At 22.0% G+C, this 57,671-nt stretch carries 50 protein-coding genes, 1 tRNA gene and 1 pseudogene (2 of these 52 running past the window's edge); 30 read left to right on the forward strand and 22 right to left on the reverse strand.

Translation table 4 applies throughout. The annotated features are described in order from the left end of the window. Positions 1 to 948: the end of a hypothetical protein gene (locus VBM87_RS01670; RefSeq protein ID WP_323177100.1), read on the forward strand. Its footprint begins 1,629 nt before the window's first position; only the last 948 of its 2,577 coding nucleotides appear in the window; its start codon lies off the left edge, out of view; the stop codon is at positions 946 to 948. A 105-nt stretch (positions 949 to 1,053) separates the two neighbouring features. Continuing rightward, positions 1,054 to 1,524: a hypothetical protein gene (locus tag VBM87_RS01675; protein WP_323177101.1), complete on the forward strand. Its 471-nt coding sequence runs from the start codon at positions 1,054 to 1,056 to the stop codon at positions 1,522 to 1,524. 24 nt (positions 1,525 to 1,548) lie between these two features. Here VBM87_RS01675 and VBM87_RS01680 read toward each other — a convergent pair whose 3' ends face one another. The 7 genes from VBM87_RS01680 to VBM87_RS01710 all read right to left on the reverse strand — a co-directional run bounded on the left by VBM87_RS01680 (position 1,549) and on the right by VBM87_RS01710 (position 8,767). Further along, complete coding sequence (locus tag VBM87_RS01680; protein ID WP_323177102.1) at positions 1,549 to 3,462, reverse strand: M13 family metallopeptidase; 1,914 nt, start codon at positions 3,460 to 3,462, stop codon at positions 1,549 to 1,551. Beyond that, a complete protein-coding gene (locus tag VBM87_RS01685) occupies positions 3,455 to 4,138 on the reverse strand; it encodes a 16S rRNA (uracil(1498)-N(3))-methyltransferase (protein WP_257075595.1) in 684 nt (227 codons plus the stop codon). The genes VBM87_RS01680 and VBM87_RS01685 overlap by 8 nt, the downstream gene beginning before the upstream one ends. 79 nt (positions 4,139 to 4,217) lie before the next feature. After that, the gene (locus VBM87_RS01690; RefSeq protein ID WP_323177103.1) at positions 4,218 to 5,414 is read right to left on the reverse strand and encodes a cell division protein FtsZ; all 1,197 of its coding nucleotides are present in this window, start codon (positions 5,412 to 5,414) and stop codon (positions 4,218 to 4,220) included. A gap of 2 nt (positions 5,415 to 5,416) precedes the next feature. Continuing rightward, positions 5,417 to 6,583: an MAG3720 family protein gene (locus VBM87_RS01695; protein ID WP_323177104.1), complete on the reverse strand. Its 1,167-nt coding sequence runs from the start codon at positions 6,581 to 6,583 to the stop codon at positions 5,417 to 5,419. Positions 6,584 to 6,596: 13 nt separating this feature from the next. Further along, positions 6,597 to 7,523 carry a 16S rRNA (cytosine(1402)-N(4))-methyltransferase RsmH gene (rsmH, locus tag VBM87_RS01700; RefSeq protein WP_323177105.1) on the reverse strand — a complete coding sequence of 309 codons (927 nt, stop codon included), beginning with the start codon at positions 7,521 to 7,523 and terminating at the stop codon, positions 6,597 to 6,599. Beyond that, positions 7,489 to 7,938, reverse strand: coding sequence for a division/cell wall cluster transcriptional repressor MraZ (mraZ, locus tag VBM87_RS01705; protein WP_257075599.1), 450 nt, complete (start codon positions 7,936 to 7,938; stop codon positions 7,489 to 7,491). The genes rsmH and mraZ overlap by 35 nt, the downstream gene beginning before the upstream one ends. Before the next feature lie 157 nt (positions 7,939 to 8,095). Continuing rightward, positions 8,096 to 8,767 (reverse strand): potassium channel family protein, encoded by a 672-nt coding sequence (locus tag VBM87_RS01710; protein ID WP_257075601.1) that lies wholly within the window; start codon positions 8,765 to 8,767, stop codon positions 8,096 to 8,098. 79 nt (positions 8,768 to 8,846) lie between these two features. Here VBM87_RS01710 and VBM87_RS01715 point away from each other — a divergent pair, with 79 nt between their 5' ends. The 5 genes from VBM87_RS01715 (at position 8,847) to rpmF (ending at position 15,556) form a co-directional block, all read left to right on the forward strand. Then, on the forward strand, positions 8,847 to 10,436 hold the full coding sequence (locus VBM87_RS01715) for a TrkH family potassium uptake protein (RefSeq protein ID WP_323177106.1): 1,590 nt from the start codon (positions 8,847 to 8,849) through the stop codon (positions 10,434 to 10,436). A 78-nt stretch (positions 10,437 to 10,514) separates the two neighbouring features. Beyond that, positions 10,515 to 11,354 carry an MAGa7180 family putative nuclease gene (locus tag VBM87_RS01720; protein ID WP_323177107.1) on the forward strand — a complete coding sequence of 280 codons (840 nt, stop codon included), beginning with the start codon at positions 10,515 to 10,517 and terminating at the stop codon, positions 11,352 to 11,354. Further along, positions 11,347 to 13,719, forward strand: a complete 2,373-nt coding sequence (locus VBM87_RS01725; protein ID WP_323177108.1) for a UU173 family protein — start codon at positions 11,347 to 11,349, stop codon at positions 13,717 to 13,719. The genes VBM87_RS01720 and VBM87_RS01725 overlap by 8 nt, the downstream gene beginning before the upstream one ends. Next, entirely contained in the window at positions 13,709 to 15,265 is a 1,557-nt protein-coding gene (locus VBM87_RS01730; RefSeq protein ID WP_323177109.1) for a hypothetical protein, read from the forward strand. Before VBM87_RS01725 ends, VBM87_RS01730 begins: the two co-directional genes overlap by 11 nt. A gap of 84 nt (positions 15,266 to 15,349) precedes the next feature. After that, positions 15,350 to 15,556, forward strand: coding sequence for a 50S ribosomal protein L32 (rpmF, locus tag VBM87_RS01735; protein WP_257075606.1), 207 nt, complete (start codon positions 15,350 to 15,352; stop codon positions 15,554 to 15,556). A 44-nt stretch (positions 15,557 to 15,600) separates the two neighbouring features. On the opposite strand, the gene VBM87_RS01740 is transcribed toward rpmF, so the two are convergent. The 3 genes from VBM87_RS01740 to VBM87_RS01750 form a co-directional block, all read right to left on the reverse strand. Next, positions 15,601 to 16,695 (reverse strand): endonuclease, encoded by a 1,095-nt coding sequence (locus tag VBM87_RS01740; protein WP_323177110.1) that lies wholly within the window; start codon positions 16,693 to 16,695, stop codon positions 15,601 to 15,603. A gap of 76 nt (positions 16,696 to 16,771) precedes the next feature. Beyond that, positions 16,772 to 18,592 (reverse strand): ABC transporter ATP-binding protein, encoded by a 1,821-nt coding sequence (locus VBM87_RS01745; RefSeq protein WP_323177111.1) that lies wholly within the window; start codon positions 18,590 to 18,592, stop codon positions 16,772 to 16,774. A 3-nt stretch (positions 18,593 to 18,595) separates the two neighbouring features. Then, entirely contained in the window at positions 18,596 to 20,413 is a 1,818-nt protein-coding gene (locus VBM87_RS01750) for an ABC transporter ATP-binding protein (RefSeq protein WP_323177112.1), read from the reverse strand. Between the two features lie 119 nt (positions 20,414 to 20,532). On the opposite strand from VBM87_RS01750, the gene VBM87_RS01755 reads away from it, so the two are divergent. Genes VBM87_RS01755 through VBM87_RS01765 form a run of 3 tightly spaced genes read left to right on the forward strand, consistent with a single transcriptional unit; the run spans position 20,533 to position 22,856 of the window. Further along, on the forward strand, positions 20,533 to 20,838 hold the full coding sequence (locus tag VBM87_RS01755) for a hypothetical protein (protein ID WP_323177113.1): 306 nt from the start codon (positions 20,533 to 20,535) through the stop codon (positions 20,836 to 20,838). 1 nt (position 20,839) lies between these two features. After that, a complete protein-coding gene (locus tag VBM87_RS01760; RefSeq protein WP_257075611.1) occupies positions 20,840 to 21,418 on the forward strand; it encodes a diadenylate cyclase in 579 nt (192 codons plus the stop codon). A gap of 1 nt (position 21,419) precedes the next feature. Beyond that, positions 21,420 to 22,856: a magnesium transporter gene (locus VBM87_RS01765; RefSeq protein ID WP_323177114.1), complete on the forward strand. Its 1,437-nt coding sequence runs from the start codon at positions 21,420 to 21,422 to the stop codon at positions 22,854 to 22,856. A 55-nt stretch (positions 22,857 to 22,911) separates the two neighbouring features. Here VBM87_RS01765 and VBM87_RS01770 read toward each other — a convergent pair whose 3' ends face one another. Beyond that, entirely contained in the window at positions 22,912 to 24,234 is a 1,323-nt protein-coding gene (locus VBM87_RS01770) for a C1 family peptidase (RefSeq protein WP_323177115.1), read from the reverse strand. A gap of 133 nt (positions 24,235 to 24,367) precedes the next feature. Here VBM87_RS01770 and asnS point away from each other — a divergent pair, with 133 nt between their 5' ends. The 10 genes and pseudogenes from asnS to VBM87_RS01820 all read left to right on the forward strand — a co-directional run. Beyond that, positions 24,368 to 25,729, forward strand: a complete 1,362-nt coding sequence (asnS, locus tag VBM87_RS01775; protein ID WP_323177116.1) for an asparagine--tRNA ligase — start codon at positions 24,368 to 24,370, stop codon at positions 25,727 to 25,729. 6 nt (positions 25,730 to 25,735) lie between these two features. Further along, positions 25,736 to 26,749 (forward strand): hypothetical protein, encoded by a 1,014-nt coding sequence (locus VBM87_RS01780; RefSeq protein ID WP_323177117.1) that lies wholly within the window; start codon positions 25,736 to 25,738, stop codon positions 26,747 to 26,749. A 2-nt stretch (positions 26,750 to 26,751) separates the two neighbouring features. Beyond that, positions 26,752 to 27,426, forward strand: a complete 675-nt coding sequence (locus VBM87_RS01785) for an RDD family protein (RefSeq protein WP_323177118.1) — start codon at positions 26,752 to 26,754, stop codon at positions 27,424 to 27,426. A 2-nt stretch (positions 27,427 to 27,428) separates the two neighbouring features. Beyond that, entirely contained in the window at positions 27,429 to 29,609 is a 2,181-nt protein-coding gene (locus VBM87_RS01790; RefSeq protein ID WP_323177119.1) for an ATP-dependent helicase, read from the forward strand. Position 29,610: 1 nt separating this feature from the next. Beyond that, complete coding sequence (locus tag VBM87_RS01795) at positions 29,611 to 31,125, forward strand: MHO_4530 family protein (protein WP_323177120.1); 1,515 nt, start codon at positions 29,611 to 29,613, stop codon at positions 31,123 to 31,125. A 12-nt stretch (positions 31,126 to 31,137) separates the two neighbouring features. Next, complete coding sequence (locus VBM87_RS01800; protein WP_323177121.1) at positions 31,138 to 32,007, forward strand: DegV family protein; 870 nt, start codon at positions 31,138 to 31,140, stop codon at positions 32,005 to 32,007. A gap of 435 nt (positions 32,008 to 32,442) precedes the next feature. Beyond that, positions 32,443 to 32,679 (forward strand): hypothetical protein, encoded by a 237-nt coding sequence (locus VBM87_RS01805; RefSeq protein WP_323177122.1) that lies wholly within the window; start codon positions 32,443 to 32,445, stop codon positions 32,677 to 32,679. A 191-nt stretch (positions 32,680 to 32,870) separates the two neighbouring features. Further along, positions 32,871 to 33,107, forward strand: coding sequence for a hypothetical protein (locus tag VBM87_RS01810; RefSeq protein WP_323177123.1), 237 nt, complete (start codon positions 32,871 to 32,873; stop codon positions 33,105 to 33,107). Between the two features lie 193 nt (positions 33,108 to 33,300). Further along, on the forward strand, positions 33,301 to 33,861 hold the full coding sequence (locus tag VBM87_RS01815; protein WP_323177124.1) for a transposase: 561 nt from the start codon (positions 33,301 to 33,303) through the stop codon (positions 33,859 to 33,861). A 131-nt stretch (positions 33,862 to 33,992) separates the two neighbouring features. Further along, a pseudogene (locus VBM87_RS01820) lies at positions 33,993 to 34,437 on the forward strand (IS1634 family transposase); the annotation flags it as partial. Positions 34,438 to 34,624: 187 nt separating this feature from the next. Here the strand turns inward: VBM87_RS01820 and VBM87_RS01825 are convergent. From VBM87_RS01825 to VBM87_RS01840, 4 genes are all read right to left on the reverse strand, one after another. Then, positions 34,625 to 35,047, reverse strand: a complete 423-nt coding sequence (locus VBM87_RS01825; RefSeq protein ID WP_323177125.1) for a ferritin-like domain-containing protein — start codon at positions 35,045 to 35,047, stop codon at positions 34,625 to 34,627. Next, positions 35,040 to 35,735, reverse strand: a complete 696-nt coding sequence (locus VBM87_RS01830; protein ID WP_323177126.1) for a signal peptidase II — start codon at positions 35,733 to 35,735, stop codon at positions 35,040 to 35,042. Before VBM87_RS01830 ends, VBM87_RS01825 begins: the two co-directional genes overlap by 8 nt. Beyond that, on the reverse strand, positions 35,719 to 38,400 hold the full coding sequence (ileS, locus tag VBM87_RS01835) for an isoleucine--tRNA ligase (RefSeq protein WP_323177127.1): 2,682 nt from the start codon (positions 38,398 to 38,400) through the stop codon (positions 35,719 to 35,721). The genes VBM87_RS01830 and ileS overlap by 17 nt, the downstream gene beginning before the upstream one ends. A 158-nt stretch (positions 38,401 to 38,558) precedes the next feature. Continuing rightward, positions 38,559 to 38,632, reverse strand: a tRNA-Gly gene (locus tag VBM87_RS01840). Between the two features lie 158 nt (positions 38,633 to 38,790). On the opposite strand from VBM87_RS01840, the gene VBM87_RS01845 reads away from it, so the two are divergent. Further along, positions 38,791 to 39,681 (forward strand): MSC_0882 family membrane protein, encoded by an 891-nt coding sequence (locus VBM87_RS01845; protein ID WP_323177128.1) that lies wholly within the window; start codon positions 38,791 to 38,793, stop codon positions 39,679 to 39,681. Positions 39,682 to 39,784: 103 nt separating this feature from the next. Further along, a complete protein-coding gene (locus tag VBM87_RS01850) occupies positions 39,785 to 40,282 on the forward strand; it encodes a redoxin domain-containing protein (protein WP_323177129.1) in 498 nt (165 codons plus the stop codon). A 37-nt stretch (positions 40,283 to 40,319) separates the two neighbouring features. Here VBM87_RS01850 and VBM87_RS01855 read toward each other — a convergent pair whose 3' ends face one another. The 7 genes from VBM87_RS01855 to VBM87_RS01885 form a co-directional block, all read right to left on the reverse strand. Next, a complete protein-coding gene (locus tag VBM87_RS01855; RefSeq protein WP_323177130.1) occupies positions 40,320 to 41,825 on the reverse strand; it encodes a phospholipase D-like domain-containing protein in 1,506 nt (501 codons plus the stop codon). A 14-nt stretch (positions 41,826 to 41,839) separates the two neighbouring features. Beyond that, on the reverse strand, positions 41,840 to 42,100 hold the full coding sequence (locus VBM87_RS01860) for a DUF2188 domain-containing protein (RefSeq protein ID WP_257075627.1): 261 nt from the start codon (positions 42,098 to 42,100) through the stop codon (positions 41,840 to 41,842). A 58-nt stretch (positions 42,101 to 42,158) separates the two neighbouring features. After that, on the reverse strand, positions 42,159 to 42,947 hold the full coding sequence (locus tag VBM87_RS01865; protein ID WP_323177131.1) for a Nif3-like dinuclear metal center hexameric protein: 789 nt from the start codon (positions 42,945 to 42,947) through the stop codon (positions 42,159 to 42,161). A gap of 9 nt (positions 42,948 to 42,956) precedes the next feature. After that, the gene (locus VBM87_RS01870; protein WP_323177132.1) at positions 42,957 to 44,597 is read right to left on the reverse strand and encodes an RNA polymerase sigma factor; all 1,641 of its coding nucleotides are present in this window, start codon (positions 44,595 to 44,597) and stop codon (positions 42,957 to 42,959) included. Continuing rightward, on the reverse strand, positions 44,597 to 46,480 hold the full coding sequence (dnaG, locus tag VBM87_RS01875; protein WP_323177133.1) for a DNA primase: 1,884 nt from the start codon (positions 46,478 to 46,480) through the stop codon (positions 44,597 to 44,599). Before dnaG ends, VBM87_RS01870 begins: the two co-directional genes overlap by 1 nt. Positions 46,481 to 46,516: 36 nt before the next feature. Then, positions 46,517 to 47,878, reverse strand: a complete 1,362-nt coding sequence (locus VBM87_RS01880; RefSeq protein WP_323177134.1) for a glycine--tRNA ligase — start codon at positions 47,876 to 47,878, stop codon at positions 46,517 to 46,519. Between the two features lie 88 nt (positions 47,879 to 47,966). Beyond that, positions 47,967 to 49,313 (reverse strand): MAG3090 family protein, encoded by a 1,347-nt coding sequence (locus VBM87_RS01885; protein WP_323177135.1) that lies wholly within the window; start codon positions 49,311 to 49,313, stop codon positions 47,967 to 47,969. 182 nt (positions 49,314 to 49,495) lie between these two features. On the opposite strand from VBM87_RS01885, the gene VBM87_RS01890 reads away from it, so the two are divergent. The 8 genes in view from VBM87_RS01890 to greA are tightly spaced (at most 50 nt apart) and all read left to right on the forward strand, a layout consistent with a single transcriptional unit that may run on beyond the window. Continuing rightward, positions 49,496 to 49,819, forward strand: coding sequence for a hypothetical protein (locus VBM87_RS01890; protein WP_323177136.1), 324 nt, complete (start codon positions 49,496 to 49,498; stop codon positions 49,817 to 49,819). Positions 49,820 to 49,822: 3 nt separating this feature from the next. Beyond that, positions 49,823 to 51,073 carry a hypothetical protein gene (locus VBM87_RS01895; RefSeq protein ID WP_323177137.1) on the forward strand — a complete coding sequence of 417 codons (1,251 nt, stop codon included), beginning with the start codon at positions 49,823 to 49,825 and terminating at the stop codon, positions 51,071 to 51,073. After that, positions 51,066 to 52,298: a hypothetical protein gene (locus VBM87_RS01900; RefSeq protein WP_323177138.1), complete on the forward strand. Its 1,233-nt coding sequence runs from the start codon at positions 51,066 to 51,068 to the stop codon at positions 52,296 to 52,298. Before VBM87_RS01895 ends, VBM87_RS01900 begins: the two co-directional genes overlap by 8 nt. Positions 52,299 to 52,341: 43 nt before the next feature. Continuing rightward, positions 52,342 to 53,457 (forward strand): tRNA 2-thiouridine(34) synthase MnmA, encoded by a 1,116-nt coding sequence (mnmA, locus tag VBM87_RS01905; protein WP_323177139.1) that lies wholly within the window; start codon positions 52,342 to 52,344, stop codon positions 53,455 to 53,457. 11 nt (positions 53,458 to 53,468) lie between these two features. Next, positions 53,469 to 56,108 carry an alanine--tRNA ligase gene (alaS, locus tag VBM87_RS01910; protein ID WP_323177140.1) on the forward strand — a complete coding sequence of 880 codons (2,640 nt, stop codon included), beginning with the start codon at positions 53,469 to 53,471 and terminating at the stop codon, positions 56,106 to 56,108. Then, positions 56,101 to 56,541, forward strand: a complete 441-nt coding sequence (gene ruvX, locus VBM87_RS01915; protein WP_323177141.1) for a Holliday junction resolvase RuvX — start codon at positions 56,101 to 56,103, stop codon at positions 56,539 to 56,541. Before alaS ends, ruvX begins: the two co-directional genes overlap by 8 nt. Beyond that, a complete protein-coding gene (locus VBM87_RS01920; RefSeq protein ID WP_323177142.1) occupies positions 56,522 to 57,256 on the forward strand; it encodes a BC85_0335 family putative methyltransferase in 735 nt (244 codons plus the stop codon). Before ruvX ends, VBM87_RS01920 begins: the two co-directional genes overlap by 20 nt. A gap of 50 nt (positions 57,257 to 57,306) precedes the next feature. After that, a protein-coding gene (greA, locus tag VBM87_RS01925; protein WP_257075640.1) for a transcription elongation factor GreA crosses the window boundary here: on the forward strand, positions 57,307 to 57,671 show its 5' portion. It continues 112 nt past the right edge of the window; 365 of the gene's 477 nt are visible here — the first part of the coding sequence; it begins with the start codon at positions 57,307 to 57,309; its stop codon lies beyond the right edge, outside the window.

Below are 57,671 nucleotides of genomic sequence, written 5' to 3' on the forward strand. Positions count from 1 at the left end.
CAAGAAGCAAAACAAACCATTCGTATAGGTCAATGATATCTTGATGAATTACAAGTTAGAACAAATGCACAAAGACAAAACGATTTAGAATCAAGAACTAGAGCAATAAGTGATTTAATTAATCATCTTAAAATTGATATTCAAGCAGTAACTAACTATAACAATATAACTGGGGTTGAAGAATTAATTAAAAAATTAAATGAATTAGATCCTCAAGCAAATTGAAAATATGTAGTAAAAGAAGATACAAATAAAACAGCTTTTCTTTATAAAGCAAGCAAAGTAAAAATTAAAAATTTTGAAGATCAAGAAACTCAAGAAGTTTTAACATATGACAATACAAACTTTGTAAAAAATGATGGAGCTAAAAATAATAATTACAATGTTGCTCCCGTAGGAGTATTCTTTGAAACTTTAGGTAATATTAAAAATGATTTTACAGTTGTAGCATCACATTTCATTAGATCTAGAGGAACAGCAAAAGAAACAGAAAATGAAGCCAAAAATTTAGTAAACGTTATGAAATGATTTGACGAAAAAGATGGTACTAATGATGATTTAATTTTTTTAGGTAATACTAATGTAACTACAACGAAAAATCATGAAGTATTTTTTGCTGAATTATTAAATGCTAATTATAAAGCTTTACTAGATACAAATATTAACACAACACTTTCTAATAGAACCGAAAAACAATATAGTAATCAACCAGATAAAATTTTTTACAAGGGAACACTTGTAAATGAAAATGCTAATAGTTATCCACTTTTTGATATAGTAGATAATAAAATTATTAAAAATATAAATTCTTTTGAAGAATGAAAAACTCATGTAGATGCAAAAAGGGACAGACCTTTTGCAAATAACGCCGGCTATTTCTATAATATTATAGCTAAAAATAGTCCAATATACTTTGATTTAGTCTTAGATCAAAACGATACAAATTAATTTATATAAAAAAGCATATAAATCATTTATATGCTTTTTTATTAATAAAAATATAAGGATAAAAGACAAACAAAAAATAAATTATTTATTTTAAGATTTGATTATATGAATACACAACATTTAGAACCTAAAACATCATTGGTTTTACCTGTTTTAAAACCAATTAATATGAAAGACAAATTTTTAGAAAAACTGGGAGATAAATTTAAATCAAATGTAATTATTATTGTAGCAATGGAAGAAAAATATGCCTATTTTCTTTCTTGTTTAAAAGAAACACAAAAAATAATTGAAGACGAAAAAATTATTCCTATTAATATTCACGAGGGAACTCTAGAAAATGGTAATTTAAAAATTATTGAATTAGCAAATTATATTGATATTTCTACTATTTATAGAATTAGTGTAGAAAATATTAAATATTTTGCTAAAAGCGAATATAACGATTTACCATATTTATCAATATTTGATCAAATGAAAATTATTGAATTATTAACTAATAATTTAAGTAATAAGAAAAATATTGATTTAATATATATTAAAAAAAGAAATCAAAATTTAAATAATAGTATTTAAAAATAAAGGCATTTGCCTTTATTTTTATCAAATTTTAACTCTTTTTTCAACTGGTAAGTACATTTTATCTTCTGGTTTAATATCAAAAGTTTTATAAAATTCGTCTAAATTTTGCAATTGTAAATTAGCTCTTAATTCAGCTGGTGCATGTACATCTATTTTTAATAAATTTTGTGCGTAATTTTCAGTTGCCTTAGTTCTTCAAATTGTGGCTCAATTAACAAAGAAATCAAAAGAAGAATGATCTTTATTTTGCATTGAAGCTTCTAAAGCACATGAAATACCTCCTCCATCAGCTATATTTTCTGATAAAGTTAATTGTCCATCACATTTTCCACATCAAATTTCTTTTTGATCAAATAATTCAATCATTTTTTTACCAAGTTCTTCAAACTTAGCAAAATCTTCAGCAGTTCATCACATATTTTTATTACCATTTTCATCAAATTGAGCTCCATGATTATCAAATGCATGACTTATCTCATGTGCTATAACCGCTCCTATACCTCCAAAATTAGCTGATGAAGATTGTTTAGGAGAATAAAAAGGAGCGCTTAAAATTCCAGCAGGAAAAACAATATGATTCATAGTAGGACTATAATAAGCATTCACTATATTAGCCGGCATGCTTCAATAATTTTTGTTTATTGGTTCTTTATATTGATTAAAATGATATCTTATAAAAATTTGATCTAAGTTGATTATGTTATCTAATAGATTATAACCTTGTTTATATGAATAAACTTGATATTCTTGATAATAAGGTCGTATTTCATTAGGATAACCTATATGTACTCCTAGAGAATTTAATTTAATTAAGGCTTTTTCTTTTGTTTTTTGTGATAATCAATTGTTGTTTTGCAATCTTTGAGCATAAATATTAATCATTTGTTGAACTTTATTTTCAACATCTTTTTTAGCTTCTTCACCTAAATATTTTTTAGCAAAATGAACTCCTAAAGGCATTGAAAATTTATCAATTGCTAAATTTAAAGCTGCCTTATTTTTAGGTGTTAATTTTTTTAAACCATTTAAAGTTTTAGCATATTCTCCAGAAATTAATCTAGCTTCATTACTTAAATATCTTGCAAAAGCATGTAAAGTTTTTAATATCATTCAATCTTTATATTCTTTAAAATTATTTTCATTCAATACTTTATCTACATTATCAAAAAATCTTGGATAAGTAATGGAAACCATATCAACTTTTTTAGTAACTAAAGTTTGAGCAAAATTATAAAATTTAAAATTTTGTGATATAGAATTTAAATATTCTTTTTCTTTAGGATTATAAATTTTTAAATAATCAGCTTGTTCTAAATTAGTTGGAAAATATTGAGCTAATAAAGCATCAAAAGTTAAAGCATTTTGAATCATTTTATTACTTTTGTCAACTGAATAACCTGTTTTAGTTAATAAATTAAACATCATTTTAGATCAAGCATTAAGTAAAAGTGTTTTTTTAGGATGGTTGTCATCATAATATGAAACATCAGGTAAAATAATATTTGCTTGACCTAAATATAAAATTTGTTGTGTAGAATCTTTGAAATCTTGATAAATAGAGAATTCAAATAAATTAGCATAACCTTTTAAAAATAATTCCACATATTTATCTTTATAATCATTTAAATTTTTTAGATTTTCAATTTCTTTTAAATATTTTTTAACTGGTTTAAAAGCTAATTTATCTCTTTGTTCATAATTTAAAGCTTGATTATATAATCTAACAAAATTAGATAAAATAGTATCTTTTAATTTTTTATCTTTATAATCATTCACTAAATTTTTAACTAATTTAAACATTTTGATTTCATTTTTCTTATCAATTTCATAAAAAGCACCTGTAGCTGGTCTATCACTAGGAATTTTGGTTTCTTTTAATCATTTTTCATTTATACCTTGAAAAAAGTTATCTTTTAATAATTTTTTATTCATTATTCTCCTTTATATTACTTAAAAGATATATACATGCTGTTTCAGCTCTTAAAATTCTTTTACCTAAAGAAACTATTTGAGCATTGTATTGTTGTGCTAATTCTATTTCTTCTTGAGCAAATCCGCCCTCTGGTCCCACAAGGATTAAACAATTATCACTTAAAGTTTGAATAGTTTCTCTATTAGTTTTTTCATGTGCTATAAAAATTTTTTTATTTTGAAATCGTTTTAATATATTTTCAATTTTAGTTGGTTCTAATAATTCAGGAATAACATTGCGAAATGATTGTTCAGCTGCGTTTTTTAAAATTTCTAAATGTCTTAGACGTTTTTTAAATAAATCATATTTAACTAAATTACCATTTGTGTATTTTGTAATCATTGGAATAATTTTTTTTACACCTAATTCAGTAGCTTTTTGTAATAATCATTCAAAACGTTCCATTTTAATAATAGGTGCGGCTAAAATAATTTCATTTTTAAATTCATTATTAATATCTAATTTATTTTTTATTGAAGCTAAATTATTTTTTAAACAACATAAATAAAATTCTTTTTGATAAACGCATAAAAAATCTTCATTTACTAAACGAGCCACTTTTAAATGTTTAAGATTTTTCTCATCTAAAATAAAATGATTATCATCAGCTTTTTGATTTACAAAAAAACGATGCATGTATATAATATCCTTTCTTTAATTTAAATTAGTATCTAAATTATAAATGAATATAAAAAATAAAAGAGGGTTCTCTCTTTTATTTTTTAAATTTAAAGCCAAAGGAAAATGGGAATTTACTTTGCAGTTTATTATCATCTATATTATTGTTATTTATTTCATGATTAGTGTTTAAATTTTCTTGTACTTCATTATCTATATCATCTTCAAATAAGGTATTTTGATTATTTGTAATGATTAAATCATCTTCCAGTTTTTTTTCCATTGTTTTTATTAACAATTCTTTTTCAGAATTATTTTCTTTTGTTTCTTCTATTAAATTTAATCCCGTTGCTATTAAATTAACTTCGAAAATATTATCTTTAGGATTTGATGTTTTTAAATATTGCATTCCTTGAATAACATTAACAGTATCATTTGAATTAGTATCAGTATTTAAATATTTTGAAATTTGTTCTTGTACTTTATTTATTTGCATTAAAGTAGCATTTTGTGTTTTAGTTAAAGAAATAATTTTTTTAGCATTATTAAATGATTTTTCATACAAAATATTATTAAAAACATTTAAACTAGCTTTTTCTCATACATTATCTACATTACTTGCTTTTCCTATACCTACATAGGTTAAACCACCGTTTGTTAAAATAGTGCGTAAATCATTAAAATCAACATTTATAACAAAATTATTATAAGCTATATCAACAATTATATCAATTGCATCTTTTACACTTTGATTAGCTATTTTTAAAGCTTGATCAGAAGGTAAATCACCATAATTTTCTTCTAATTTAGAATTGTTAATAATAATATAAGAATCACTATATTGTTTAACTTTGGCAAGACCACTTTCAGCAACTCTTAATTTTCTTAATCCTTCCATTTTAAAAGGCATGAAAACTATGGTCAAAGTCAAAATTTTCATTTCTTTAGCTATTGAAGCTATCACAGGTGCGGCACCTGTTCCTGTGCCTCCACCTAATCCAGCAACAATTATTGCTAAATCTGCGCCTTCTAAAATTGATTCTATATCTTTTTTACAAGAATTAGCTGCATCTTCTCCTATTTGTTGATTTCCTCCAGCACCTCAACCGTTTGTAACACCTGTTAAAATTAGTTTATTTGCACAGTTACTATTATTTAAATCACTTTCGTCAGTGTTAGCAATTCAATATTCTATTTGATCAATATTATCGTTAATAAGTTGATTGACCGCATTATTTCCAGCCCCTCCAACTCCGATTAATTTTATTTTGACTTTTTTATTATTTGATTGCATAATTATCCTTTATTTAAATAAATAAATTTAAAAAATAATTTGTTGAAAAAATTTGATTTAAAATTTAGCGAAATGTTAGAAATTGTTTTTTCTTGAGGAGAATAATTTATAATACTGTCACTATATTTAATAATCCCTTGCATGCAAGTAGATAAATTAGAAATATTTGTAGTATTTTTAAATTGTTCGAAAGGAAATTTGGAATTTTTAAATAATGTTGAAAAAGTGCATGCACTATTTTCTAAAAACACTATCTTATATCCATCTTTTATATATGAGTATAATTCTTGTAGTAATTCTTGAAAATATTTTTCAATTTTATTAATAAATAATTGATAAAAAAGTTTTTGTTGCAAACTTAAGTTTAAATTTTTAATTATTAAATTTTGATCATTCTGAAAAAAAGAATTAACAAGTAGTTTAAATTGTTTGGTAGATAAATTCATTCTTGAAAATATTTCGTTAAAAATTGCAGAATAATTTATTTCTTTATAACTATTGCAAATAATATTTTTATTAAATTCTTTTGCTAAAGTTCATGAATAATTATTCAATTCTAAATAAATTTTATTTAAATAAGAATTATTATCAACTTGCGCTTGAGCAAACATTTTTGTACAAATGTTATTAAAAAATATTTTAGTTTGATTAAATTTTTTTATTATTTTATCTAAAATATTATTTTTTGTAATTAATAAATAATTTTTTATTAATGTAATACTTTTTGCAATTTTATTTAAAGGTAAATTTCTATATATTTTTAACTGATCGACTAAATCAATTGTTTTATAACAGCTTACAGTTTGATTTAAAATAATTTTTTCTGTATTTAATTTTGTTTTCATTTGTTTTTCTAATTCATTATTAATTTCTTTAGTTATTAAGTTACTCTTAACTAAAATTTCTGCTTGATAACTTTCTAATTCATAATAATTATGTAAACTTTCATCCAAAATCAAATTACTTTTAATTATTAATTTCTTTTTATTTGTTAATAGTTGTTTTTCTAATTCTTTATGTTTAATCATTAATAAATCAAGTGCTTTTAAATCAGAAGTAAGAGAAATGTTTTTTTCATAAAGTAAAACATTTTTTTGATCTTTTACTTCAATAACATTTAATGTTACTTTATTTTTACTTATAAGATAGTTGAAATAAACATTTCTCATTTGTTACTCCTTTTTAAAATATTTTAGTAAGTACTCTTAATTTAGCACTTCTTGCACGATGATTAATTTTAATTTCTTTTTCAGATACTTTAATAGTTTTAACACTGTATTTTTTTTCTTCTTTAACAGGCATTTTTACTGGTAATTGATTTTTAGTTAATTTACCAAAAAAATTTTTAACAATTTTATCTTCTATAGAGTGAAATGAAATAACACATAAATTAGCTTGCGGTTTTAATAAATCTAGTGCATCAACTAACATATTTTTTAGAGCGTTTAACTCATCATTTACTTCAATTCTTAAAGCCTGAAAAATAGCTTTGTTAGGATTTTTTAAACTAACTATTTTAGCAGGTAAAGATTTTCTGATGACATTTGCTAATTCTAATGTAGTATTTATAGGTCTATTTTCTACTATGGCTTTCGCAACTTGTTTAGCAAATTTTACCTCAGCGTTATAATAGAAAATTTGACTTAATTTGTCAACATCATAATGATTAACAATATAATGTGCATCTAAAAATTGATCTTGATTCATTCTCATATCCAATTTTGCATTTTTGTTATATGAAAAACCTCGATCTGCATTATCAATTTGTGGTGAAGAAATTCCCAAATCTGCAATAATACCATCAACTTGTTTGATACCAAGTTTATTTAATTCATTTTTTATATTTTTAAAATCAGAATGAATTAAGTAAAAATTATTATTTATTAATTCCAATTTTTTACGACTTTCTTGTATCGCGAAATAATCTTTATCAAAAGCAAATAATTTTCCTTCTGGAATATTTTGCAAAATTAAACTAGCATGTCCGCCCATACCTAATGTTAAATCAACATATATACCATTAGGTTTTAAATTTAATGCTTCAATTGTTTCTTCTAGTAAAACACTTTGATGTTTATTTGAAAGCATTTTGACGAGAGGCAAAAGCATTGGCGGCTTCTAATAATTCTTCTTCACTAATTGAATCTAAATATTGTTGATACACTTGAGGATTTCATATTTCTACTATATCCCCAACGCCTAATAATAAGACTTCTTTTTGAATGGCGGCTTTATCTAAATAAGTTTTAGGAATAATAAAACGATTTTGTGAATCCAATTCAATTTCTTGACTATTTCCTAATCAAAATCTTTTTAATTTTCTTACTAGAGGATCAAAATTACTTTCATAAGTTAACGATTCTGTTAATTTTTGAAATTCTTTTTCGCTTCTAAGTTCAATAACTCCGTTCATTCCTATTGTAATGTAAAATTTAGTACCTAAAAGATCTCTAATTTTTACAGGTAGAATGACACGATTACGATCATCTAAATTTCGATTGAATTGACCATAAATATTATTCATCACCACTTTCCTCCACCATTCACCATTATTTTACATTTAATGAAATTAAAAAACAAGAAAAAAATATAAATTTAGTAATATATTTTGGAGAATATGAAAAAAAATATTTTTTTACAAAATTAAAATAAAAAACAACTTTTAAGTTGTCTTTTAAAAATTATTTTTTGTTAAAAATTCTTATTGCTTGGTTAACATCATCAACTTTACCAATAATTGTTAATAAATCATCAACATGTATTTTTGTAAAACCGTTTGGCAAAATAAATTGTGGTCCTCTTTTAATTAGAACTATAGAAACCCCAAGTTCATTTAATTTAATGTCTTTGATTTCCTTATTTAATACTTTTTCATTAATAACATAAGTAGTTCCCATAACAAAACCATTACCTATTTCTTGTAAATCTTTAGAGTATTTAATAAAGTTTGTATTAGCTGCTAATAATGCCGTTCTAATACCTGCTTCATATTCAGGTTGAATAATAATATTAACTCCAATTTGTTTTAAAACTAACGCATGTCTTTTAGAAGTTGCTCTTGCAATTATATTTTTAACTTTTAATTCTAATAATGAAGCAACAATTTCGATATTATCTGAAACAGCCACAACAACAGTATCAATATCTTTTATATTTAATGCTCTTAAAGCTTTAATATCAGCTGCATCGGCTATTGCTATGTTTTCAATAGAATCACTAAAAGTTTTTAAATGTTCTTCGCTTTTATCAATAAGCATTAAAGAACAATTCATTTTATTTAATTGCGCTATAACTGCACTACCAAAACGTCCTGCACCTATAACACAAATATTTTCACTTTTATTTTTTGCCATTTTTTACTCCTTTAATTTTATTTTAAATAAAAAATAAAATAAATTCTTAATATATTATAAATAATATATTATTTTAATTATGAGAAATTGAAAATTAATAAGATGATATCGTCATAATTCTTTATATCGTTTTTTTAGTAATCTTAACTTTCACTTTAAAAAAACTAAAAAAATAAGAATAATTTTTTTTACTTACTTGTTAATAGTTTTATTAAGTTCTTTACTACTTTTTAGCCCATTAACTCATCAAGAAATTAATAGCCAATGAAATAGTATTAAATTTGAAGATGCTTTATTTACAGCTTCAAGTGCTTTTAGTGATACTGGTTTAGTAACACTTAGCACTTTTAAAACTTGAAATATTTTTGGCCAAAGTATTATTGCTATTTTGATTTTTCTGGGTGGAATAGGTGTATTTGTATTAAAAATTTATATATTTAATTTTTTATTTTTTGGTAAATTAAGATTTTCTTTAAGTGAAATTAATTTAGCTTCAGCAGAAAGAACTGATGCAAAAGGACAAAGTTCCAAACAAGTTATTGTTGATGCTGTTACTTTTTTAATAATTATTTTTCTTGTTAGTTCAATTGGTTTATCTTTTTATTTTTATTTAGTTCCTGCAAGAAATTTAGGAGAAATTGAAACAATATATCAAAATAATCTAAATTTAAATATTTCTCAAAGTAAAACTTATCAAGAATTAGGAGAATTTATTTTGCCTCATAATAATTGAGCTTTAAGTTTTCGTTACGGTTTTTTTCATGCTCTAAGTGCTTTAAATAATGCAGGTTTTGATATTATAGGTGAAAAATCATTATTAAGTTTTTACCATAATATTGAGTTACAAATTTTCTTTGTTATTTTATTTCTTATTGGTGGTTTAGGTTATCCAATTATTCATGACATTTTTAATTTTTTTAGATTTAAAAGCAAACATCCTAAACGCAAATATTATTGACAATTATTAACCAAAATTAGCACTATCACTTATTTATTAATTACAATTATTGCCTTTTTAATTATTTTATGTATGGAATTATTAAGTAAAAATCATATTTTACAAAATCAAAATGATTTTTATAATAGTACAGCTTTAAAAATTTGAGCCTTATTTTTCACTAGTTTATCAACAAGAAGCGCCGGTTTTGCTACTATACCAATAAATCAATTTTCTCCTAACAGTATTTTAATTCTCATTATTTTAATGTTTATAGGAGCTGGCCCTTCTTCCACGGGTGGTGGCATAAGAACTACTACTTTTGCTATTATTTCCATTGCTTTAATTTCTAGATTAACTGGTAGACCATCTGTTAGAGCTTTTAAAAGAAAAATTGGTAATAAAACTGTTCGTAATTCATTTACTGTATTTTTAACTAGTATAATGTTGGTTTTATTTGCTTCTATAATTTTGTCTACTTCTTCATCCAATTATTTTGGTCAAGCTGATTATGACTTTTTAAATTATATATTTGAAGCCACTTCAGCATTTGGAACTAGTGGTTTAACAGTAGGCATTAGTGAAAAATTAAATATTTTTAGTAAAATTATTCTTACTTTAATAATGTTTATAGGGCAATTTGGTGTTTCGTCTACTTTATTAGTTTGAGGTAGAAAACGTAATTATTCATACAAATATGAATATATAACAGAAGATATTGCCATAGGTTAAAATGCTTTTATATTAATTAAATTGTTCATTTTTTAAAAAATAACTCTATAAAAACAATAATAAATAATAGGAGTAAAAATGAATTTAAAAAAACGCGCATACAATGGAAAAGAATATATTTTAGATGAAGAAAATCAAGTAGTTAGATTATCAAAAGATTATCATTTAAAATTATTAAATTCAACTAATAAATTCGAATGTTTTAAAAAATTTGGTGGATCTTCAATAGGCGATATTTTTTTAACTGACAATTTTAAAAGCCATTTTAGTGCTTTTTGTTTTATTGCAAGATTAAAAATGCCTGCTTTACAATTAAAATATATTAAAGCAGGAATAGAATTAGAACCTAAAGTAATAGAATATTTAAAATCTATTTGACAAAATGAAACAATTGAACATATAGAAGCAAGTAAAGTTGATTATGATTATTTTAAAGAACAAAATATTATAGGTGGTGTGCCTGATGGTCTAATTAAAAATAAAAAAATTGTTTTAGAACTTAAGGCTGTTGGAGCAAAAAAAAGAAAAGAATGAGAAAATGAAAATAACAACATTCCTGAGGACTATAAAAAACAAGCACAATTATATGCTCATTTACTTGGGTATAATCATTATATGATTGTTGGAACCTTTTTAAATGAAAATGATTATGAAAATACTCACTTAGTTGATTTTAAAACTCAAACACAAGGTTTTTTATTTAAAGTTAATCATGAACAAGCAAAAGATGATATTAAAGTTATTAAAGAATTTTGATTAAAATATACGCAATTAGGTATTTCACCTCAATATCGTTTAGATAGATCTGATAATGATTTGGTTAATTATTTAAAATGTCATAATGAAAACGAATGAAAAGAATTATTTAATTTATGAAAAGAACAAGGAAAAATTGATGAGGAGATTGAATTTGAGTAAAAATAATCATATAACAATTAATTTTAAACATTATTTTAATTCATTTATATCACAAGATTTTTTTATTTGAGAAAAAAAAGATCCTAATAATCCTAATAATTATTTAATTCCTCAAATCGATCAAAATAATTACCAATTATTTACTACTAAAAATCATGCAAGAAATCATTTTAATGTTGAAGAAGAAGATAATGAAGAAGAAGAAGAGAATAATTTTTTATATGATATTTTAAATAATTTAAATGATGAAGGTTTTACTTTTTGAAAAGATTTAAAAACAAATAATAAAATTTTAAAAAATGATTCTTCCAATAGATCAAATATTTTAATATATTCTAATGTTCAAAAACAAATTTTAGATTTTTTATTAAAAAATGAGTTAAAAAACCCAGAAAAAAATAAAATTGGTTTTATGCCTCAAGCAAAAAAAGTTAATGAATTAAAAGAAATATTTTTCAACTATTACAATAATGACAAAATAGATTACATAATTAATCCAGCTGTAATTTTTGAATACAAAGATAATAACAAAATAAAAGCAAATGATAATTTTTTTATAAAAGCTAATTTTTTTGCCTTAGATAAAAAAAATATGACTGCTTATTTAGTCAAATATAAAAATAGTAATGAAATAAAAGATTACTTATGAGCAAATTTTATATACGAAATTTCTTTATTAACTAATGTTAAAATTAATCAAATAAAAATGATTCTTTTTGATAATAACAATGAAGAAATTTTAAAAAATAAACTAAATTTAACTATAACTCAAGCAGCTAACATTAGCAAAAATAAAAAAACAATTGATACTAAAAAAACTGATTATAGTTATCAAGAACTTCTTCAAATAAAAAAAATAAATAATTTAGTAAATAATGGCAAAATTTTTGATAATTTAGTTAGTTTAAATTTACATAACAAAAATCTAACTTTTATGGATGCTATTTATCATAATTCACCTTTTAACAGCATCAAAAGAAAAAGAAAAAATAATAAAACTGATTATCCTGTTTTTTATTTTTCTAATGATCAAATTTTTAATGAAAAAGGAGAGTTTGGTGACTTTAAATCTCATATAGATAAAATTATTAATGGTTATTATTTAGATAAACCTATTTATTCTAACATAAATTCTCAGTTAGATTTAAAATATGATTATCACGAAGTATATGGAAGTAATAAAAATTTATTAAAAGAAATAAGATCATTGCATTTAGATAGTAAATATGAATTCGCAGCAAATGTAGAAAATTTAAGAACACAATTAGATTTTAATCATATAGAAAAATATAAATATAAAGTTGATCAATTAAGAAAAAGAGCTAACTATTTCACTCAAGATGCCATTAATGAACTTAGTAAATATTTAAAAGCTAATAAACGTTATATTTGATATGACTATGAAGGTGTTTCATCTGTTACTCCCATTATTGATGGAGTAAATTCATATTTACAAATTACTAATCAAGTTTCGATAATAGAAACAATAAATGGTCAAATAATAAAACACAACAATAATATTGCTTTAAATATTGTTAAAGATCCTAAAACTATATCTTTAATTGATATAGTAGATAATATTTTAAGCGTTTATTCAAATAAAGCTGATTATTATGTAGTTTTTAATAAAAATTATGAAAACACAAGAAACAACGAAATTCTTAAATTAGTTCTTAATAAATTTGAAAATAACGACAAAAATTTTATTCTTCAATTAAAAGAAAGAGCAATTGAAAATTCTTTAGATTTTGAAAAAATAATTAATCACATAAATTTTAATACTTTAGATTTGATGGATTTTTTAAATAGTACAGAACAAAATATTAATTATATATTCCCTTTTGATTTAATAAATTATCAAAAAAGAAATATTAATGATATTGATAATATATTTTTAAATGAAAATAATACACTTAATAAATTTATTAAAACGCCATTAGAATTTGTAAATAATAATAAAATTGAAAGATTTTTTATTTTTGAATTATTTGGTAAAAAAAGTATTAAAAAAATCGAAAAATTAATTAATTTCAATCAATTTAATGATTTAGAATATAGTGAATATTTTAAAGAATATGCTGATTTAGATGTTAAAAACGGATCAATGGCTATGAAAATAGCTATAGATAGATATTTAAATGTTATAGAAGATCAAGAATGAATTGAAAAAGAAATAAAATTAAAAGAATATTGTCAAAATGATGTTATAGCAATGTTAGTAACTTTTGCATTTTTTAAAAAAATTATTCTTAAAACTTTTCCAGAAATAAATAATTATGCATATAATTTTGAAAATGGTTATTTATTTTTCGATGAACAAACTAAAAAAATTAAACTCTCTATAGAAGGTAAAAATGAAAATTAAAAATTTAAAATATTTAACTTTTGCACCTATTGTAGTAAGTGCTTTTGCATTTACTAATGCTTGTCAACAAAATCAAGATAGTAATAATTATTCAAAAAGAATTGAAGCATTAAAAGAATTAAGTTATAAAAACGAAATTGTTAAATTAGTTTTAAGTGATGGAACAATAATAAAAAACATAGTTATTACTGACGCAGATGATAAAAATAATTATGATTTAAGCGAACATATACCAAATAATTATGTTTTGCAAAACACCGAAAATCAAAATATAAATGTTAATAAAATTAAAAGTGTTGTAATAAAAGAAAATAAGGTTGATAATAATCTTTTTGACAGACTTATTCAAGAACAAAATAAATTGGATAAACTGGTAAATAATATTAAACCAGAAGAAAATTATTTAACTAATTTCAGAAATAGTTTAAATCAAAACTATAAAAAAATAGATAGTAATTTAGATCTAAATAAACAAACTGTTTTGCAAAATATATATTTTATAACTCAAAATTATTTTAATATAACAAAAATTATTGAAACAAATAGAAAACAATTTAGTGTTTTTGATAACTTAATGCAAGAATTAAAAACTCAATTACAAAATTTTAAAAATAGAAATAAAGATAATAAACAAATAAATAGTTTAAATGAAAAAATTACAGAATTAGAACAAAATTTAATTTCTTTTGATAGTAAAAAAAATGATTTTACTGAAGGAATACAAATTATCAATGAATATAAAAAAAACTTTGATTTATATTATCAAATACTAATAGAATTTAACAAAATATCTAATAATACTAAAGAAAAATTTGAAGAATATGTAAATGATATTTCAAATAGTTATTGACAATTAATTAATATAAATAATCAAAGACCGATATACACAGCTAAATATTTAGAAAAAGCTATTATAGATTTTAAAAATAAATTTTTAATTTTTGATGAAACTATAACTCAAGAAGAAATTGATAATTTAAATACAATCAAAGAACAAACTAATAATTATCTTTTAGACTATACAAACAAATTAAATAATTATAATAAAGTCAATGAACAATATAGGTTTTTAGAAGAAACTATATTTAATTCGATGTTACAAAAAAATAGAATTCTTGGTAAATTTAATGCTTATATAACTGAACAACTGGATAATTTTACACAAGAAACTTATTTTTTATTAATTGAAAATAATAAAATTTTATCATTTGATGATGAACAAATTGATCAAATGACACTAGAAGTAGAAAAAATTATTCAAGAATATAACAATAAACTTTTAACTTTAAATAATCAAATTTTATTTTCAATAATTGAAGAAGCAAATAAATTAGTTAATTATTATTTAACAACTTATGAAAATACTGAAAATGTGCAAATTAAAAATGTTTTAAACATCATGCAAAATTTACAAATTGTAATAAATAATCCTAATCTAGTAGATAATATTGATAATATAGTTAATTCCTCAGCTGCAATTTTAAGTCAAATTCAAACAGGACAACAATTAATTCAAAATTTATTAAATGATTCAACAAATAATTAGCTTTATTAATCTTAAATTTTATCTTTTTGCTATAATTAACACGTTATATATTTACGCGTAAATTTATAAAAGGAGGACAGTAAAATGGCTATCGTTCCAAAACGTAAAACATCTAAACAACGTAAACATAAAAGACGTACACATGATGCTTTACCTGTTCAAAATTTAATTTCATGTAGTAATTGTTCAAACATGATTCAACAACATGTAGTATGTTATGTTTGCGGTTTTTATAAAGGTAAAAAAGTACAAGGCTACAAGAGTTTAGACGATCGTAAAAAAGCTGAATAATAAAAAATAACACTGTTTTATATATAGTGTTATTTTTTATTATATTAATTTAAACCAACTAAAACGCCTTTATTTACAAATGTTTCATTGCCATTACCTCATATTAATTCAGGTAGATTTGGATAATCTATAAATGGATTTCTTAATCCTTCATTTGCATTAACATTTGTATTTTTATTACTAAAATATTTTGATATAACATTATTTCGTTTAATTTCAAATTTTTCTACTTGATCTTTATTCGCTCATTGCAAATAAGTATTTAAATAATGTTCTTGAAAAAAAGGAAAAGCATTACTAAAAACTTGTGAACCTTTTTGAGCATAACCATTACCATGTGTTAATTGAAAGTAAAAATATATTCTAGCTACATTACCTTTAAAACCATCTATTGGTTCAGCAGCAACTTTAGCTTTTACTTTAGTTCCATTTAAAGAAACAAAAGTTGGTTCATCAACATTATCATGTGGATCATTACCTCTTCTAGCATTAACTACTTCATCAGTAGGTAAGACAAAATGAGGATCGTGTCTAGTTGGAACATCGCGATTGAATCATGATTGTGGTATAACATGTTCTCTATTAAATCTTGAACCTTCGCCATTTTGTAATTTTTTTCCAGTTACTACACCACCACCATATGAGGTTGATGTACCATGAAAATTATTGACATTATAAGAATAAGGATCTTCACCATTTGGATTTTCACTATAAATATCAACTATAGTACCATCGTTTTCAAATTCTTGATCAATATCAGATTGTCTATAAATATCATAAAGGTCAGAATATGAGCCTATTTGACTTCTTTTACTTTTTTGAATTTTTACTAATTCATTTCATAATTCTATACCTCTTTTACCTTCAGCTGAAGCATAGTAATTATTTGTATTATCATAAATGTATTTAGATAAAATTTCATTTGATTTATTTATAAAGTTTGTTTCTGATTTTTTATCAGGGGTTTCGCCTGTTGAAGGGGTTTCGCCTGTTGAAGGGGTTTCGCCTGTTGAAGGGGTTTCGCCTGTTGAAGGGGTTTTTGTTTTTACTTGAGTTTCACAAGCTGCTGCAAAGACAGGAACAAAACTTAATGTAGCTGGTAGAATTAATAAGAATTTTTTAAATTTATTTTTTATCATAGCATTATAATTTTATTATTTTATATTTGAAAAAATTAAAATATTTATATAAAAAATTATTCTATTTTTAGAATAATTAAATATTTTCATCAAAACCTGAATTATAAAGTAATTTATAATAACCATTCAAAGTCATTAATTCTTTATGATTGCCTTTTTCAACGATTTTGCCGTCTTTTATAACTAAAATTAAATCACAATTAACAATTGTACTTAAACGATGGGCAATTATTAAAGTTGAACAATTTTTTATTAAATAATTCATAGTTTTTTTTATTCGTAATTCAGTTATTGTATCAATATCACTCGTTGCTTCATCTAGAATTATTATTGGTTTAGAACTTAATAAGGCTCTTATAATTGAAATTAATTGTTTTTGTCCTTGACTTAAATTTTTAGCATTCGATTCTAATTTCGCATTTAAACCTTCAGGAATATCGTCAATAAAATCTTTACCTATAACTTTTTCAACTATTGAATAAATTTGTTCATCTGTTATTTGATTATTAAATAAAGTTAAATTTTCTCTTAACGTAGCGTTAAAAATATAAACATCTTGCATAATAGTATCAATTTGATTTCTTCATGATTGTTCGCATATATCAATGCTTTTTTGATTATCAATTGTAATTTCTCCTGAAGTTGGTTGATAAAATTTTGCTAATAATTTTGCTATTGTTGTTTTACCTGAACCTGTTTTACCAACCAATGCTACTGATTTTCCTTCTAAAATTTTAAAATTAATATCAAATAATACTTGTTTATTTGGCAAACTAGGATAAGCAAAGTTAACGTTTTTAAATTCTACTTCAGCTTTTGAAATTTTCAATTCTCTTAATTCATTTTCTTTATTACCTGGTAAATTTAAAATTTTTTCTACTCTAGAAATACCGCTTAAACCCAATTGAATACTATTAACTATTTCTAGAATTTGAGAAATGTTATCAGTTAAATTAGTAATGTAAATTGATAAAGAAATTAAAACGCCAGTTTTTAACTCTACTATTCCTCCATTATTTATATTATTTATTAAGAAATAAACGCCTAAACCAATAATAGTAATTAAATTAATAAACTTGATAAAATGCAAAAAAGGAAAAGTAAAAGATATATTTTTAGCCGCATTAAAATCAGGTTTAATCATTGCCTTATTATATTTATCAAAAATATCAATTATTTTATTTTCTTGATTGTGTAAACGAATTAAAGATAAAGCATTTAAAATTTCTTCAAGATAAGCATTAAAATCGGCTAAAGTATTTTGTTGTTTTAAAAAGTGTTTTTGGTTATTTTTTATAAATAAATACAAAATAAAAGTAGATAAAGGAATTAAAAATAATGTTATCAAACCTAAAAAAGGAGCATAAAGAAAAATAAAAATAAAAATAATTAAAAATTGAAAAAATATATTAATAAAATTAGTTAACATATCGATTAATGACTGCAATATATTATTAATATCATTAATTAAAGTTGACATTAAATTACCAATTTTTTGTGTATCAAAATAACTAATAGACATAGATTGTATTTTTTGATAAGTTTGAACACGTAAATTAAAAATCATATTTATAACTGTTTTATTAATTAAGCGTCTTTGATATATTAACATCAATTTAAAAATAATATAATTTGTGGCTAAAAGTAAAATTAAAATAAAAAATAACGTAAAATCAAAATCTTGAAAACTAAAATTAGCTAAATTAAAAAAATTATCAATAATATAACCAATTAATCAAGTTGCTAGAGTAGAAGATAAGGGTATTAATAATCCTAAAAAAATTATTATCAATCATTGCTTTCAAGACAAATTTATTTTTTTCATGAATCTTATAAATTCTTTAAAAGATAATTTTTCTTTTTTAGAATTGAATTGCATATAAGCAAATCTTGCCATTTTTTATTCTCCTTTTTCTTGTTGACTAGCATAAATTTCTTGATAATGAATATTATTTTTTAAAAGCTCATCATGGGTTCCAAAACCAACCATTTGCCCATTATTTAAAACTATTATTTTATCAGCTTCTTTGATAGCATTGATTCTTTGAGCAATAATAATTAAAGTAGTGTCGGGATAATTTGTAAGTATTTTTGATCTAACGATTTGATCTGTTTCATTATCTAAAGCACTAGTTGCATCATCAATTATCAATATTTTAAATTCTTTACCTAAAGCTTGCGCAATAGACAAACGTTGTCTTTGACCGCCGGAGAGATTTTTTGCCCCTTGAGTTAATTCATAATCTAATTGATTATTTAAATCTCAAACGAAATTAGAAGCTGAAATATCTAAATTTTTACTTATATTATTTTGATTGATTTCATTATTAACTAATAATAAATTATCTTTAATAGAGCCACTTATTAATTTAGGTTTTTGATAAATATGGGAAATATTTTTTAAATAATTAACTGTGTTTATTTGATTTATATTTTTATTATCAACTAAAATTTCTCCTTGTTGTTCAGTTAATAAATATTCTTTGGTTAATAATTTAGCTAAAGTACTTTTGCCAGATCCGGTTTTACCAATAATAGCAATTTTTTGACCATGTTCAATTTTGAAATTTAAATTTTTTAAAGCATTTTTTTCTATTGTTTCTTTTTTAGTGTTTACATTTTTATAAACAAAAGAAACATTTTTAAATTCTATACTTGCAGATTCAATATTATCATAAAGAAAATTTGCATTATTATTTTTATTAGTTTCTAAATTTAAAATTTCAAAATACCTTTTTACAGCTGCTTGTGATCTTAATAAGCGATTAATTGTAAATAAAGTAAAAAATATAGAATTAGTAACCATAGTTAAATAGGTACTAAATTGATAAATTTCACCAATTATTTTACTATTAGTTCCTAAAGCATTTAATTTAATTAAAATTCCTATAATTAAAAATAAAATTACATTTCCTAATATGCTAATTAAATCTAATAAAGGTCACGCAGTAGCAGAAAAAATATTTACTTTTAAAGAAGTATTACGTGAATTATCTGCATGCATTTTATAATTATCTAATCTTTTATTTTCTAAATTATAAGATTTAATTACGGCAATTCCACTCAAATCATCTCTAGCAGTATTATTTAGTTGATCAACAGTAATATTTTCTTTAATGTATAAAGGCATTAATTTTTTTAAAACCAAAAACGCTCCCAAAGTTAAAAAAGGAGCAATAATAACAATACTTATTGATAAATAAACATTAGTAGATAAAGCAAAAAACAAACCTCAAATAATAAATGATGGAGAAACTAATACATGTCTTACTAAAGTATTAAGTCCTTGCTTTAATTTTTGCATATCATTAGTAAAACGTGAAATAATTGTGCCTTCACTAAATTGATCAATATCATTTTGTTTTAAATAAATTAATTTATGAAAAAGCCTTTTTCTTAATTGATAAATACCTTGAATTGCTACATTTCAGGCTAAAATTGATGCACTATAAGAAACTGTCATTAATAAAACGGCAAAAATTATAGTTAATAATATTACCATTCAAATGGTTTCATGATAACTTTTTGCTTCAATATTTCAAAAAATAATTCTTATTGTAGGCAAAGAATTTTCTTGAGTTTGTGTAGCTAAGGAAATTAAAACTTTAGTAATTGATGGAATTATAGTTGATAAAAAAGGTTGCAACAACGATAAAAACATCGTTAAAATGGCAATAAATTTTAATTTGGGCGTTAATAATTTAATTATTTTAAGCATATTAACCTTTCACAATTATTAATTATAAACAATAACAAAAACTAAAATAATTAAATTAATATATAATTATTTTTATATATTAAATATTAATAAAATACAAAATATAATAAAGGAGCAAAATGGCTAAATTAGATGATCGTGATCCACTTCTTAGTCAACAAAAAATTAAAGAAAGACGTGAATTATTAGAAATTTTGCATCAAGAAAATCAAAATGAATTAAATAATCCGGCACTAGTAAATATTAATGCTTTGAATTTAGAAAATCTTGAATGTCAAGAACCAAATTGTTTATTAAAAAAACTAACAATTGATAAAACAGAATATAAAAAAAGAATTTTAATTCGTTCCTTATCCATTACCCTTATTTTTATTGTTTTAATAATCTTAGTTATAATAGCTTATCTCATAGGAAAACAAGGTTAAAATGAATTATTTATTAATACTTTTAGTTATTAATTTAACAATTGTTTCAATAATTTTTATTTTTGTTATAGGACCTTTAATTGTTCAAAAAATCAAAACAAAAAATCGCAAAAACCAATATCAAAAATTAGGTCAAAGCAGTCAATTAAGATTAATTAATCAATTAAGAGAAGCAATAGAATATTTTTCAAAAAATAAAATAGGAGCAATAATAACTATTGAAAATAACGATAATATCGAAAATTTAAGAACTGATGGTGTTATATTAAATGCTAACATTTCTTCTAGTTTATTAATTGCTATTTTTAATAAAACTAGCCCCTTGCATGATGGAGCTGTAATTATAAGAGAAAATAAAATTTATTATGCTTCTACTTTTTACAAAATTACTAAAAAATCAATTAATAATCAATATGGCGCAAGACATAGAGCGGCAGTAGGCATAAGCGAAATTTGTGATGCAACCACAATAATTGTTAGTGAAGAAACAGGTGAAGTTAAATTTGTTAAAAATGGTAATTTTTATGATATAAGAATTGAACAATTCCAAGAACAACTTATTAAATATTTGAAGGATTAATATGTCAGATCAAAATGAAGTATTGAATTGAAATGAATTGCTTCTTGAAGCTGTAAAAAAGAAAGATAAAACACAAATTAAAAAGATAGCAGATGAAATTCCTTATGCCGAACTTGCAGAAATTTTAGAAAATTTCACAATAGAACAAATTAAATATGTTCTCAAAAATCTTGATGATGATTTAGCCAGCGAAACATTTGCTTATTTAAATGTAGAATTACAAAAAGAATTAGCGACTTCTTTTACAAATAAATGAGAAATTAAACTTTTACAAAATTTACAAAGTGATGAATTAGCTCATGTTGTAGAAGAATTAGATGAAAATGAAAAATCAAAAATTTATGCTTATATTTCTAATGATAAAAGAGAAGAATTAAACAAAATTCTCAGTTATAATGAAGAACAAGTAGGTAATATTATGAGTGTTGATATTTCTTCGCTTAATAATAATTTAACTTGTGAACAAGCGTTAAATAAAATCAAAAAAGATTTTAAAAATAAAAATGCAGAAATAGTTCATTATTTTTATATTGTTGATGAAATGGAAAAATTACTTGGTTCTATCACTTTAGAAGAAATTATTTTTTCAAATCCTGAAACTAAAATCGATGATTTATATTCTCCATCAGCTTTTGTTAATGCTAATGACACTAAAGAAAAAGCAGCTCAAGTTTTTAGCGAAAATGATTTTTCAGTTTTACCTGTTGTAAATGATGAAAAAAAACTTATCGGTATGATAACAAGCGATGATGTTATAGATGTTATTAATGAAAAAGCCACAGAAAATATTTATAGTGATGTAGGTATAAATGCTAAAGATTCAAATAATTATGATTATTTGAAAATGCCAATTTCAACTTTAGTCAAAAGCAGAATTTTTTGATTAATAATTACTATTATTTTTAGTACTTTGCTTCAAATTATTATTGATGTTTTTCTTAAAGATAATACTTTTGAAACTACTTTTGCTGCTTTATTACCAATTGTTATTAGTGTTCCAATTATGACATCAAGACATAGTTATATAACAATTAAAAGAAATTTAGAATTACAAGAAATAACAGATAAAGACTATAAAAAAGTTTTGAAAAAAGAAATTAAAACAGCAATAATAATAAGTTTAATTTTAGCTTTAATTAATATTTTAAGATTATATATTTACTATGCTATTAAAGGAGATTTTACAATCCAAAATTGATTATTAACTTCTTTACAACAACAAAAAGAATTAACACATACTTTAATTATTAGCAGCACACTAGTTATTGTAATAAGCACTTTATTATCTGCATTAATAGGTACTTCTATACCTATTTATACCATTAAATATAAAAAAAATTTATCTACTTTCTCAACGGTTTTTTTAGGAAATTTAGCAACATTAATTTCAATTTCTTTAATGATAATTTCTTTAGTAATTGCAAGACAAATAATATAATAAAAAAAATCATTTTTAGTATTTCAAAAACTAAAAATGATTTTTTAATAATTTTTTATGAAAGAATATCTCAAGGTTCTAATTCAATAATAGTATTATTTTTAGCTGTTTCTAAAATATTTGAATTAACAAATTTTTCATCTACTATCACACCAAATACATATTCATTAAATCATTCATCACTCATTGAAAAATACCCTTTTGAACCTACTTTATCACCTCATGAATTTTCAATTTCTCATTTTAATGGTTGGTTATTATCATCCAAATCTACTCCGACAATAGTCATAGCATGCGTAGGAGCGCTTAAACGATAATTAACTCTATCTTCTTTATTAAGATTATTAAAAGGTCTTAAAGTTTGTTCATAAGAAAAAAGATTTAAATCCATTATCCCTTTTTTACTATCACTAAAAGCAGCAACATCACAATCAAATCAAACTGGTTTTTTATTTTGAAGTGATTCTATAACCGCATTTTTTATTTCATTAATTGTGGTATTTATGAAAGTTAATTTATCGCCCTCTAAAACTGAAGTGAAATACTTAGCTTTCAATATAGTATTTTTAGGATGTTTATTTCTAGGATCATCCGTTAAATTAATCATATTTAATTCATCAATTAATGCATATTCTTTGGCAAAATTTAAAGGAGTAATATCTTTTATTTTATGAAATTTATCATCTTTATCACGATATTCAAAAGTAAAAATTTCTGGGGGTAAACCTAAAGCTTTAGAACAAATTTCAAAAATTCTTTCTAATGAACTAAGTTTAATTTTTTGCGCTAATAAAAAATCATTTTTAGCGTTAATTGCATGTTGAATACTTTTAATAGTTGAAACTAAATGAATTTGTAAAACATCATTTAAGTCATTAGTATCTGATGAATTTGATACTTCCTCCATGATATTTTTTGGAACAATTCCATATTTTTTAATTAAACTTTGCGCCCATTCATAATAACCGCCATCACCTATTATATTATCCATAAAAGTAATAAATAAACGATCATTAAAATCTAAATTAGGATTATCGATAAAAAGTTGCAAAATAGTATTAGCTTTTTCTAATTTATCTCAAAAAAGTAAATAGTTTTGTGATAATTCAAATTCTTTAAGATTTAATTTTTCTGCTACTATAGGTTTAAGAATATTTAATGTAGCAAAAATTCAACATCTACCGGAATTTTTTTGATTTGTCATACCTAATTTTTCTGTTTGTAAAGAAAATTCAAAATTATGAATGCGCTGTATATCATTATTATAGGTTGCGTTTTTGATGCCATTTTTTGTAATAGCATTTTCTATAATTTTATTAAAAGAATTATTTTTATATTTTTTAAAACAATTATCTAAAAATTCTTTATTAATTTGCATGATTTTTTCCTTTTATTTTTTATTATTTGCTAAATTCATTAGTACATAACTACTTAAATTATCACCTATTTATGGTAAAATTATAAATATAATTTATAACATTTTAATATTATGAAATTATAAGAGGTTACTAATGGATATAACTATAAAAAAAATTTTACTAGAGACTATAGAATTTGACCAAAAAAACGTTACTATCTTAGCATGAGTTACAGCCAATAGAGGAAATAATAAAATAAGATTTATAAGTATTAATGATGGTTCTACTGTTAAATCATTACAAGTTGTTGCAAAAAATGATAAATTAGATTTAACACAATTAGATGATAAATTTTTACATTTAGGAGCTGCAGTTAAAGTAAAAGGAATAATTAGATATACTCCAAACTCTAATCAAAAAGGTGAATTAGAAGCTATAAATTTTGAAATTTTAAAAGATACTGATTCATCTTTTCCAATTCAAAAACAACAAATTAATTTAGAAACTTTAAGAGATATTCCTCATGTAAGACATAGAACCAATTTATTAAGATCGGTTTTTTTAATTAGATCAACATTAGCTCTTGAAATTCACAAATATTTTAGAGAACATGATTTTCTTTATTTTAATGCTCCTATTATAACAAGCAATGATGGCGAAGGAGCAGGAGAAACTTTTGTTGTTAACGATGAAAATACAAATAATCCCTTTTTTGGTTCAAAAAAGGCAACCTTAGGTGTAACAGGTCAATTACATGGCGAAAGCTTTGCACTAGGATATAAAAAAATATATACATTTGCTCCTACTTTTAGAGCTGAACATTCTAATACTAAAAAACACGCAGCAGAATTTTGAATGATTGAACCTGAAGTAGCATTTTATGATCTTAAAAATATAATTGATTTAGCTGATGATTTATTGAAATCAGTTATTAAAAATACTTTATTAATTCATAAAGATGAATTTGATTTTTTAGAAGAAACAGTTGATAAAAATTTAAGAAATAAATTAAACAATTTTTTAAACAAAAAATTACAAATTTTGGATTACAAAGATGCTATAACTCATTTAGAAAAAGTAAAAGATCGCTTTGAAGAAAAAAATATCGTGTTTGGTTTAGATTTAGCAACAGAACATGAAAGATATATAGCCGAAGAATTAATAAAAGGCCCTGTAGCTTTAATTAATTTCCCTAAAGATTTTAAAGCATTTTATATGTATCAAAATGATGATAATAAAACAGTTGCTGCTTTTGATTTATTAGTTCCTGGAATAGGAGAATTAATTGGTGGCAGTCAAAGAGAAGTTAGAGAAGATAAATTACTTAATAGAATAAAAGAAATTGGCATTTCACAAGAAGATTTACAATGATATTTAGATTTAAGAAAATTTGGTAATTCTGGTTCAAGTGGTTTTGGTATAGGTTTTGAAAGATTAGTCATGTATGTAACTGGAATTGATAATATAAGAGATGTTATTCCTTATCCAAGAACATCAGGCAATATAAAAATGTAGGTGAATATGAAAATTTCTTTAATAATCCCTGAAATAGATAATCCTTTTATTTTAGAAGATGTTTTATATAAACTAAAAGAACAAAATAATCAAGATTTTGAAATAATTTTAGCTTTGAAAAATAATTCTAAAAGCATTTTTAAAGTCTTTGAAAAATATTTGATTTTTTTTGGTTCAAGATTAAAGTTCATTTTAAATACCAAAAAAAGAACAACTCAAAATGATATAAGTATTGCTTTTCATTTAGTGAAAAACGATTATGTTAATATTTTATTTCCTAATACTCACATAAAAAAAACTTTTATAAACGATTTAGATAAATTATTAAATTGCGAAAAAGAACCAGACATCATTGAATTTACACCTTTATTCAAAGGAGATGTTAAATGATATGTAAATTCAAGAATCGAAGAAAATTTTTATAATAATAGTGAATTATTAAAAAAATATCCATTTTTGCTTGCTTATACATTTCCTATTATTAACAATAAATTAATAAATAAAAAATTAATTCAACAATTCATAAAATTTAAACCTTCTAAGGCAAACAGTAGTATTTTTTGTTTAGAATTAGTTTATTTTTTAATGTTAAAAGCCAAATCTTATTATTTTTCAAACGAAATAATTTTTAGCCAATATGTTAATTTGACCAATGATTTAAATATAAATATTTTATTAGATCAATTTAATCGCTTAAAAGAATATATCGTTGTCAACGATTTGAAATTAACACATGAAATTGAATATGCTGAATTATATTTTATTCAAATATTTCTAGCAACATTAATTAATCTGGGTAAAAGCGAAACTTTTTATACATGAAATAAAAATAAAGAATTAAAAGAATTTAAAAAAGAAAAAATTTATCACCAAATATTATCATTCATTATAAAAAAACAAAACACTGGTTTAAATTTTTATAATACTAATTTTTACTTGAATCAAAATAAAATTGAAAGTAAATATTTAAAATCTATACCTGATGATAAAAATATACATAATTTAATTAATGTTTTATAAAAATGATTTTACATAAGAATGCAAATTTTATTCATAGATTTATTTCAAATATAATTGATTTAATAATATTTTTTTCACTTATAGTTATTCAATATTATTTTTTAATAAACAAAACTAATTTATTTTTAATTCGTAATTGATATTTATTTTTTATTTTTAGTTTCATTACATCTTTTAGTTATTTTATCATTATTCCTTTTGTTTCTAATGGGCGAACATTGGGAATGATTTTTACAAGATTACAATATATTAATTTATACAACAATGAAAAAAATAAATTATTTTTAATAATTTTAAAAAGAGCTATTTTTAACTTCTTTTTATATGTTTTAATTTCTTTAATAATTTTATGTTTAATTTATCCATGAGATTTAGAACTTTTCAAAAATTTTATTAATTCAATTACTAATAAAGAAAATAAAATTACTTATAACGTCAAAATTATTATTATTTATCGAATTATCACAACTTTAATAACATTAAATCTTTTATTAATTTCAGCTCATTATGCATCTTTGTTAATTAAAAAAAATAAAGTAGGTATTTTAGATTATTTATGCTCATCTAGAGTAGTACTTATTAAACATTATAATTTAGAAAAATTTAACAAAGAAGTTAAATTAATACCATTTAAACATCATAACAAAAAATATTACTATATAGAGGAAAAGAGGTAGTTATGCAAAATATTAAAAAAGACAAAATTCTGAAAGATTTAAATGCAGAACAATTGGAAGCTTTAAACTATTTTGATACACCTCTGAGAATAATTGCTGGTGCAGGCAGCGGTAAAACTAGAGTTTTAACTAGAAAAATTGCATATTTAATTAATGTTTTAGGTATTTCTCCTAGGCAAATTTTAGCATTGACTTTTACTAATAAAGCAGCTAATGAAATGAATGAAAGAGTAATGCAATATACTAATAATACTGAAAATAATAAACCAGAAATAACTACTTTTCATGCTTTATGTGCAAAAATACTTAGAATTGAAGCACATAATTTAGGTTTTAATAATGATTTTCAAATAGTTGATGATTTAGATAAAAAAATTATTCTTGATTCAATTTATAAAATTCATAATTTAAATACACAAGATATTAAATATAGTCGTTTGCTTAATCTTTTTTCACTAGCTAAAAATAATAATTTTACCGGTGATGAATTAACTATTTATCTTAATAAAAAAGAAACAGATTCAGTTATTATTCAAACCAATAAAGTTATAGGACAAATGTTTGAAGAATACAATCAAAATCTTAAATTAAAAAATTGTTTTGATTTTGACGATTTAATTCTAAAAGTAAACGAATTATTTAATAAACATTTAAACATTGGTAAAAAATGAGCAAGTTTTTATTCTTATATTTTAGTCGATGAATTTCAAGATACTTCAAGTTTGCAATATGAAATTGTTAAAAAATTAACTAATGAAAACACTCATTTGACAATAGTAGGAGATCCTGATCAAACTATTTACTCATGAAGAGGAGCAAATGTTAATTTAATTTTAGATTTTCATAAAGATTTTCCTAATACTAAAACAATTATTTTAAAAACTAATTATCGTTCTACTCAAAACATTCTTGACGTTGCTAACAAATTAATTCATTATAATAAAAATCGTTTTGAAAAAGATTTAATTACAAATAATCCACAAGGTAATGAAATTGATTTCATACACGCTTTTAGCACAGAAGCAGAAGCTAGATGAGTTGTTCAAAAAATAAATGAATTAAAAAAACAAAAAATTCAATTAAAAAATATAGCAATTTTTTATCGTTCTAATTATTATTCTCGTTCATTTGAAGAAGAATTGATAAAAGAAAATATTAATTATAAAATTAGCGATAGTCAAAAATTTTTCCAACGTAAAGAAATAAAAGATGTTTTAAGTTATTTAAGAGTTGCTTATGATTTTAGTGATGTATCATTAATAAGAATTATTAATACACCTTCAAGAAAAATTGGTGAATCCACTTTAAGCAAATTAATAAATTTTTCTCAAGAAAAACAAGAAACATTATTTAATTCCTTAATTAAGCATTATAAAGAATTAAACGTTTCTAAAACTGTTTTAGCTAATATTATTTCTTTATTAAATTCTATTCGCAAGCATAACAAAGCTTTAGAAAAATATTCTATTTTTGAAACTATTTCTTCTTTATTAAAAGAAGTTGGTTATATAAATTACATTAAAACTGATCCTGCTTTAAAAAATACAGGAGAAGAAAATGTTAAAGAATTGTTGAATTCTATAAAAAATTGAGAAAAGAAAAATCCAGACAAAGGAATTAAAGAATATTTAGAAGAAATTTCTCTTTATTGTGCTGGAGATGAATATGATAATGGTACTAATCATGTAACGTTAATGACTATACATTCGGCCAAAGGTTTAGAATTTGATAATGTTTTTTTAGTTGGAATGAACGACCAAATTTTTCCACATCGTAGAGCATTAGAAAATAATTTTGAATTTTTAGAAGAAGAAAGAAGATTAGCTTATGTGGCTATAACAAGGGCTAAAAAACGTTTATTTATTAGTGATAGCAGAGGATATTATGGTGATAAAAATATTAATAAAACTCCTTCTAGATTTTTAAAAGAAATGGGATTAGATATTGAATCTAAAATTTTGAAAAATGAAAAAACTTTTTTTGACTTTTCATCAATTAATAATGATGAAAATATTAAACAGCTTAATAAAAATATTATAGCTGGGGATGTAATTAGCCATACAACTTTTGGCGAAGGAACTGTATTAGAAGTAAATAATGATTCAATAGTTGTACAATTTGTCGGCAAAAATGGTATTAAAACTTTAAATAAAAATCATTCTTCAGTAAGATTATTAAAATAAAATGATTATAGAAATTATTCTTAGTATCTTAGCAAGTATTTTAATTTTATTTTTTGCTGTTTGAATTCTATTTATAATAATTATAAATATAAATAATAAAATTCATAAACAAGGAGTCGCTGTTTATAAAATTAACAATTTGCATAAAACTATTATAAGATTGAATATTAAACTTTTTAATAGTTTTCATCACTTACATTTTGTTAAAAAAAATATTTTTAATTTTAATAAATATTATGAACTAAAAAAATTTATTGATTTATTTCCTAGCGAACAAAATTTAATTCTTAATGAATATTTTAGAATTAATAATCAAGAAATTTTAGAATTAAATTTTATAAAACAAGTTGGTAAAAAATTTAAATATGATATTAAATGTAAGATTTTCCCAAATAAAGAAGAAAAAAATCATCATTGTGTTTTAACATGGAAAGAAATAAAAATATTAAATAAAAAATTTCCTCTTATTATTGAAAATAATTTAAATAGTGTTTATCAAGAAAAATTTGTCGGATTATTTAATTTTCAATTAAATGAAAATACTTTGATCAATGGCTTGAATGATGATTTTATTTATGATTTAAATAACTATTTACATATTAAATTTACAAAATTAGAAGTTATATTTTTTGATAATTTGCTTATTTTGGGGCAAAATTTTAAAAACAAAAATAATTTATTGAAATATGAAAAAAAAGCCGAGCAAATTGTTGATAATTTTAAAAATTCTTTATTTTTTAAAAAATATTTTAATAAATTAACTTATATGAGTTTAGATTATTCTAAAGAAACAAAAGAAAATTATGAAATAAAAATTAAATTTTCTTTGATTCAAGAAAAAAATTATTTATTAAAAACTATAATTTATGATTTTGATTATTATAAAAATGCTTTATTAGAATATGATAAAAAAAATCAATATTTAAATTTTACTGAACAAAAATATGAATTATTTAGTAAAAATAAGAATTTACCTTTAGAGAATTTTTATTTTTTAAAAATTATAGGTATTGAAAAAAAATATTTGAATTATTTAGAAAATGATTATTGAAATAAAATCAAATATACATATAAGATAAATAAATTTATTTGTGAAGTTTTTAAAGATAAAAAAATATCATTAATTAGCAATTGTTATGATTTATTTAAAAATTTTAAAAACTATTTAGTTTTAAATAAAAAAATTTATCTAGAAAGTTTTGATAATAAATTCGATTTATTAATTTTAGAAAAATTGTTTAAAATTAATGCTAATAAATTAGAAATTAATTTAATTTTAAAAGAGATAAATAATGAAATAATTAATTTTATTTTATCCAAAAAAATAAAAACTATCATTATAGATAAAAGAATAATAAATACAATTTACAATTACAATGAACAATTTTTAAAATTAAAAAATTTAGAAATGATTTTAAAAAATAAAACTAAAATAGTATTAATGGATTTAAATGATGAATTCATTAATAAATATAAAAATGAAATTAACATTTATTACGAATTAAAATCGCAATAAAAAGGACAATATATGAAAAAAATAGGGTATATTTTAGATTCTTTTTCTTGTATTAATCAAAAAGAAGCTCAACAATTAGGTTATGGTTATTTCCCTTTTATAGTAGAAGCAGATGGCAATATTTATAATGATGGAATAGATTTAACAAAAGAAGAACTGTTAGAAATTATTGAAAAAAGTAAAAACGTTAAAACTTCATTGCCTAATTTGCAATTAATGGAAAATATAATAAAAAAAATGTGCCAAGAATATGATATAGTTGTATATTTACCTATTGCTGAAACTTTATCTGGGGCAATGTCTGCTGCAAATAACTTTACTCAAGATTATAAAAATTTTTATATTTTAAAAAATCGTTTTGTTGCAAATCAATATTTATCAGCAATTAAATATATTGATAAACTTTTTCAAGAAAATAAAACTATCGAAAATATTCAAAAAGAAATTAATAAAATTTCTTTAATTACAGAAACTTATATTATTCCAACAAATTTGAATTATTTAATTAACGGCGGTAGAATTTCTAATTTAAAAAAATTTTTATTAAAATCAGTTTCAAAAATGAAGTTAACACCTTATATTAAATTTCATTTAAACGATAATTCTCCTGCTGGTATAGCTAGAGGATACAAAGGAGCAGCATTACAAATAATTGACAAATTATTAACCAAAGTTAAAAATTCTTCAGTTAATGAATTATTAGCAAAATTTGAAATTAATTTTATATATGGAATTAATAAGATCATTAATGAAGAAATAAAAAATTTATTTAGTGATAAACAAATTACATTTAATAATCAAAAATTAAACACTTCTGTGATTGCTGTTCACACAGGTCCTGATGCTGTAGCAATTAGTATAATGCCTAAATTAGAAATTTAAAAAATGTTTAAAAATAGATACTATACAATTTAATACTAAATAAAAACACTTATATTAATTTTTTATTTAGTATTGAAAAATAAATATAATAAATTCTTTTTAAATACGTTTTGTTTTATATCAAAAACGTATTTTATTTTTTTTATAATTTATTTCCTACGTTTCCCACTTAAACCCCATTTTGGGCTTTTTTATTACTTTATTTATATATTTATTATAAATATATAAATATTTTATAGTCTATTAGTCTATTTTATGATGTGATTAAAATATGAAAAATAAAATATATTAGATCGTAAATAAATTGTTGGCAAATCTAAAAGAACTAATGGAACTTATTTACAAATTGGTTATCATAACCATGGTACAAATTCCTATGGAATCAGATTTAACATTGGATTTCTTGAAAAATATCAAAAGTATAATGAAAATGCATTGGAAATAATAAAAGATATAGTAAGTAAATTTTCTATAACAGTTACAAAAGAAAAAATTATTGATGAAATTAATAAAAAATTAAAAAATTCTACTCAAATAAAAAATAAATTTATTGAAAAATATAAGAGTTATAAAATAATAGAAAAATTGATTGATTATTTTGATATTTTCAATGATTGTAAAGTGACAAAATCTCTAAGTCTTACAACAACAGTAAAACAAATGATTTTCTAAAGAATTAAAGATCTTAAAAGTATTTTGGAAACATGTAATGAAATGAAGAACATAATTTAAAACTTTCAGTAAAAACTCTTTTTATCGTGCTTTATAGTATATATCTGATAACAGAAATTAAATTTTAAAAAATATAAATGCTAAATTAATGAATGATTTTAAAAAATGTTGAAGTTATTTGATTTGATTCAATGGCTACATATCTTGAAACTTTTGCTAGAAATGATATGAAAATACCTTATTTTTCAAAAGAGGGTAAATTCAAAGAAAATCAAATAGTTATAGATATGACAACTGATATTAACGGTATTCCGCTTTATTATAAAATATTTTCTGGTAATACAGCAGATTCATCTACTTTTATACCTTTTATAGTGAAATTGGCCAAATTTATAATATTAAAAAAAAGCTACGATTGTATCTGATAGAGGTATGTGAACTATTGCAAATATTCGCTTTGTAGAAGATAAAAATTTTTATTACATTATTTGTTATCGTTTAAAATCAGTTAAAAAGGACTTTAAAACTTTGTTTCAAATCAAGATAATTATTGAACAAATAATGAAAACTTACGTTATAAAACACGTGTAGTTGATTCATTCTTTAAAAAAACTAGATTTAATGGACATATTAGAAAACAAATTGTCACTTATTGTGATAAAAGGACAAAAAAATTTTGAGAATCGTAAAATTCTTATTGATAATTTTTATAAAAAAGCTACAAATGGTATAGTTAATTATGCAGATTTAATCGGATCAAAAAAATGTAGATTTTATAAAGCAAGCAATAAAAATGGTTACTACTTATTAGACCATGACAAAATCGAAAAAGACCAACAATTTGACGGTTATTACGTTTACGAAACTAATAGATTAGATTTAAGTGAAAAAGATGTTATTAATCTTTATGAAAGACAATTACAAATCGAAAAAAACTTTATAGCATTAAAAGGTACACTTGAATTAAGGCCAATTTATTTACAAACTTGAAAACATATTGAAGGTCATATTTGTTTATGCTTTTTAGCTTTAGTACTTTTGAAATTTTTAGTTTACCAAATAAATTATTCAACAGATTTAGAAGATAAAAATAAATTTACAATAAATAAAATTATTAAAATAATTCAGAATGTTAAAGTTTTAGAACATTATTCAGAAAAAAACTTTAATAAAAAGCATTAAAATAAAAAATTCAAGTATAGATGAACATTGATCTAATTATGAAATCATTAAAAAAATATTAAATATTTAATAATTATTAAAAACAAATATCGTTTACATAAAACGATATTTGTTTTTTAGTCTACTAAGTGAAAAACACAGAAGTGACTAATGAAGATGACTTTTATATGATTAAAACCAACATAATAAACATAGATTCAAAAAAAGCGCATGAAATATATAAGGCACAATGAAAAGTGAAATAAGGTTTCAAAACCTTAAAATCAACAATGTAAGTTAGGCTGATGTACGTTTATAAAAACGAGCATATTCAATCTCATGTATTTTTATGCTTTTTGTCTCTAATTGTTTTGAAATATTGCTTTATAAATTAAAGAAATTTTATAAAAATAATGGAGAGATCCAAAAACTCACAATGAATATGTTTATAGATGCATTGAAACATATAATAATCACAACAAAGATTGTGAATGGTAAAGTTGTAAGTGAAATCAAGAATAATTTAGATCCAGAACATAAGGAATTAAAAAAATATATAGTGATTTTCAATATGCGGTTGATGGTCTATCATTGTAATTTAAAAGTGCAAAAAAACGAATGCGCCTTATTTGTAGGTGTATTCGTTTTTTTCTTCGCTACAACTTGGAAACGCAGGATTTATGAATAAAATTAAAAAATACCTTCAGAGTTTACTAAATAAACAGAATTTTATCTTTTTAATTAGCAAATATTGAAGGTATTTTATAATAAATCATTCTTTTTATTATTTTGATGCTTTAAATTTTCATTGTCATTCATGTGCAAACATAATCACTTCATCTATTAAAGGTTGAACAAGAAAATTTCACACTGAAGAATTTGTATCAAAGAAATTAATAAGTGTTTGTAAATCATTAATCAAAGTTGCAAAAACATAATTACCATTAATTTTTTGTGAAACATGTTCATTAATTAAAGATATTTTTTTTGCTTCTTCGAAGCTGCCAATAGCTAAATCATCTAACATAACTATTTTTTCTGCCACAGCATCTATTTGTTCATTAGTTTGATCAAAAAATTTATCTAATTCTTCATGTGTTTCAAAAAAATTGATATCTTTTAAATTTCAATGAAAATTTTTAATTTTAATAGCTAATAATAATAAAGTAGATTGCAAAATTTTTAATAATTCAATATTTTTATTCATTTTTATCCTTTTCAACATTTTGTTGATAATTTTCATCTTGATTAGAATTTAAAAATTGTTCATTTTCATTACTATTTTTAGTTTCTTTTTTTGTTTTAAAAATAATTAAAAGAAAATAAATAATATAACTAATTGCCCCTAAAAAAACAAAAACATCAGCTAAATTAAAAGTTCCTAATTGTTTGCCTCTTCATTTTTCTAAAAAAGGAATAAACAAAATGTCTTTAACCATTCCTCCTTCAAAAAAGAAGCGATCAAGCATATTACCAGCAGCTCCCGAGGAAATTAAGGCTACAATTATGATTAATATTTTTTTATCACTATAAAAAGGAACACTAAAAAAGATAAGTATCATCAATATGCTAATAGTTTGTATAAGAGCTATAACTAAAGTGTTATCTTTTCAAGGTAAAATAGTTACTCCTCTATGCCCTATTGATCTAATGCCTATAATTCCTAAATCTGCTTTAACAATAAATGTTCCATCAGTATGAGTATCATTTCATTCAAACAAAAATGTTTTAGTTAATTGATCTAATAATAAAAAGACAACTAAAATAGTTATAAACAATAAATATTTATAAATTAAATTTTTATAATTTTGGCGATAAAAGATAAATTTATTTATATGTATTTTTTTGAATTTAATTCAATTTTGAGAAAAAAAAATCTTAATTTTGTTTTTCATATTGTTCCATTATTTTAAAACACAAAGGACATAAATCATCTTTTATTAAAATAGGTAAAAAATGGTTTCAACATCTTAAACATTTTTGAGAAGTAAATGTTTCAACTTTTAATTCATTACCAAATTCTAACAATCCCACCATTAATAATTGTTTTAAATCTAAAGATTTAATAAATTCACTATTTGTATTAATAATTAATTTAGCTTCATTGGTTCTTTTGATTAAATTATTTTGAATAGCTTGTTCTAATTTGATATTAATAAGATTTCTAAATTCAAAAAATTCTTTTCATTGACTAATTAATTCATAATTAATTTCTTCAACAGCATTTAAACTTTCTAAATGAACAGATTCTTTTTTATCTAATTTATCAAAATATTTATAAGCATCTTCAGCTGTTGTAGGTAAAATCGGTGCTAAAGCAATAATTAAAAAATCAAGAATTTCATATATATTTGTTAAAGTCATTAATCTATTTAATGAATTGAATTCTTCTACATATAAAACATCTTTAGATATATTTAAATAAAATGAGGATAGTTCAATAACATAATTATTTAAAATTTTAACTACGTTTATAAATTTATATTCATCGTATGCTTCAATAACTTGTTTTTTAATTTCTGCTAATTGTTCTTTTATGTAAGCATGAACACCTGTTCTTTTAAAATTAGGATCATAAGTAAATCCATTTAAATTACCTAACATAAATTTAATAGTGTTTCTAAATTTACGATAAATTTCACTGTTTTGATTTAAAATGTTATCACCAATGGTTACATCATTTGTATATTCGCTATTAGCTACTCATAATCTTAATATATCGGCTCCGTATTTTTTAATAACTGCTAAAGGATCAACTGTATTACCTTTAGATTTAGACATTTTAGTACCATTTTGATCTAATACAAAACCATGACTAACTAATTCTTTATACGGAGCTACGTTTTGATATGCTACAGAGTTGATTAATGATGAATTAAATCATCCTCTATATTGATCACTACCCTCTAAATATAAATCATAAGGAGCTTTGATATTTTCATCTATATTTACAGCAAAAGAAGTTGATCCTGAATCAAATCAAACATCCATTATGTCGCTTTCCTTGGTATAGTTTAAATTTCTATATTTTTCAGGTAATAAATCATTTGTTTTTTTAGATCATCAAATATTAGGACCTTCTTTTTGAATTAAATTAATTACATAATCAAAAATTTCTTCTTTAATAACTGGTTTATTATCTTGATCATAAAAAATAATTATTGGTACACCTCAACTTCTTTGTCTTGAAATAGTTCAATCATTACGATCAATAATCATATTGGTTAATCTTTTTAAAGCTCAATCTGGATATGTTTTAACATTTGAAAGTTGATTAACAATTTTTTCTTTTATTTTATCAATTGAAACAAATCATTGTGGAGTTCCTCTAAATAGAATAGGTTTATGTGTTCTTCAATCATGAGGATATTGGTGATTAATTTTATCTGCTTTTATTAATTTTTGCGCATTTAATAAATCTTGAATAATAAATTCATTTGCTTTTTCATAAAAAATATTTTCATATTTTAAACCATTTTCATTAATAACGCCATTATCATTAACATGCATAATCATTCGTAAATTATTTTTAATACCTATTTTAAAATCATCTTCACCAAATAATGGAGCAATATGCACTAATCCTGTTCCATTTTCAGCTGAAACATGATGTCCTAACACAATAGGAGCAATTAAATTATTAAGAGGACTTTGATATTCTAATTTAAGTAATTCATTCGCTTTGAAAGTATTAATTATTTCTAAATTTGTTCAATTTAATTTATTTTTCAAACTTTCAATTAAATCATTTGCTACTATAAAAATACGCTCATCAACTTTAACTCTACTATATTTAATATCTAAACCAACAGCCACTGCAGAATTTGCTAATAATGTTCATGGAGTAGTAGTTCAAATAATTAATTCATCTCCATTTTGTATTAATTGACTGTTTTTATTATCAATTATTTTTAAAGCTACAAAAATTGAAGGGGAGATAATATCTTTGTATTCTACTTCAGCTTCTGCTAAAGCACTTTGAGAAGAAGGCGATCAATATACCGGTTTAAGTCCTTTATAAATTAATCCGTCAAACACCATTTTTTTAAATAATTTTAGTTGTTGTACAACAAAATTAGTGTCTAAAGTTACATAATATTTAGAAAAATCAGTTAATAATTGCATTTGTTTAAATTGTTCTTTTTGTATTTCTACTTGTTCTAATGCATATTGTGCTGCTTTTTCTCTAATTAATAATGAATCAGTTTTTTTAACGTCTAAATTAAGAACTTCAAGCATTTTGTGTTCAATAGGCATTCCATGAGTATCTCATCCAGCAACAAAGGGCGAATAATATCCTCTAAGAGATTTATAACGAACAATAATGTCTTTTAAAATTTTATTTAAAGCATGTCCAATATGCAAATTACCATTCGCGTATGGTGGACCATCATGTAAAATAAAACTTAAATTATTTTTGTTTAATTGTAATCTTTTTTGATAAATTTTATTATCTAATCAAAATTGTCTAAATAATGGTTCTTTTTCAGTTAAATTAGCTTTCATTTCAAAAGATGTTTTAGGCATATTTAAACTATCTTTATAATTTTTTTCAGACATTTGTTCTCCTATAAATTTCTTAAATAAAAAATTTTAATATATATTAATATATTAAATAACAACTAGCATAATTATAAAACAATAACTCAAATTTAAAAGCACTTAAAATAAATAAAAAACAATGCTAATATTAGCACTGTTAGATCTTAAAAAAGAAATGGAGGAGATGACGGGAATCGAACCCGCATAGTCAGCTTGGAAGGCTGAAGTTCTACCATTGAACTACATCTCCATGATCAGTAATATTATAATATAATAATTTTTATATTTTTTAAAAAATATTAAATAAATTTAAAAAATATTATTAAAAAAATTAATATTTTACATATATTTTTTTCTTCATTTATAATTAAATAATAAATGTTAATTAATAGAGGTTAATTTTATATTATGCAGGACAATAAATACAATCCAATTGAAAATACTGAAAATATTGAAATTATCAAAAATGAAAAAAATTTTAAAATTTTTGATAATCAAAAAAAAGTTTATACAGACCCAGATAAAATTTTAAGTTCTTCAACTTATAAAGTAGTAAAAATTGAACAAAGATTAAAATTATTTTTAACTTTGTTTTCTCTTTTATTTTTTATAATTAGTAGCATTCTATTTATTTTAATATATTTAGAAGTGGGTTGAATATTTAATCAAAAATATGATGGATATTTAGTTTTATTGGGTTTTATAATGTTTTTCTCTCTTGTTTTTTGCTTAAAAAACTTTATTGAAAAAATAAAATGAGATAAAACTATTAAAAATATGAAAAATTCAACTAGAAATGGCGATTATTCATATGATCATGTTTTTTATATAACATATAAAAAAATTATTTTGAAAAATGTTAATTTACTATGAATATCTATTTTTATCATTACCTATTTAGGAATATTTACTTTAATTCTTTATGGTATTTACACAAGTGGTGTTTGAGAAATAGGAAAAGATAGCGAAGTATTTAATTTAAAAATCGATTGAAAATTAATTTTAGATAATGCTTTTGGAAATACTATAAATTTATGTATTATAAATTGTGCAATACTAATTGCTGTAGTAGTGTTTTATACAATTATTAGTTTAATTGATAAAAAAAGACTTAGTGACATAGAAGTTAATTTTTCAGAAAAAGCAACAGAGTTAATTAATGCAACAAGCAAAGAAAAAAATGATCGTAATAAATTATGAGTTAAAATTTATATTGTTTGTGTATTACTAACTATTTTATTACCTATACTGGTAGTTCTAATATTATTTTGAAAAAAAGTAATTAGAAGAAAAAAATAAACGTTTGTTAAAAAACGTTTTTTTTATATAAAAAAAGGATAAAAAAACACTTTTTGGTGGTAAACTTAATATATAATAACAATTTAATAAAAAAGGAGTAATAATGAGAACTATTACAATGGGTGGTAAAACACTACATTTACAAGGCAACGAAGTAGAATTAGGACAACAATTAAAACTTGTTGGAGCTAAAGCGGGAACTTTTGCTCAAGCCGAAGCAGAAAGAACTCATAAATATGCTGTTTTAACTGTTTTTCCATCTATTAATACTTCAGTTTGTGATTTACAAATTTTAGAATTGGGTAAAATCAGTGAACAACATCCTAATTTTGATTATATTTCTTTTTCTGTAGATTTACCTACCGCATTAATTGATTATAAAAATATGCATCCTACAGGAAATGTTGAAATGTATTCTGATTATTATAATAAAGAAGTTTCTAATCAATTAGGTTTGTTGATAGATGAATTACACATTAATGCAAGAGCTATTTTTATATTAGACGAAAATAACAAAGTTCTTTATAAACAAATTAACTCTGAAGTTAAAGATCAAGTAGATTTTGAATTATTTACTAAAGAATTAATTAAATATGAATAATAAAAAATACAACTTAAATGTTGTATTTTTTATTATTTTAGGCAATCGGTCTAATTAAATCATAAAAGATTTTTTTAATAGGAGTTTGTTTTCTCATGTGAATTTTTCTATTAAATAAAACTGATTTAGATTTATAATTTTCAATTATATTTTTTAAATCCATTACTGCTGAGCCGGTGATAATATCCATTAATTCATATTGAGCATACATAGAACGCATATCCATGTTTGAAGAACCAAAAAAAGCTATTTCATCATCGATTAAACCGCATTTAGAATGAATAAAAGTATCTTTATATAAATATATTTTTAATCCATATTCCTCTAATTTAATTAAAGAATTTATACTACTATTTCAAATTAGTTGTTTGTCTGCATAACCTGGAAAATATACTTCTATTTCAACATTAGAAAACAACATTATTTTCAAAGCATTAAATAATGAATCGGGTACAGAAAAATAAGGAGTAACTATTTTAATAGTTTTTTTAGCTTTAGTTATTAATCCTAAAAGATTGTATTCTAAATAACTAGAATCGTATACTGGAGAATCGGTGGTTAAAATAGAATTTGCATTATTTATTTCATTATTAGTTAAATTAAAGTAATTTGAAGGCAACACATTTAAATTAGTATTTTTATTAGATCATAAATATCATGATCTAATAAATTGTAAAATATAAGAATTAATAGCTAAACCAGTAAGTTTATAATTAAGATCAATTCAATCTCCATATTTTTTTGATAAACTTATGTATTCATCACTTATATTGCAACCACCAGCAAAAACAATTTTTTGATCAATAATATAGAATTTTTGATGATTGCGATAAAAATTTTGAGAATGAATAAAAGGATAAACCAATTTAGAAATAAAAATAATTTCAATATTGCCATTAATCAACAGTTCTTTAAAATATTTATTTTTGCTAGTTAAAGTACGACCAAAATCGTCAATTAATCAATAAATTTTTATTCCTTTACTGGCTCTTTCAATTAATATATCTAATAATTCTTGTAAAATTTCACCAGGTTTAATAATGTATGACATTATAAAAATAGTCTTTTTTGCTTTTTTTAATTGTTGAAATAATTCATTGAAATAATCACTAGTATATTGATAAAATTGATAATTTCCTGGTAAAATTAAACTTTTATTTAGTTGTTTGAAATAATCTAAATTGTCTTCTTTAACTAAAAAGTTTTTAAATTGTTCACTATAATTATTTAAATCAAAGATTTTATTTTTAATCATTTTTTTTTCTTTTTTATTTTTATATTTATTACCAAAAGTTAGATAAAATAATACTCCCACCACTGGAAAAAGAAAAAAGAAAATTAATCAAGATAATTTAGAAGAAGCGGGTCTGAATTGACTAAAAATAGTTAATGCAATAATAAGATTAATTAAATATGCTAAAAAAGTAAAAAAAATGAAGAAATGAACTGTGGATACAAATGTAAAATATAATATTCCCGCAACTAAAGCAAGAAATAATAATATTTCTAAAATGTAAATAATTCAGTTAAAAGATTTCTTCATAATTAAATAAATTATTATTTAGTAGATGTTTTTTTATTAGCATATTTATATGAATCTCTTACACGTCCATTTTCTCCGTGTACATAAACTGTTCCAGATCTTTTTTCAGCTAATGATCTAGCATATGCTATTGCTTCTTTTTGAGTAGGAAATAATTTTGTGGCTCTTTCATTACCACTTCCTTTTACTTGTCATTCATCACTGCCTTTTTTAGGTGTAACATGGTAATTTTTAACTTCTTTTTTTTCATTTTCTGTTTCAATTATTTTAGCCATATTTCTCCTTATTATAGTCCTATATAAATAATTATATTATTTAATAAAAATTAAGAAATTAAATATTTTTATATGGTTGATCTAAAAGGTGAATTATATTTTTAAAATTTGTTTGTTTGTTTTTTGAAAATTGATTGATTTGATTATTTAAAGTAATGGCAAAAACTTGTTCATCCAAGTGTGGAATTTCTAAAATAGGAACTTTAAGTTGTTGATAATTAATTCAGTCACTTCATTTTATATCACTGGTAATTATTAAATCAGCTCCTTGATAAAAATGTTTATTAACATCCACTATATATCCAGAACCAGATAATATAACTATTTTTTTCAACAATAAATCATTATAATTATTCTTTAAATTAGTTCTAAAAGAATGTAAATTTAATTCGTTTTTAATTAAAGAAATTAAATCGTTCATTTTAATTGAAGTTTCAAGCACTGCAGCATATTTATCATCATTATTAATAATTTGATTAGATAAACCTAATTGGGCTGCTATTCTTTTTGAAGTTCCAAAAGCAGCTGAATCAAAATTAGTATGTAATGCTAGAACGTTAATTCTTTTATCTTTTAATTTATTAAGAATTTCTTTTTTATAAGGAGCATGTAAAAATTCATCTTCTCAAGTTTCATAAAATTTAAAAGGATGATGAACTAAAATTAAATTAGCATTTATTTCTAAAGCTTTTTCTAAAACTTCTTTTGTTAAATCTATTGAGCTAACAACTCCATTTAATTTTTCTGATAAGTTAAATTTAACTGAAAAACCAGATGGATCTCAAATTTCTTTATTTTCAAGTGGATATAAATTTAATAAATAATTAGTTAATTTTCTTATTTGCATAGCAATATATTATCTTGAAAAATCTTTTAATAATTTACCGTAAACAGAATTATTTTTAATTTTTTTGAGAATCTTATTTTCTATTTGTCTAATTCTTTCTTTAGAAACTCCTCTTTCTTGAGATAATTCTTCTAAAGTATGTACACGATATTTATTATTATTGTCATTTGGATTTTCGCCCACGCCATAACGTTTACAAATTAATTCATATTCACTAGCGTCTAAAACTTTTTTTAATATTGAATTCAGATTTTCAATTAACTCTTCGTTTGTTGCATAATCAACAGGATTAACAACATTTTCATCTTTAACAAAGTCACTAAATGACGAATCATTTTCTTTACCTATTTGTTTATCCAAAGAAATAGGATCTATATTAATTTTTCTTATATAACGAATTTTTTCAGCATCGTAACCTGGTCCAAATCTTTCTGCTATTTGTTCATCAGTTGGTTGATTTCCTAATTCTTGCTGTAATTCTCTTTCTACTTTACTTAATTTATTTATTGTTTCAACCATGTGCACAGGAACACGAATTGTTCTGGCTTGATCTGCTACTGCTCTAGTAATAGCTTGTCTAATTCATCAAGTAGCATATGTTGAAAATTTAAAACCTGTTTGAACATTATATTTTTTTACTGCTTTTAAAATACCTGAATTGCCTTCTGAAATTAAATCAATAAAACTTAAACCACGATTTTTATATTTTTTAGCATTATTAATTACTAAACGTAAATTTCTTTTTATTAATTTATCTCTTGCTCTTTTACCTTTAAATCCACCTTTACCCATTTCAATAGCTAATTTTTCTTCTTCTTCTTTGGTTAATAATTTTCCATATTTACCAATTCAACGCATATATCATTTAACTATATCATTAGTTTCGGTTAATTTATTTCTTAATTCTTTAGCGCTTTTTTTATTATCTTCTTCCAAATCTAAAGTAATATCTTTATCTTCAAAATCTTCTAATTCAAAACTATTTACTTTATTTTTTTTAGCTTCTTTATTTTTGTTATCGTCGTTGTTATATTCGTTTTCTTCGTCCTCAGCATAACTTTTTTCATCTGAATAATCATCTTCATCATCATAACTATAAATATCATCTTCATAATCATCATAATCATATGAATAGTCATCTAAATAATCTGATACTTCATTATCATAGGAATTATTATAGTCATCATCATTATGCTGATTTTTCTTACTTAATTTATTTTCTTCTTCTTCATAATAATCATCATCGTCATAATCATCATCAAAGTCAAAATCAGTATTGGAAATATCTAAATTTTCATCATCAATAAGTTTTTCATCTTCAATATTTAGTAATTCTTTATCAATATCAATATTATCAATTTCATCTAAAATAGAAATTTCTTTTAATGAATCTAAGTCTAAATCATCGCTATTAATGAAATCATAATCGCCACTATCGCTTTCGTCAATCATTATATTATGATTAATTAATAGACTTAGCATTTGATCCATTTGTTCATCTGGAATTTCTACTTGTATTTTAGTCAAATATTCAAAAACTTCTTCTTGACTTAATAATTTTTTCTTTTTCTTTTTAGCATATTTTTTTAATAAATCAATAACAACTGTTAATTCTGAATCATTTGTTTGAATTGTTTTATTTTTAGCCATTAAACTTTTTCCTCCTCATTTTTATTAGCGTCAGAAATAACATTTCTAGCTTTATTGTAGGCGTTATTTATTACATTTTTTAAAGTTGAACTATTATGATCACTAAATACTTTAGTAAAACTATTATTTACTTTGTCAGTTAATTTAGTTGTGTCTAAATCTAATATTTTTTTATTAATTTTAATTAATTCTTTTAAAGTGGCAATTAACAATTCTTCTTTTGTGGAATTATTTTTTATTGCTTGTTTTTCATAAGCTATTCCTATATCATCAAAAAAAGAATTAATATTTATGTCATTAAAATATTTAGTTACTTCATTTGGTCAAATATTATAATCATTATTATTTTTTATGTATTCAAAGATAAATTCATATTCTTTTATATTTATAGAATTTTCATTAATTAATTTACCATTAAGTTCATTTTCCACTGAATAAATAAATATGTCTTTTAAAAAAGGATGATTTAAAACTAGATAAAATAAAGTATCTATTCATTTATTATCAGTAGAAAATTTATTTTTATTTTTTTTATTAAATAGTATTTTCTGACTTGAATTAATATTTTCGTTTTTTTCTACATAATCATTAAATGTAGATTTTAAATTTGTCACTTTAGAATTATTTTTTGATTTTAGATTTAAATTAAAATTAAATTCTTTGTCAATTTTTTTAGAATAAAAATCAATTAAATTTTGTGGTAAAAATATTAAATATTCTGAAATTTGCTCCACAAAATTTTTTATGCTATTTAAAGAATTAGATTCGTCAGGAATTAAATTATTTTCTTTAACAAAAAAATCATATAAATAATCTAAACCATTTGAAGAATTATTAATTAAGTTTTTTAAATAATTTTCTCCTTTGTGATTTAACAATTCATCTGGATCCATTTGTGAAGTATTAACAACAACATCAAAAGATATATTATTTTTTATTAAAAAATGACTAATTTTAATAGTTGCTTTAATACCTGCATTATCTCCATCAAGAAAAAGAATAATTTTTTTGTCTTTAAGTAAATGATAATGTTCATTAGTTAAAGCTGTTCCCATTAATGCAATAACATTTTTAAAACCAATTTTATATAAAGCTATTACATCAAAAAAACCTTCACATAAAATTAATTTATTGTCTAGACTATTTTCAATAGCATTTGCATAATTATACAAAATTGTTGATTTTTGAAATAAGGAACTTTCGGCACTATTTAAATATTTAGGACTACCTTCTTTTATAACTCTGGCACTAAATCCTATAATTGAATGATTTTGATCTTTTATTGCAAAAGTTATTCTATTATTAAAAGTAAAATTATTATTTATATTTAAAATGTTAGTTTCATATAAAATATCATCATTATTTGTTAATTCTGAATTAAATATATTTTTAAAGCTATCGAAATTAGCATAACCTATGTCAAAATAATCAATTATTTCTTGATTCAAAAAACGTTTTTCAAAAAATTCTTTTAGTTGATAATCATTTTTTAACTTTAATTTAAGTTCTAATTTAAAAAAGGAATTTAATCTATTTAAAAAATCGATTTGTTCTAATTCTTTATCATTATATAAACTAATTTTATTGATATTTTTTAAATGTGAAATATCAAAATTATATTTATATGCCAATATTTCTAAAGCTTCTAAACGTGAAATTTTTTTATATTTTTCTATAAAAGTAATAGCATTACCACCAGCCAAACAAACAAAACATTTAAAAATCTGTTTTTCAGGCGAAATAGTTAATGAAGGATCTGAATCTGCATGAAAAGGACATAGACATACATAACTTCTGCCTTTTTTTGTTAATGTTAAATATTGTCCAATAACTTCGACAATATCAACTTTATTTAATAAATCTGAATAAAAAGTATTATTCATTTAATCACCTTCATTTAATTTCATTTAGTATCTTAATTAAAAATAATTTTTTAAATCTGAAATTGAAATTCTGATTTGTTTCATTGTATCACGATCTCTTAAAGTTACCATTTGATCATTCAAAGTATCAAAATCAACTGTTAAACAATAAGGAGTACCAATAGAATCTTGTCTACGATATCTTTTACCTATAGAACCATTTTCATCGTATATAACTGAAATGCCTAAATCAAGAAGTTCATTATAAATGCTTAAAGCTTTTTCATTTAATTTTTTAACTAAAGGTAAAACAGCAAATTTATATGGAGCCAAATGATTTGCTAATTTTAGAATTATTCTAGTTTCATCATTTTCTAATGTTTCTATTTCAAAAGCATCAATTATTATAGACAATAATAATCTGTCCAAGCCCATTGACGGTTCAATAACATAAGGAATATATTTTTCAGCTGTAGTAGGATCAAGATATTCTAAAGATTCTCCAGTAGCTTGCATATGTGCCTTTAAGTCAAAATCAGTTCTATTAGCTATTCCTAATAATTCTCCTCAACCGAAAGGAAATAAAAATTCAATATCACTAGTAGCATCAGAATAGTGAGCTAATTCGTCTTTTGTATGCTCTCTTATTCTAAGATTTTCTTCTTTAATACCTAATTTTTTTACAAATTCAAAAGATTTATTGACATAAAATTTAAAAATATCTTTTGCTTCTTGAGGGTGACAAAAAACCTCTAATTCCATTTGTTCAAATTCTCTAGTTCTAAAAATAAAATTCCCTGGAGTTACTTCATTTCTAAAACTTTTACCAATTTGGCCAATACCCATTGGTAATTTAGCTCTCATACTTCGAAGTACATTTTTAAAATTTATCATTATTCCTTGAGTTGTTTCAGGTCTAAGATAAATAAGACTTTTATTATCTTCTACTACTCCTTGTTTAGTTTCAAACATTAAATTAAATTTTTTAATATCACTTCATTTTGTTTTAACATTTTCATAAACAGGCATATTTATTTCTAAAAATTGTTTTATTTCAATATTGGTCATTTTTTCAGGAATTAAATTTTCATCTATTTCTTGAACTAATTTATCGGCTCTATATCTTTTACCATTATTTAAATTCTCAATTAAAGGATCACTAAAATTTCCCACATGTCCTGATGTTACTCACACTTGTGGATTCATTAATATTTTAGTATCTAACAAATAATTATTTTTTTCTTTAGTAATAAATTCTTTTTTTCAAAGTTTTGCTAAATTATCTTTTAAAATACTCCCTAAAGGGCCATAATCTCAAGTGTTTGATAATCCACCATATATTTCACTGCCTTGGAAAATATACCCACTATTTTTAAGATGATTAATTAATGTTTGCATATTTTTTTCTTTGTTTGTCATTATGAATTAATCCTTTTTTGATTGTTTTAAATATTTTATAAAAAGATAAAAAAGCCAACAAGGCCTTTTTATTAAACTTTAATTAATATTAGTAAAAATTATAAACTCCTGCTAATTGTAAAATTCCTAAAATTATTCCTATTGTAATACCTATAGCAACTAAAAGTAAAATATATTTAACTATTTTTCTTGTTTTACTTACTTCTTTTCTATTAGTATCATCTAAAACTAATTGAGTTTTTGTAATATATTCAATATCAGTTGTTTGTTGTTTGCCTGTTCAAAATTCTGGCATAAATAATGTATTAACTGTTGGAGAAAATTCTTTAGGTGTTTCTTTTGAAACTGTTTCTGCTATATTTTGTTCTTGAACAACATCAGAAACTTCTTTAACTAATTCATTTAAATCATTAATAATTGCTACACCGTATTTAGAAGGATCAATTATATAATCTACTGGATAATCATAAAGATTTTCTTTTACAAAACCAATGTGTTCTAAACCAACTAAAACAAAAGATGTTTCATATGCTAAAGAGATTTTTTGCTCTTTTTCTTCGTTATAATAATAAGCAAAAAATTCAGGTAAATTTGCAAGATTATCATCAATTTTTAATTTTGATAAAATACTTTCCTGTACTTTTATTATAAGTTTATGTACTTTAAATATAAGTTCTTTAATTTCTTCATTTTCAAAATTTGTTATCGTTGTAACATTGTGATTTAAATGATCAAAATTTTGTGAAATTCTTAAATAATCTTCTTTAGAAATATTTTGAACTTCTAAAATTTTATCTAATTGACGTAATTTTGTTAAGTATAAAGCTAATGAATCTAATTTTTTATTTATTTCTAATTTTGCGAATTCTTTATAAACTACAGTATAGCCAGGTTTGTTTTCTTTAATAATATATTCTGTAGTGTTTTCTTTGTTTTCTAATTCTTGTTGTAAATTATTTATTTGTTCTTCGTATTTTGCTTTTAATTGATTTACTTGTTCTAAGTCAACCATTTCCTTACGTGATTTTTTAGCTATTTCTAACTCAGGAGGAAAATAATTGTTTGGATCATGCAATAATACAAAATCTAATTCTTGTGTTTCACTTTTTAAATGATCATAATTAACTTGGAAAGTAGTTGGGCTAATTCCAAATTCTTGACAAAGTCCTTCATAAGTTTCACCGCCATCAAAACCTTTAATTTTAATATAATTATTCCAATCATTTTCTTCGTTATCAATAGTTAATTGTCCACCAAAAATTTTGTTGTCATTATGAAATCAAATTGAAGTTTCAAATTTAAGAAGCATATATCATTTAATAGCTTCAGATCTAGTTTTAAATTTAGCTAATCCATTTTTTAATTTTGGATGTTTTAATAATCAAGGATAAGTTGAATCTTGTTTTGGTTCAAAGTAACATATAAGTCTTTTCATAATAATCCTTTTTAAATTTTTATTTTTATTTTATTAAAAATAATAAATTAATCACTATAATAAGTATCTTAATTATATTATTTAATTATTTTTTTATATTTAAAAAAACAAAAAAGACTGAATTTATTATAAATTACTTTTAAATTAATGAATATATAAACGTTAGATATATAATATAAATTATGATTTCAAAAGGTAATATTATTTTAACTAAAATCATTGCTATTACTGCTAAAGGAATAGCAACAGAATATAAAAATTTCAATTTTTTTATTCCTAAAAATTTTTTATCTGATTTTTCTAAAAAAGAACTTTTAAATAATTTTACTATTGGACAATATATTTATGTAAAAATTGAACATATTGACAATGATAATTTACAAGGAATAGCTAATTTTAAAATTTTACATCCTTTATATATTAAAAATCAAAAAAGTTATAGCTTAGTTGAAACTAAAAATGGTTTTAAAAATTTAAAAAAACATCTTTTGAATGAAATAGAGTAAAAAATGGCTAAAATAGAATTAAAAACTTTCAATTATTATCCAGATTTTAATAATACTAATTTAGTTAATAAGTTAAAAAAAATTCAAGAAGATATTACTTATTATAATGTTGAAAGTTTTGAACATTTAAGTTTTCACGAACTAGCATTAAATTTTTCTGAATATAATCTGGGCAGAATAAAAGATTTAACAAATAGAATATTAGATTTTAATACTAAAGATTTAATTATTATAACAACTAAAAATATTATTGCTATTTGAAATATAATTGATAATTTTCTTTTACAAACTGATTTAATGAAAGATAATCAAATTAAATATTATTTTATTGACATGGAAAATGCCAATAATGAATTATTTGAGCAATTTTTTAAAATAAAAATTTTATTAAATAAAAAAACTACAAAAATTATTTATGCTTCTTTGGAAAAATATAATAATTATGCATTAGAAATTATTAATTTATTTATAAATGAATTTCAAAATAATTTTGGTTATTATCAGGCTTTAAATAATATTTTTTTAGTAGTTAAAGAAGATGTTGAATTACAGTTAAAATATTTAGATGTAAAAGAGGAAAATAGGTTGATTATTCCCTCAATAATACATAATAATTTTGCTTTTTTTAATGAAATTACTTTAATTTTGTCTTCTTTAAAACATTTGAATATTAAAGAAATGTTAACTGGATATTCTTTAGCTGCAAATGAATTTACTACTTTTGAAGCACAACAAAATATTGCTTTCCAATTGGCTTATATAAATCAAAATTTAAAAACTCAAAAAAATACATTATTAATGATAAGTTTAGAGTCAAAATTAGAAGCATTGTTAAAATATCAAACTAATCTTAAATATAAAAACATTTTTAATAAACAAATCCTAAATAATTTATTAATTCCTAATGACTTAAATGATGTTAATCAATATTTATTAAATTATAAAGATTATTATGTTAATTTGTTTTATATAACAAAAGAAAAATTTAATTATAGATTGAATGATGAATTATATTTAAAAGATTTACCAGTAAAACTTAAAGAAAATAAATTAAGCAATCTTAATTTAAAAATAAAAAAGAGTTATATTAATAGTTTGACAACACTTAATAATTCAGCTTTTGTTTTGATTAAAATTTTGGGTGAAGATGAATTTATTTTAGGGCAATTAATTGCTTTAATATATTGAGAACAAATTTTTAATTTATATTTAGAAAATAAAGATCCTTTTATTTTTTGAGGACAAAATGAATAAAATAATTAATTTAAATACAAATTGTTTTAATGATAAAGAGCTTTTAAATAAATATCTTAAATGAGTTACTAATAACTTAAATAAATTTGTCAATAAAGAAGAATTATTTTTTCAAAACAATGATAAATATTCTGAAAAAATTCAAAATAATATAGATCAAATTTTTTCGCTTTGAAATCAAGAAAATATTAGAAAAATTGTAATAATTGCAAATAGTTCCATAATTAAAAATATTACTTTTTTGCAAGATGCTTTAGAATTGATAAACAAAAAAAATAATAGAAAATTAATTTTTGTTGATGAAAATACGAATACTGATAATTTAATTTATTATCTTTCTTTAGTAGATAAAAATAAATTTGCAATTTACTATATTAACTATAAAACCAATGATATAGTTTTAGATATTTTATTTAGAGAATTTAGAAAGCTATTAGAAAGTCAATGAGGAATTCAAAATAGTAGAAAATTTATTTGTTTTATAGGAAATAAAAATAACAACATATTTAACGAATTAATAAATAATAATTATCAAACAATTCTTTTTTCTAATGATTTAAATGAGAAATATTTAACGTCTAATTATATTATTTTAAGTTTATTTAATTCTAGCTTTGATAAAAAATTATTTTTTAAAGGTTTAAATAAAGTAAATTATGAATTCTTTAGTAAAAAAATTGATAATGATATTTGCCTATATTTTTTAGCAATTAAAAAAATAAATTCACAATATTATCAATTTGAAAATATTCGTAGTTCACAAAATTTAACTAATTTTGAAAAATGATATAAACAATTATTTTCAAATATAGAAAACAATGGTTTTTTTATACATAATTATTTAATTTATAAAGAAAGTGATTATGATTATTTGAATTATTTACAAGATAATAAAAAAATTAGTTTTTCTTTTTGAAATTTTAAAAATAATCAATCATTAAATAAATATGAGTGAATTGAGAAACAAAATAGTCTAAATAAATATGTAAATAATTGTTTACCTTTTAAAATAAATGTAAACAATCTGCTAAAAGAACAAAAAAGAACAATTCAAGAGAATTTAAATTTTGAAATCAATATAGAAAATGAAATGGATTTAGGTTATTTTGTTCGTTTTATGGAATATTTAACTTTTATTTATGAATTTATTCAAAAACAAAATAACTCTAACACAGCAATTTTAAATGAACTATTTAAAAATAATATTATTAAAGAAATTAAATAACATTATAAAATTAATTAGTATAAAAATATCAAAATGAGGTTTTATGGTTAAAAAGGTAATTTTAGGAATGTCTGGTGGTGTAGATTCTTCAGTTGCAGCATATTTATTAAAGCAACAAGGATATGATGTTGAAGGCTTATTTATGAGAAATTGAGATTCCTCTTTAAATAATGATTTTCTTGGGAATGAACATATCAACCAAAGCATTTGTCCTCAAGAACAAGATTATCAAGATGCAATATTAGTAGCTAATAAATTAAATATAAAACTACATAGAGTAGATTTTATTCAAGAATATTGAAATGATGTTTTCGAAAATTTTATTCAAGAATATGCTAAAGGCAGAACTCCTAATCCTGATATTTTATGTAATAAATATATTAAATTTAAAGCTTTCGCAGATTATGCTTTTAATAATTTAAAAGCTGATTATATAGCAATGGGGCATTATGCAAAAGTAGAAAATGGTAATTTATATAGAGCCAAAGACCAAGATAAAGATCAAACCTATTTTTTAGCTCAATTAACTCATAAACAATTAGAAAAAGTTTTAATGCCTTTAGCTAATTATTCAAAAAAAGAAATTAGAAAAATAGCTGAAGAACAAAATTTAGCTACTGCTAAAAAGAAAGATTCAACAGGAATATGTTTTATAGGTGAAAGAAATTTCACCAAATTTTTACAAAATTATATTCCGATGAAGCCAGGAAATATAGTAAGTATAGTTACCAAAGAAAAAATTGGTACACATGAAGGTTGTTATTATTATACTCTTGGACAAAGAAAAGGATTAAATTTAGGTGGAATGAGTGAAGCTCACTATGTTTGTGGAAGAAATGTAAAAGAAAACATTTTGTTTGTAGCGCCGAGTTCTAATTTAAATTATTTAATTTCTGATGAATTATTGGCTTCTCAATTAAATTTAAATAATAATGATTTTAATTTCGACAACCTAACTGCTAAATTTCGTTATAGACAAAAAGATACTAAAGTAAACATTAAAATTTTAGAAAATAATCAAATTAAAGTATATTATCCTCAAGGAGCTCAAGCTGTTACACCTGGACAACAAGTTGTTTTTTATGATGGGGATAAATGTATAGGTGGAGCAATTATTGAAAAAATATATTTTCAAAAAAACGAATTAAATTACGTGTAAAAAGGAATAAAATGAAAAAACTAACTTCAAAAGAAATAAGACAAAGTTGAATAGACTTTTTTAAAAGTAAAGATCATTTAGAAATTCCATCAAAATCTTTAATTCCTGTAAATGATCCTTCATTATTATGAATTAATTCTGGAGTTGCAACTTTAAAAGACTATTTTTCAGGTAAAAAAATCCCACCTAAAAATCGCTTAGTTAATAGCCAAAAAGCAATTAGAACCAATGATATTGAAAATGTTGGAAAAACAGCAAGACATCATACTTTTTTTGAAATGCTCGGTAATTTTTCAATAGGTGATTATTTTAAAAAAGAAGCAATTGAATATGCTTTTGAATATTTAACTAAAATTTTAGAAATTAAAAAAGAAAAATTATATTTTACTTATTATAAAGATGATTTAGAAACAAAAGAAATTTGAATGAGTTTAGGTATTGAAGAAAATCATATTATTGCAGGTGATAAAAAAACTAATTTTTGAGATGTGGGAAATGGACCTTGTGGTCCTAATACCGAAATATTTTTTGATAGAGGCGAAAAATATGATAAAAGAGGTTTAGAATTATTAATTAGTGATATAGAAAATGATCGTTACATTGAAATTTGAAATATTGTTTTTTCAACGTTTAATAACGATGGAGAAAATAACTATACAGAATTAAAACAAAAAAATATTGATACCGGTGCAGGCTTTGAAAGATTAGTTTCTATTTTACAAGATGCTCCTACCAATTATGATTCAGATTTATTTGCAGATATAATTAATAAAATTCAATCATTTACAACTTACAAATATAAAAGCGAGAATTATTTTATCAAAGAAGAAAATCAAACTCTAATTAATCAAAATTTTAAAGTTATAGCAGATCATATAAGAACAGTTGTTAATGCTATAGCAGATGGCGCTAAAATTAGCAGTTATGGTCGCGGTTATATTATAAGAAGATTAATTCGCAGATCAATTTACAAGGCTAAACAATTAAATATTATTGATACTTTTCTTTATAAATTGGTTCCTGTAGTACACGATTCACTTCCTTTTAAATACGATATAGAATATGTAGCTAAAATTATTAAACAGGAAGAAGAATTATTCCATAAAACAATTGAAAAAGGCAAAACTATTTTAGAAGAATATTTAAAAAATAATAAAAAAGAAATAGACGGTTATTTTGCTTTTAAAATGTTAGATACTTATGGTTTTCCTATTGAATTAACTAGCGAAATAGCTCAAGATTTTAAATTAAAAATTAATCTAGAAGAATTTGAAAAAGCTAAAAAAGAACACGCTAATAAATCAAGAGGAGAAAAAATGGAAGGAATGAAAGAGGTAATTAATTCATTAAATTTAATTAAAAATAAAATTGATAATTTTATTGGTTATACACATTTAGAATCAGAATCAAATGTTTTAATGTTATTAAATAAAGAAAATTCCATTGATCAAGCTGATAAAGAGCAAATTTCATATTTAGTTTTAAATCAAACACCATTTTATGCTACAGCTGGCGGACAAAATCATGACGAAGGATATTTAATCCAAAATAATCAAAAAATAATTATTTTAGATGTATTTAAAGATAAATTTGGCAATAATATTCACAAAGTAAAAGGTAATATTAATAATAAAGATTTAATAAAATGTTTTGTTGATAAAGAAAAAAGATTAAATTTAGCTCGTAATCATTCAGCAACTCATTTAGTTTTTAGTGTTTTAAGAAAAGTTCTTGGACCACAAATTGAACAATTAGGTTCAGATATAACTTATGAAAGATTTACTTTTGATTTTCCTGCCGAAGAAAAACCATCTGATGAACAAATTTTAGAAATAGAAAAAATAATGCAAGAAATTATTAAAAGTAATATTAAAAGAGAATATATTATAACAACTACAGAAAAAGCTAAAGAAATGAACGCTATTATGACTATTGAAGAAACAGAATATATGAATCCAAATAATGTACGTTTAGTTAAATGAGGAAACATCACCAGCGATTTATGTGGCGGTACTCATTTAGAATATAGTTCTCAATTAGAAAATTTTAAAATTGTTGCTGTTGAAAGAAAACAAGCAGGAATATTTAGAATAAGAGTAGTTACTTCAAATAAATTAGTAGATAAATACTATCATGAACAGTGTGATTTTTATTTAAAAGAGTTAAATAATTTAATTTCTAAAGTAAAACAATTAAATTCAAATTATCAATTAGAATATTCTTTTGATAAACTGGATAATTTTAATAAGTATAAGTTAATTAACAAATTAATTTTAAAAGTAAGAGATGATTACAAAATATTTAATAAAGAAAAAGCAACTATAAACTTTGATTATGATAATATAAACTTTATAAATATTAATGGTAAACAAATATACTTAAATTTAGATTTAGATGCAACACAAATTAAAATAATTGCTTCAACTTTAAGAGAAAAATATCCTAATTCTTATGTTTTCTTAGGAGCAAAAAACAATAATAAATTATTATTAGTAGTAGCAACTAAAGTTTCAAATGCTAATCTTTTATTTAAACAAATATCTGAAAAAACTCAAGGTAGAGGCGGTGGTTCGCCAATATTAGCAATGGGAACAATCGATTTATTAAATAATTTAGATCAAATAATTATAGAAATTTTAAATAATGCGTAAAATATCTTTAGATATTGGTACTAAAACTTGTGGTTTTGCTATAAGTGATCAAACCAATAACATTGCGATTTCATTAGAAACTATCTATTTTGAAGAAAATAATTTGGAAAAAATAATTTATGCACTAAAAGAATATTTTTTAAAATATCAAATCGATCAAATTATCATAGGTCTACCTTTAAGAAGTAATGGTGATAAAAGCGAAAGAAGTAAAATTATAATTGATTTTGCACAAAAAATAAAAAAAATATTTACACAAGAAATATTATTTGTAGAAGAATATGGCTCAACAATCAAAAGTATCAATATTCTAAAAAGTGCTAATCTATCTATAAAAAAAAGAAAAGAATTAAAAGATACTATGGCTGCTAAAATTATTTTGCAAGATTTTTTAGACTATGGAGGTAAAAAACTTGAACAATATCTTGAATAAATATTTTTTAGATACTCAAAATTTTAATAGTCAAACTCAGCAAAATAATAATAATTTAATCAAACTAATTTTATTGATTTCAATTTTTGTTGTTATAGCTATTGCTTTTATAACTTTTATTATTATTAAATTAAAAATCAAGAAAATAAAAAAAGAAATATTTAATAAAGAACTTGCTCAAACAAAATTAAACATTTTAGAATTAAGAGGAGAAGAATTAGCTACTGCTCCTTTAGATTTAAAAAAATTTTTTAAAATTAAAATTGATGATTATGATTTAGAAAATTTAATTAATTCAACCTATTTAAATAAATCAGAAAAAAATTTATTAATTGGGGAAAATATTGAATACGAGTATGCTACAATGCAATACTTAGCACAAGGAGAAAATAGCATTATAAGCAATAATTTTGATATAAAAAATTGAAATAATGCTGTATTAGAATATCCAAATTATTTTAATAAAAAAACACATATAATTAATCAAACTAATGAATTATTTAATTTAATAATTGCAATTAATTCTAACTTAACTAATAATCAAATTTTTGAAAAATTTTTTTTAAATTTAAATAAAAATGGTTTATTAATTATTTGCCAAAAAAATCAAAGTAAAACTGATTTAAAACAACTAATTAGTAAATTAAAATATCAAAATATTCGTTATGAAGTAAGTTATGTTAAAAATAAATTTTTATATATAGTAAAAGATTAAAATAATTAATAATATTATATAAATAGTAAAATAATTATCTAAGGAGAATAATGCCAAATAGTGAAAAAGAAAAAATCCTCTTAACACAAGAAACTTATGATAAATATAAAGCTGAATACGATAATTTAATTTTAGTTCAAAGACCTGCTGTTCAAGCTGAATTAAAAGAAGCTAGAGCACAAGGTGATCTTTCTGAAAATGCTGAATATGATGCGGCAAGAGATAAACAAGCACAAATAGAAGGTAGAATTTTAGAATTAGAAGAAATTTTAGAAAAAGCTGAAGTATATGATAAATCTCAAAAACAAACTTATACAGGTATCGGTTCTAAAGTAACATACTTAGATATTCAAAAAAATCAAACTTATACAGTTACTATTATGGGTAGTCACGATACTAATCCATTTGAAAATAA

This window comes from Mycoplasma sp. 744 (assembly GCF_034863305.1).
Taxonomy (GTDB): domain Bacteria; phylum Bacillota_I; class Bacilli_A; order Mycoplasmatales; family Metamycoplasmataceae; genus Mycoplasmopsis.